53 protein-coding genes and 3 tRNA genes (1 of these 56 running past the window's edge) are annotated in these 57,671 nt (G+C 41.1%); 18 read left to right on the top strand and 38 right to left on the bottom strand.

Annotation, left to right across the window (positions count from 1 at the left end):
* The 3 genes from rlmKL to MUS1_RS13850 form a co-directional block, all read right to left on the bottom strand.
* On the bottom strand, positions 1 to 838 hold the 5' end (the start) of the coding sequence (rlmKL, locus tag MUS1_RS13860; RefSeq protein ID WP_036163517.1) for a bifunctional 23S rRNA (guanine(2069)-N(7))-methyltransferase RlmK/23S rRNA (guanine(2445)-N(2))-methyltransferase RlmL. The gene continues 1,328 nt to the left of window position 1, outside the view; 838 of the gene's 2,166 nt are visible here — the first part of the coding sequence; its start codon is at positions 836 to 838; its stop codon lies off the left edge, out of view.
* A 170-nt stretch (positions 839 to 1,008) separates the two neighbouring features.
* The gene (locus MUS1_RS13855) at positions 1,009 to 2,049 is read right to left on the bottom strand and encodes a quinone-dependent dihydroorotate dehydrogenase (RefSeq protein ID WP_036163516.1); all 1,041 of its coding nucleotides are present in this window, start codon (positions 2,047 to 2,049) and stop codon (positions 1,009 to 1,011) included.
* 52 nt (positions 2,050 to 2,101) lie between these two features.
* Complete coding sequence (locus MUS1_RS13850) at positions 2,102 to 2,323, bottom strand: DUF2835 family protein (protein WP_036163515.1); 222 nt, start codon at positions 2,321 to 2,323, stop codon at positions 2,102 to 2,104.
* 129 nt (positions 2,324 to 2,452) lie between these two features.
* Between MUS1_RS13850 and MUS1_RS13845 the strand changes: the two genes are divergently transcribed.
* The 7 genes from MUS1_RS13845 to MUS1_RS13815 are packed head-to-tail and all read left to right on the top strand — an operon-like array spanning position 2,453 to position 10,352.
* Positions 2,453 to 3,424 carry an AAA family ATPase gene (locus MUS1_RS13845; protein WP_036163514.1) on the top strand — a complete coding sequence of 324 codons (972 nt, stop codon included), beginning with the start codon at positions 2,453 to 2,455 and terminating at the stop codon, positions 3,422 to 3,424.
* A gap of 18 nt (positions 3,425 to 3,442) precedes the next feature.
* The gene (locus MUS1_RS13840; RefSeq protein ID WP_036163512.1) at positions 3,443 to 4,354 is read left to right on the top strand and encodes a DUF58 domain-containing protein; all 912 of its coding nucleotides are present in this window, start codon (positions 3,443 to 3,445) and stop codon (positions 4,352 to 4,354) included.
* Positions 4,354 to 4,839, top strand: a complete 486-nt coding sequence (locus MUS1_RS13835; protein ID WP_036163510.1) for a DUF4381 family protein — start codon at positions 4,354 to 4,356, stop codon at positions 4,837 to 4,839. Before MUS1_RS13840 ends, MUS1_RS13835 begins: the two co-directional genes overlap by 1 nt.
* Positions 4,832 to 5,839, top strand: a complete 1,008-nt coding sequence (locus MUS1_RS13830) for a VWA domain-containing protein (protein ID WP_036163509.1) — start codon at positions 4,832 to 4,834, stop codon at positions 5,837 to 5,839. Before MUS1_RS13835 ends, MUS1_RS13830 begins: the two co-directional genes overlap by 8 nt.
* A complete protein-coding gene (locus MUS1_RS13825; RefSeq protein ID WP_036163507.1) occupies positions 5,826 to 7,580 on the top strand; it encodes a VWA domain-containing protein in 1,755 nt (584 codons plus the stop codon). The genes MUS1_RS13830 and MUS1_RS13825 overlap by 14 nt, the downstream gene beginning before the upstream one ends.
* Positions 7,574 to 9,403 carry a BatD family protein gene (locus MUS1_RS13820; RefSeq protein ID WP_036163505.1) on the top strand — a complete coding sequence of 610 codons (1,830 nt, stop codon included), beginning with the start codon at positions 7,574 to 7,576 and terminating at the stop codon, positions 9,401 to 9,403. Before MUS1_RS13825 ends, MUS1_RS13820 begins: the two co-directional genes overlap by 7 nt.
* 25 nt (positions 9,404 to 9,428) lie before the next feature.
* Complete coding sequence (locus MUS1_RS13815; RefSeq protein WP_036163504.1) at positions 9,429 to 10,352, top strand: Dyp-type peroxidase; 924 nt, start codon at positions 9,429 to 9,431, stop codon at positions 10,350 to 10,352.
* Positions 10,353 to 10,434: 82 nt separating this feature from the next.
* Here MUS1_RS13815 and MUS1_RS13810 read toward each other — a convergent pair whose 3' ends face one another.
* The 8 genes from MUS1_RS13810 to MUS1_RS13775 all read right to left on the bottom strand — a co-directional run bounded on the left by MUS1_RS13810 (position 10,435) and on the right by MUS1_RS13775 (position 18,975).
* Positions 10,435 to 12,261: a SurA N-terminal domain-containing protein gene (locus MUS1_RS13810; protein WP_036163502.1), complete on the bottom strand. Its 1,827-nt coding sequence runs from the start codon at positions 12,259 to 12,261 to the stop codon at positions 10,435 to 10,437.
* Between the two features lie 76 nt (positions 12,262 to 12,337).
* Positions 12,338 to 12,414: transfer RNA gene (locus tag MUS1_RS13805), tRNA-Asp, on the bottom strand.
* Between the two features lie 7 nt (positions 12,415 to 12,421).
* On the bottom strand, positions 12,422 to 12,694 hold the full coding sequence (locus MUS1_RS13800; RefSeq protein WP_036163501.1) for an HU family DNA-binding protein: 273 nt from the start codon (positions 12,692 to 12,694) through the stop codon (positions 12,422 to 12,424).
* 124 nt (positions 12,695 to 12,818) lie between these two features.
* A complete protein-coding gene (lon, locus tag MUS1_RS13795; protein WP_036163500.1) occupies positions 12,819 to 15,212 on the bottom strand; it encodes an endopeptidase La in 2,394 nt (797 codons plus the stop codon).
* Positions 15,213 to 15,424: 212 nt separating this feature from the next.
* The gene (gene clpX / locus MUS1_RS13790) at positions 15,425 to 16,705 is read right to left on the bottom strand and encodes an ATP-dependent protease ATP-binding subunit ClpX (protein ID WP_036163499.1); all 1,281 of its coding nucleotides are present in this window, start codon (positions 16,703 to 16,705) and stop codon (positions 15,425 to 15,427) included.
* A 16-nt stretch (positions 16,706 to 16,721) separates the two neighbouring features.
* Positions 16,722 to 17,354, bottom strand: coding sequence for an ATP-dependent Clp endopeptidase proteolytic subunit ClpP (gene clpP / locus MUS1_RS13785; protein WP_051436295.1), 633 nt, complete (start codon positions 17,352 to 17,354; stop codon positions 16,722 to 16,724).
* A 99-nt stretch (positions 17,355 to 17,453) separates the two neighbouring features.
* Positions 17,454 to 18,779, bottom strand: a complete 1,326-nt coding sequence (gene tig / locus MUS1_RS13780; RefSeq protein ID WP_036163498.1) for a trigger factor — start codon at positions 18,777 to 18,779, stop codon at positions 17,454 to 17,456.
* 119 nt (positions 18,780 to 18,898) lie between these two features.
* Positions 18,899 to 18,975: transfer RNA gene (locus tag MUS1_RS13775), tRNA-Arg, on the bottom strand.
* A 338-nt stretch (positions 18,976 to 19,313) separates the two neighbouring features.
* On the opposite strand from MUS1_RS13775, the gene MUS1_RS13770 reads away from it, so the two are divergent.
* Positions 19,314 to 20,138 (top strand): YihY family inner membrane protein, encoded by an 825-nt coding sequence (locus tag MUS1_RS13770; protein WP_036163496.1) that lies wholly within the window; start codon positions 19,314 to 19,316, stop codon positions 20,136 to 20,138.
* Positions 20,139 to 20,192: 54 nt separating this feature from the next.
* Positions 20,193 to 20,744 carry a hypoxanthine-guanine phosphoribosyltransferase gene (locus MUS1_RS13765; RefSeq protein WP_036163494.1) on the top strand — a complete coding sequence of 184 codons (552 nt, stop codon included), beginning with the start codon at positions 20,193 to 20,195 and terminating at the stop codon, positions 20,742 to 20,744.
* Between the two features lie 88 nt (positions 20,745 to 20,832).
* Here MUS1_RS13765 and sthA read toward each other — a convergent pair whose 3' ends face one another.
* The 9 genes from sthA to MUS1_RS13720 all read right to left on the bottom strand — a co-directional run bounded on the left by sthA (position 20,833) and on the right by MUS1_RS13720 (position 29,492).
* A complete protein-coding gene (gene sthA, locus MUS1_RS13760) occupies positions 20,833 to 22,227 on the bottom strand; it encodes a Si-specific NAD(P)(+) transhydrogenase (protein WP_036163493.1) in 1,395 nt (464 codons plus the stop codon).
* Positions 22,228 to 22,247: 20 nt separating this feature from the next.
* The gene (gene nqrM, locus MUS1_RS13755; protein WP_036163492.1) at positions 22,248 to 22,481 is read right to left on the bottom strand and encodes a (Na+)-NQR maturation NqrM; all 234 of its coding nucleotides are present in this window, start codon (positions 22,479 to 22,481) and stop codon (positions 22,248 to 22,250) included.
* Between the two features lie 30 nt (positions 22,482 to 22,511).
* Positions 22,512 to 23,525 (bottom strand): FAD:protein FMN transferase, encoded by a 1,014-nt coding sequence (locus tag MUS1_RS13750; RefSeq protein ID WP_036163491.1) that lies wholly within the window; start codon positions 23,523 to 23,525, stop codon positions 22,512 to 22,514.
* 96 nt (positions 23,526 to 23,621) lie between these two features.
* Positions 23,622 to 24,848, bottom strand: a complete 1,227-nt coding sequence (nqrF, locus tag MUS1_RS13745; RefSeq protein ID WP_036163490.1) for an NADH:ubiquinone reductase (Na(+)-transporting) subunit F — start codon at positions 24,846 to 24,848, stop codon at positions 23,622 to 23,624.
* A gap of 42 nt (positions 24,849 to 24,890) precedes the next feature.
* Positions 24,891 to 25,499 carry an NADH:ubiquinone reductase (Na(+)-transporting) subunit E gene (nqrE, locus tag MUS1_RS13740; protein ID WP_036163489.1) on the bottom strand — a complete coding sequence of 203 codons (609 nt, stop codon included), beginning with the start codon at positions 25,497 to 25,499 and terminating at the stop codon, positions 24,891 to 24,893.
* A complete protein-coding gene (locus MUS1_RS13735; protein ID WP_036163488.1) occupies positions 25,500 to 26,162 on the bottom strand; it encodes an NADH:ubiquinone reductase (Na(+)-transporting) subunit D in 663 nt (220 codons plus the stop codon).
* Complete coding sequence (locus tag MUS1_RS13730) at positions 26,162 to 26,962, bottom strand: Na(+)-translocating NADH-quinone reductase subunit C (protein WP_036163487.1); 801 nt, start codon at positions 26,960 to 26,962, stop codon at positions 26,162 to 26,164. The genes MUS1_RS13735 and MUS1_RS13730 overlap by 1 nt, the downstream gene beginning before the upstream one ends.
* Positions 26,955 to 28,151, bottom strand: a complete 1,197-nt coding sequence (locus MUS1_RS13725; RefSeq protein ID WP_036163486.1) for an NADH:ubiquinone reductase (Na(+)-transporting) subunit B — start codon at positions 28,149 to 28,151, stop codon at positions 26,955 to 26,957. Before MUS1_RS13725 ends, MUS1_RS13730 begins: the two co-directional genes overlap by 8 nt.
* A gap of 3 nt (positions 28,152 to 28,154) precedes the next feature.
* On the bottom strand, positions 28,155 to 29,492 hold the full coding sequence (locus MUS1_RS13720) for a Na(+)-translocating NADH-quinone reductase subunit A (protein WP_036163523.1): 1,338 nt from the start codon (positions 29,490 to 29,492) through the stop codon (positions 28,155 to 28,157).
* 442 nt (positions 29,493 to 29,934) lie between these two features.
* On the opposite strand from MUS1_RS13720, the gene folX reads away from it, so the two are divergent.
* Genes folX through MUS1_RS13705 form a run of 3 tightly spaced genes read left to right on the top strand, consistent with a single transcriptional unit; the run spans position 29,935 to position 34,569 of the window.
* The gene (folX, locus tag MUS1_RS13715) at positions 29,935 to 30,303 is read left to right on the top strand and encodes a dihydroneopterin triphosphate 2'-epimerase (protein ID WP_036163485.1); all 369 of its coding nucleotides are present in this window, start codon (positions 29,935 to 29,937) and stop codon (positions 30,301 to 30,303) included.
* A gap of 7 nt (positions 30,304 to 30,310) precedes the next feature.
* Positions 30,311 to 33,727, top strand: a complete 3,417-nt coding sequence (gene mfd / locus MUS1_RS13710; protein ID WP_036163484.1) for a transcription-repair coupling factor — start codon at positions 30,311 to 30,313, stop codon at positions 33,725 to 33,727.
* Entirely contained in the window at positions 33,724 to 34,569 is an 846-nt protein-coding gene (locus MUS1_RS13705) for a hypothetical protein (protein WP_036163483.1), read from the top strand. Before mfd ends, MUS1_RS13705 begins: the two co-directional genes overlap by 4 nt.
* 233 nt (positions 34,570 to 34,802) lie before the next feature.
* Here MUS1_RS13705 and sohB read toward each other — a convergent pair whose 3' ends face one another.
* Positions 34,803 to 35,843: a protease SohB gene (sohB, locus tag MUS1_RS13700; protein ID WP_211236472.1), complete on the bottom strand. Its 1,041-nt coding sequence runs from the start codon at positions 35,841 to 35,843 to the stop codon at positions 34,803 to 34,805.
* A gap of 195 nt (positions 35,844 to 36,038) precedes the next feature.
* Between sohB and nhaB the strand changes: the two genes are divergently transcribed.
* On the top strand, positions 36,039 to 37,541 hold the full coding sequence (gene nhaB / locus MUS1_RS13695) for a sodium/proton antiporter NhaB (RefSeq protein ID WP_036163482.1): 1,503 nt from the start codon (positions 36,039 to 36,041) through the stop codon (positions 37,539 to 37,541).
* A 152-nt stretch (positions 37,542 to 37,693) separates the two neighbouring features.
* Here nhaB and secF read toward each other — a convergent pair whose 3' ends face one another.
* The 5 genes from secF to queA all read right to left on the bottom strand — a co-directional run bounded on the left by secF (position 37,694) and on the right by queA (position 43,185).
* On the bottom strand, positions 37,694 to 38,608 hold the full coding sequence (gene secF, locus MUS1_RS13690; RefSeq protein WP_036163480.1) for a protein translocase subunit SecF: 915 nt from the start codon (positions 38,606 to 38,608) through the stop codon (positions 37,694 to 37,696).
* 9 nt (positions 38,609 to 38,617) lie between these two features.
* Positions 38,618 to 40,471 (bottom strand): protein translocase subunit SecD, encoded by a 1,854-nt coding sequence (gene secD, locus MUS1_RS13685; protein ID WP_036163478.1) that lies wholly within the window; start codon positions 40,469 to 40,471, stop codon positions 38,618 to 38,620.
* 104 nt (positions 40,472 to 40,575) lie between these two features.
* A complete protein-coding gene (gene yajC / locus MUS1_RS13680; RefSeq protein ID WP_036163476.1) occupies positions 40,576 to 40,902 on the bottom strand; it encodes a preprotein translocase subunit YajC in 327 nt (108 codons plus the stop codon).
* A gap of 67 nt (positions 40,903 to 40,969) precedes the next feature.
* Complete coding sequence (gene tgt, locus MUS1_RS13675) at positions 40,970 to 42,091, bottom strand: tRNA guanosine(34) transglycosylase Tgt (RefSeq protein WP_211236473.1); 1,122 nt, start codon at positions 42,089 to 42,091, stop codon at positions 40,970 to 40,972.
* Between the two features lie 32 nt (positions 42,092 to 42,123).
* Positions 42,124 to 43,185, bottom strand: coding sequence for a tRNA preQ1(34) S-adenosylmethionine ribosyltransferase-isomerase QueA (queA, locus tag MUS1_RS13670; protein WP_036163472.1), 1,062 nt, complete (start codon positions 43,183 to 43,185; stop codon positions 42,124 to 42,126).
* Positions 43,186 to 43,366: 181 nt separating this feature from the next.
* Between queA and MUS1_RS13665 the strand changes: the two genes are divergently transcribed.
* A tRNA-Leu gene (locus MUS1_RS13665) sits at positions 43,367 to 43,451 on the top strand.
* Positions 43,452 to 43,727: 276 nt separating this feature from the next.
* On the opposite strand, the gene MUS1_RS13660 is transcribed toward MUS1_RS13665, so the two are convergent.
* From MUS1_RS13660 to MUS1_RS16420, 5 genes are all read right to left on the bottom strand, one after another.
* Positions 43,728 to 45,053 (bottom strand): TRAP transporter large permease, encoded by a 1,326-nt coding sequence (locus MUS1_RS13660; protein ID WP_036163471.1) that lies wholly within the window; start codon positions 45,051 to 45,053, stop codon positions 43,728 to 43,730.
* Entirely contained in the window at positions 45,050 to 45,583 is a 534-nt protein-coding gene (locus tag MUS1_RS13655; RefSeq protein WP_051436293.1) for a TRAP transporter small permease subunit, read from the bottom strand. Before MUS1_RS13655 ends, MUS1_RS13660 begins: the two co-directional genes overlap by 4 nt.
* A gap of 12 nt (positions 45,584 to 45,595) precedes the next feature.
* Positions 45,596 to 46,687, bottom strand: coding sequence for a TRAP transporter substrate-binding protein (locus MUS1_RS13650; protein WP_036163469.1), 1,092 nt, complete (start codon positions 46,685 to 46,687; stop codon positions 45,596 to 45,598).
* Positions 46,688 to 47,040: 353 nt separating this feature from the next.
* On the bottom strand, positions 47,041 to 47,487 hold the full coding sequence (locus MUS1_RS13645) for an Lrp/AsnC family transcriptional regulator (protein WP_036163468.1): 447 nt from the start codon (positions 47,485 to 47,487) through the stop codon (positions 47,041 to 47,043).
* A gap of 7 nt (positions 47,488 to 47,494) precedes the next feature.
* Positions 47,495 to 47,821, bottom strand: coding sequence for a type 2 periplasmic-binding domain-containing protein (locus MUS1_RS16420; RefSeq protein ID WP_051436290.1), 327 nt, complete (start codon positions 47,819 to 47,821; stop codon positions 47,495 to 47,497).
* A 613-nt stretch (positions 47,822 to 48,434) separates the two neighbouring features.
* On the opposite strand from MUS1_RS16420, the gene MUS1_RS13635 reads away from it, so the two are divergent.
* Positions 48,435 to 48,641, top strand: a complete 207-nt coding sequence (locus tag MUS1_RS13635; RefSeq protein WP_036163467.1) for a DUF2986 domain-containing protein — start codon at positions 48,435 to 48,437, stop codon at positions 48,639 to 48,641.
* Positions 48,642 to 48,696: 55 nt separating this feature from the next.
* Here MUS1_RS13635 and MUS1_RS13630 read toward each other — a convergent pair whose 3' ends face one another.
* From MUS1_RS13630 to MUS1_RS13610, 5 genes are all read right to left on the bottom strand, one after another.
* Positions 48,697 to 49,050 carry a VOC family protein gene (locus MUS1_RS13630; RefSeq protein WP_036163466.1) on the bottom strand — a complete coding sequence of 118 codons (354 nt, stop codon included), beginning with the start codon at positions 49,048 to 49,050 and terminating at the stop codon, positions 48,697 to 48,699.
* Positions 49,051 to 49,071: 21 nt separating this feature from the next.
* Positions 49,072 to 49,959 carry a DMT family transporter gene (locus MUS1_RS13625; protein ID WP_036163465.1) on the bottom strand — a complete coding sequence of 296 codons (888 nt, stop codon included), beginning with the start codon at positions 49,957 to 49,959 and terminating at the stop codon, positions 49,072 to 49,074.
* 106 nt (positions 49,960 to 50,065) lie between these two features.
* Positions 50,066 to 51,403, bottom strand: coding sequence for a CDP-diacylglycerol--serine O-phosphatidyltransferase (pssA, locus tag MUS1_RS13620; RefSeq protein ID WP_036163464.1), 1,338 nt, complete (start codon positions 51,401 to 51,403; stop codon positions 50,066 to 50,068).
* 91 nt (positions 51,404 to 51,494) lie between these two features.
* Entirely contained in the window at positions 51,495 to 51,815 is a 321-nt protein-coding gene (locus MUS1_RS13615; protein ID WP_245595819.1) for an MmcQ/YjbR family DNA-binding protein, read from the bottom strand.
* Between the two features lie 133 nt (positions 51,816 to 51,948).
* Positions 51,949 to 52,896, bottom strand: a complete 948-nt coding sequence (locus MUS1_RS13610) for a LysR substrate-binding domain-containing protein (RefSeq protein WP_036163461.1) — start codon at positions 52,894 to 52,896, stop codon at positions 51,949 to 51,951.
* Between the two features lie 131 nt (positions 52,897 to 53,027).
* Here MUS1_RS13610 and MUS1_RS13605 point away from each other — a divergent pair, with 131 nt between their 5' ends.
* Positions 53,028 to 53,252: a DUF1127 domain-containing protein gene (locus MUS1_RS13605; protein WP_036163460.1), complete on the top strand. Its 225-nt coding sequence runs from the start codon at positions 53,028 to 53,030 to the stop codon at positions 53,250 to 53,252.
* A 73-nt stretch (positions 53,253 to 53,325) separates the two neighbouring features.
* Here MUS1_RS13605 and MUS1_RS13600 read toward each other — a convergent pair whose 3' ends face one another.
* On the bottom strand, positions 53,326 to 54,090 hold the full coding sequence (locus MUS1_RS13600; RefSeq protein WP_036163459.1) for a sulfite exporter TauE/SafE family protein: 765 nt from the start codon (positions 54,088 to 54,090) through the stop codon (positions 53,326 to 53,328).
* 126 nt (positions 54,091 to 54,216) lie between these two features.
* Between MUS1_RS13600 and MUS1_RS13595 the strand changes: the two genes are divergently transcribed.
* Complete coding sequence (locus tag MUS1_RS13595) at positions 54,217 to 55,077, top strand: LysR family transcriptional regulator (protein WP_036163458.1); 861 nt, start codon at positions 54,217 to 54,219, stop codon at positions 55,075 to 55,077.
* A 139-nt stretch (positions 55,078 to 55,216) separates the two neighbouring features.
* Here MUS1_RS13595 and MUS1_RS13590 read toward each other — a convergent pair whose 3' ends face one another.
* Positions 55,217 to 56,920, bottom strand: a complete 1,704-nt coding sequence (locus MUS1_RS13590) for a protein adenylyltransferase SelO (protein ID WP_036163457.1) — start codon at positions 56,918 to 56,920, stop codon at positions 55,217 to 55,219.
* A 272-nt stretch (positions 56,921 to 57,192) separates the two neighbouring features.
* Here MUS1_RS13590 and MUS1_RS13585 point away from each other — a divergent pair, with 272 nt between their 5' ends.
* Positions 57,193 to 57,588, top strand: coding sequence for an MAPEG family protein (locus MUS1_RS13585; protein ID WP_036163456.1), 396 nt, complete (start codon positions 57,193 to 57,195; stop codon positions 57,586 to 57,588).
* Positions 57,589 to 57,671: the final 83 nt, after the last annotated feature.

Here is a 57,671-nt window from a genome sequence, read left to right as displayed (position 1 = left end):
GATCTCTGTCCGTACCTTGAAAGCGTAATCCCAACTCAACAGCGTCTCTTTTACGGTTTTTCGCAAAATCCATTAACTGCTGCCACATACGGTGATCATGCTGTTTCCAGCCTTTGAATCCCCAATATTGACGACCTAAACCTGGTGCAATGTCCAACGACATCATCGCGGCTTCCACCAAGAAGGTTCCCGACCCACACATTGGGTCGATCAATTGTGTTAAACCGCAGTCTTTGCCCCAGCCTGCTCGCAACAACAAGCCAGCCGCAAGGTTTTCTTTTAACGGTGCCATGCTGCCCTGTTGACGATAACCACGGCGATGCATACTTTCGCCTGATAAGTCGATACTGACCGTGACAACTTCACGTTTAATACGTAAGGCGATGCGCACATCAGGTTGGTTTTTTTCGACGCTTGGACGTTCACCCGATAACTCAACAAAGTAATCAGCAATCGCATCTTTGGCGCGAACAGCACCAAATTGGGTATTACGGATGGACTGGTTTGTACCATGACAATCAATCGCAATCGTATTGGTTGCGCTCATGTGATCAATCCATGGAATGGCTTTTATTGCGTCATATAAATCATCAGCGGAATCGATTTTGAAATTGGCAATTGGCAACATCACTCGAGTAGCTACACGAGACCAAAGACACGCTTTGTACATGCCTTCTAAATCTGTGGTTAATTTAACCTGCCCTTCACCAAAACGAGTTTTGGTTAAACCTTCGCTATGCAGTTCTTTTTCTAAGACATTCTCTAATCCTAAAGGACAGGTTATTTCTAATGCGTAAACCTGATTTTCTGAATCAGTTGTCTGTAATATTGAGCTCATTTTTAAATTACTTTTTTAAATTCAATGGGAGACTTCATTCCGGCGTCGCGGGAAAAAGCCTCAATGGATATTCAACAAATAAAGAAGGCGACAACTATCCTGTCACAGGGGCTATTTCGCCTTCTTCACAGCGCATCAAAATTAGACGCGCTGCTTTTAATTCAATCTTTTTAAATACCTAAATCACGTTCTCGGTAATAGGCATCTGTACTGGCAATGGCTTCTTTTATCAGCTCTGGGCCTTGATAAATAAAGCCGGTATAAATTTGAACTAAACTCGCACCAGCCTGCAGTTTCTCAACAGCATCTAGACCGCTTGAAATACCGCCCACACCAATAATTGGCAATGTACCTTTTAAATGCTCAGCAAGTACTTTTACAACATGAGTTGAAGCATCACGCACTGGCGCGCCACTTAGGCCACCGGCTTCTTCTTCAAACTGATGACCAATAACAGCATCACGAGACAAGGTTGTATTGGTGGCAATAATACCATCAACACCCTGCTCTACCAGCGTATCTGACACTAATTTAATTTCATCGTCTGTCATATCTGGCGCAATTTTCACGGCCAATGGAACACGTTTACCCTGCTCCGCTTCATAGCGATCACGTGCTTCGATCAATGGCGCAATTAATTGTGCAAGGCTTTCGCCAAACTGCAAACTACGCAACCCCGGTGTATTAGGTGAACTGATGTTCGCAGTAATGTAATCCGCATAAGGAATGACAGAGGTTAAGCAGGCTAAATAATCGGCCGCAGCCTCTTCAACCGATGTGGTCAGGTTTTTTCCAATATTGACACCCAAAATGCCAGGGTAACGATGAGATTTAATACGAGAAACAAGATGATCAATACCTTTATTATTAAATCCCATGCGATTGATAATGGCTTCGTGTTCTGGCAAACGGAATAAACGTGGTTTTGGGTTCCCCGCTTGGCCTTTTGGCGTCACAGTACCCACTTCAACAAAACCAAAACCCAATGCGCCTAATGCTTCAAACGCATCGGCGTTTTTATCCAAACCTGCCGCCAAACCGACTGCATTAGGAAAGCGCAAGCCCATTACATCGACCGGTTTGGTTGATGGTAATCCACCTAGTAATTTATTCAAGCCCAATCGACTGCTTGCAGCAAGAAGATCTAATGACAATTCATGAGATACTTCAGGGTCCAATTTAAAAAGTAATGAACGAGCAAGGTTGTACATATAATAAGGCTCCTAGGTGTTTTAGTCAGGCTGACGCTTTATCAAAGCAATGCTATCTAAGCTGAGTGACGCCAATTAGTTTATTCATATCATCAAATTCTACTTCAAACACACCATTAATACCCTGATGTGTTACAAAACGCTGAAAAGCAGTTAAAGGTAGCTGAACTTTGCGACCATCCAAGCTGCTTGCCACTAAATTTTTTGCAGAACCTGCATACATAGCTTCATATTTAAATGCGGGCAAGGCCACACTTAATACAACTTTTGCCATTTTTCATTCCTATGCTTACGCTACTCTTACAGACGTTACTCTGTGCGTAAAGATTTGAATCCGATAAGATGAAGGTTATTATATTGCGTTGACACTTTTTTTGACAGAAGTATAAGGAATCTAGGTTCGATGGTAGCTGTAATTGAACAACTAAAAGACCACTTAAACCGTGCCATTATTGGCCAACCGGATTTAACCCATGAATTACTTGTCGCTTTAATCGCCAATGGCCATGTTCTGTTAGAAGGGCCGCCGGGTATTGCCAAGACAACCGCCGCAAAAGCCCTCGCCAATGCAATAGACAGCCGTTTCCAACGGATTCAGTTTACTCCTGACTTATTACCTGGCGATGTGACTGGCTCCGATATTTATCAACAAGAAACGGGCGAATTCAGCTTTATCCCAGGCCCAATAATGAACGACATCGTACTTGCTGACGAAATAAACCGAGCGCCAGCAAAAGTGCAATCTGCCTTATTGGAAGCCATGGGTGAAAACCAAGTCACTGTGGGTAATCACAGTTATGCCTTGTCACCTCTGTTTTTTGTCATCGCAACTCAAAATCCAATTGAACAAGAAGGTACTTATCCTTTACCAGAAGCGCAACTTGATCGCTTCATGTTGAAAATCAATCTTGGCTATCCAAGTGCCGCCAGTGAACTGGAAGTCCTTCGATTAGTCAGACAACAAGATCTGCACAAAGCATCCACTCCAAGTACTTCACAACCACTGTGCAAGCCAAGCGATATTCTTGAACTGCAACAGAAAGCCTTGTCTTTATATATGTCAGAAAGTGTCGAGCAATATATTGTGCAATTGGTTATGGCAACAAGAAAGCCAGAGCTTTACCTTGGTGATGCTGGCAAGGGAACGAACTTAATTGAATTTGGCGCCAGCCCTCGTGGCACGCTTGCTTTAGATCGTTGTGCCCGCGCTAATGCCCTATTGAATGGTAGAGACTTTGTGACGCCAGATGATGTTCGTCAGATTGCATTACCCGTTTTACGCCATCGCATCATCACTACGTTTGAAGCACAAGCCGCGGGATTATCGGTCGATGATTTATTAAAACGATTAATCAGTCACGTTCCGGCACTATAACTGAGAGAGAGTAACATCATGAGTCCACTACTCTCTCCCGTTTCACCGGAGCTAGATGAAGCACATTTTGCACTCTTGGCCCATTATGCAAAACATTTGGGGCGAGCCCCCAAAGCCATTCGTTTTGCAATAAACGCTGGCGAACGTCGATCTCGCCAAAAAGGCCACGGCATGGAAATGCTAGAACTTCGTGCCTATCAAGCAAGTGACGATTTGAGACACATTGATTGGCGTGTTACTGCTCGCACAGGTCAGGCGCATACTCGGCTTTATGCTCAAGAGAACGACCATCAAAGGTTACTGCTAGTTGATCTGTCCAACCATGCCTATTTTGGCACTCGCCATACCTTTATTTCAACTCGCTTGATTCAGCTCGCAGGCATTATTGCGTGGCGATCAAAACAACAAGGCGATACCTTGTCTTACCGTTTAAGTTATGGCGAAAAAGAATACGCTAGCAACAAACAAGGCATGCTTCCAAACTTCCTTCATCAATTACAAGACGCCTCGTTGTTAGAAAACAGAGCTCAAAACATGAAGAAAAACAGCGTTTGGGCTCACTCTCAACTGACTGCCAAGGCGCATAATAAAGATGTCATTATACTGACAGATAAACAGAGTTGGAGTGATGTTGAAGAAAGCGCGTTAATGCAACTTGCTAGACATAATTCTGTTCATTGGATTCAAATCATTGACAGTAATGCTTATAACTTGCCGGTTGGTCAATATCAAATGGCGGATCAAAATGGCATTCAGCGAGTCAGTATCAGCAAAAAAACCATGGAACACGCTAAGACAGCCTTCGTTGAACAAAACACGTTAATGCGCAAAAAATTGGCCACCATTGGCATTCGTCATCAATTATTTGATTTGACCGAATCTCCTGAAAAAATTGCTCGATATTTACTTTCTCAAGGAGCATTACGCTAATGCCTTCAGGTCAAACACAGGCAACAACAATGAATTTGCCTAATGAAGCGTATTTACTGCCCCAATCCATACCAATGTGGCCACCTGTTTGGTGGACTTGGCTGCTTCTTGCTTTGCTTATTTTACTTATTGGTGTCTTTATTTTTTATCGCTATCGACGTTATAAAAAACGAACCTATCGTCGTGAAGCTCTAACAGCTGTCACAAAATCAACCGATGATTTATCTGACAAAGAATGCATCTTACTTTGCCATGAAATTATTCGTCGCTGCTTAATAAGTGAAAACAAAACAGAAATGGCCGCCCTACCCAGCACCTTACTGTTGGAAAAAATAGACCGAACCATGCCAAAAAAATATCAATTTTCTTTATTGGGCGACACATTTTTTGATGGCCCTTATCGCCACAGTGTTGAATTAACACCAGAACAACGAAGTGCGATGATCAAAACAACACGCTATTGGATAAGGAAGCACCATGCTTGAATTAACCTGGCCTTGGTTTTTACTTCTCACCCCTCTTCCTTTGGCGATGATTTTTCTTCCAAAAGCTAAGCCAAAAGGAAATGGCATTTGGTGGATGCACACCGAACAATTGATTCACAATCAAGATATGAAAGCAGCATCTGGTCGTTTTCAATTAGGTTTTTTGTGTCTAGCTCTATCGTGGGTTTTACTCGTTCTGGCCATGACAAAACCAGTTTGGTTAGGCGAACCGACAAAAGTTGTCCCATCAGGACGGGATTTGCTAATCGCACTGGATTTGTCTGGCAGCATGCAAGTAGCAGACATGGCACTTAATAATCAGTCAGCAAACCGATTAGAAGCGGCAAAATCAGTATTGTCAGATTTCATTGAAGAACGTCGCGGCGACCGTATTGGCATCATTGTCTTTGGCTCTAAAGCCTATTTACAAGCCCCGCTTAGCTTCGATACCAAGACCATTAATCAACTCGTCCAAGAAGCACAAATCGGCTTTGCCGGAGAACAAACCGCAATTGGGGATGCCATTGGATTAGGCATTAAAAGATTAGAAGACAAGCCATCAGATAAAAAAGTTTTAATTCTTATGACAGATGGCGCCAACACCGCAGGTCGTGTCCAACCAGAACAAGCCGCGACCTTTGCCGCCTCACAAGATGTGCGCATACACACTATCGGCATTGGTGCTGACAGCATGTTAGTACAAAGTTTTTTTGGCTCAAAGGTCGTCAATCCATCAAGCGATTTAGATGAAACGCTACTTAAAAACATAGCAGCGCAAACCGGTGGCGAATATTTTCGAGCAAAGAGCACTGACGATCTGAGAGCGATTTATCAAACACTCGACACGTTAGAACCAACCCCTGCAGAAGACATTTGGCAGCGCCCTTTAACCAGCCTTTTTCATTGGCTGGGCCTTGGCGCCATCGCTTTTCTTGGTTTGGCATTACTGTCGAATAGAGAAGTAATTTGGCGTAAAGGAGGCTCTCATGATGCTGTTTGATCTCATCCATTTTGAGCGACCTTATTGGTTATTTTTTATTCCAGTCACCTTATTGATTGCTTTTTTACTCAATACCAAGGCATCTCAAAAGAATGCACTAGATAAAACCGTAGACGCAAATCTGCTCAAACATTTGGAATACAAAAACACGTCAAACAATACAAATAAATCGTTAGGGTTGACGGCCATTATATTGTGCTGGATTGGATTGGCTGGCATTAGCTGGACAAAAGCTCCGACAGAAATGTTTGAAAGCACACAAAAAACCGTACTGGTCGTCGATCAATCTCTTTCTATGTATGCGACGGACATTCAGCCAAACCGTCAGACACAGCTGAAACAAACGGTTCGAGATATCCTTGAGCAAACAAAAGAAGGTGACATTGCCTTGATCGCTTTTGCTGGAGAGGGTTTTGTTATCAGCCCCTTTAGCCAAGACAGAGAAACCATTACTCACTTCCTGTTAGCGCTCGACCCTATCATTATGCCTTCGTATGGCAGTAATTTAAGCAGTGGTGTTGAAACTGCATTGTCACTTAATCAAGATACAACAAACCCTTTACACCTTATTATTTTAACCGATGATTTAAGCGAACAAGACAAACAGCAAATCCCCTCTTTGCTGAAAGGAGCGAACATACAACTTGATGTGATCGCTGTAGGAACACCAAACGCTTCAGTGATCAAGCTTCCTGATGGTCAAATCATGAGACAGAATGGAAGAAACGTTGTCGCCACAACACCTATCGATGATATAGAAGCCTTTACCAAGTCATTAGGAGGTCAATTTTATCAAGGTCGTTTAACCGTAAATGATATCAATAAGATTACTAACGCATCCTTGGATAATCAGCAAACTCAGAAATCTCAAAACAAAAGTATGCATTGGCAAGAACAAGGTCACTGGTTTGCCTTACCGTTTCTGTTCTGGCTCGCATTTCAGTTCAGAAGAGGCATGTTATTTATAGTGCTAGTTGGTGTATTTACTCTTCCTTCAGAAAAGTCCTTTGCATCACCTTTAGATTGGTTTTTAACCCCAGATCAAAAAGGTCAAAAAGCGGCCGACCAAGACGACTGGCAAACAGCAGATCAGTATTTCACTCAACCTGATTGGAAAGCGGCTTCCTCTTACGCTTTAAAAAACTACCAAGCAACCATAGATTCGCTTGAAAACATTGAAAGGAATGCCTCTGAAAACTACAACCTAGGCAATGCTTTTGCATTATCTGGAAACACACAAAAAGCCATCGAAGCTTATGAAAAAGCATTAGAGCAAGACTCGACTCTTGTCGTCGCCAAAGAAAATCTCGATTTTTTGAAGAAACAAGAAGAAGAGCAAAACAAACAAAAAAATAAAGAGAACCAAGACTCTCAAAATCAGAACCAAGGCGACAATCAAAACGAGAACCAAGACAAACAAGAGCAACCATCAGACCCTGATGACAAAAACGAGTCAAAAGATCCTTCTGAATCAAAAAAAGACAATAAAAAGAACGAAAAAGAAGACAAAGAGAAATCACCGAAGGATAATAAGCAAAAAGATGATTCAGAAAACGACGCAAAAACAAAAGAAGCGGCCGAAAGCACTCTCGACAAAGAAAAAGCCCAAGCTCTGAATCAATGGCTAAGACAAATTCAAGACGATCCTGGATTATTACTGCAACGTAAACTCTGGTATCTGCACCAAGAAAAACGCAACGAAAGTCAATTTACCCAAGAGGATAGGCCAAACCCATGGTAATAAAGCAATTTTTCTATTTATTCATACAGAGAAGTCAGCCTATACGTTTACTTTCTTTTTTGATGACCATATTGCTTTCTATTTCACTCTCTAGCTCTCTCCACGCGGCAAGTGTTACAGCATCTCTCAATAAAAATGTCACAACCGAAAATGAAGTTGTGCAATTAACGTTACGAGCAGACTTTTCAGACACTGGAAGTGGCCCAGATTTAACACCATTACAACGTGATTTCGATGTATTAGGCAAAAGCCAAAACAGTCAATTTAGTTTCAATTTAGGGACAAGCACTGCCTTGAATTTCTGGGTAGTTTCGTTAATGCCAAAATCAGTGGGATCCGTAGAGATTCCGCCGATTAAAATAGGTAACCATGAGTCTCAACCTATTAGATTAACAGTAAAAAGCTCACCACAGTTATTAGACGGTAACGGCAACCCTCCTGTTATTATGAAAACAGAAGTGTCTGAAGTAGAGCCTTATTTACAACAAGAAGTCATTTTGAGTGTGGAACTCTACACTTCTGTCGCCTTACAAAATGCAAATCGCTCCGCGCCATCTCACCCTGACCTTGTCATTGAAAGATTAATTGATGATCAAGTAAATTATCAAACCATTAATGGTACGCAATATCAGGTAATTACACGAGAATATTTAGCCTTCCCGCAGCGCAGTGGTGTTCTCACCGTACCGCCACAAACTATACAAGCGATGATAAATACATCCACTGGCAGAAGAATGATTAAGGTTCAAAGTGAGCCTCTCAATCTTCAAGTACTGCCCATCCCAGCTAGCTATTCCAGTGATGTATGGCTACCTAGCTCAAACGTCACAGTATCGACTAAATTAGAAAAAACCAGTGATGCTCCTAGAATTGGAGACACGCTTATTTGGACAATCGACATAAAGGCAAAAGGTGCGCTTCCTGAGCAAATCCCTACTTTGGATTTTAATAGCACTCGTAACTACAAGCTATATCCAAAGCCACCTCAATTTAGCAATCAAAAAACATCGAATGGTGTTACTGGCAACCAAACCATTAGCGTTGAAGTGGTGCCAACAGAAGAAGGCACCCTGTCTCTTCCTGACATAAATATTGCCTATTGGGACACTGAAAAAAGAGCCATCCGTAATGCCAATGCTTCAACCGCAGACATCACGATTGGACCCTTGCCGAACAGTTCTGGCGAAGACGACAAAACAACAGAGAATACAGAAGTAAACAAAAAAACGATTAGCGATCCGCTTCCGGCGCAACCAAGATCTGTTGCACCCATTTCTTTAGCGAAAAAAACGGTCGATACGACAACAGCTCCAAACAATATAGAAATAGTTATGAATAGCTCTGATGATGGCTTTTCATTACGCCATTATCTCATCGCAGGACTGCTCGCGATTGCCTTGTCTATGTTAGGTCTTTGGCTCGCTATTTGGCTCAAGAAAAAGAAACCATTGCCTGAGTCCGAAGCTAGCGTTCCAACCTTGCAAGAGTTTGCACCACTTAGCACTCAAGACGAACAGAGCGCTTACATTGCATTACTAGAATCTTGCCAGCAAAACAGCCTTTCAACACTAAGACCGTGCCTTCTAGAATGGGCTCGCCATCGCTGGGGAGATAACGAAATCCATAGTGTAGATGACATCAAACGACTTACTTCTGTTCAAGTCACACAACTATTGATGGAAGCTGAGCTTATGCTTTACTCAAATAACCCTATTCATGAATGGCAAGGTAAACCTCTTGCCGATGCACTAGAAGAATACACCAGTGGACAAGAAAAACCGTCTCAAGAAAGCCAACTAAAAACACTTTACCCAAATTTTTAAAATAGAGATTAATAAAAGGATCTTCATGATGACATCATTTCAGTCGGGCATTATTCCAGAAGCATCAAGTGATGCTCTTTTTATTACGCTAAATATTAATTCGTCGAAGATCAATAAAATAAAAGACACATTAGCGGCGACACCTAAGCTGATTTCGGATATTCAAAGCCAATTCCCTGATGCAAGCTTACATGCGACAATCGGCATCAGCAGCCAAGCGTGGGATAAACTTGATGAAAAGCGCCCAATCCACCTTTCTCCTTTTCCACACATTAAAGGCAAAGAAGTAGAAATAGAACCAACAGATGTAGACCTTGTCTTGCACATCCGATCTTCTCGCCGCGATGCGACATACGAATTAGGAAATGCTCTTTATTCAGCATTTTCTGATAGCATATCTCTTGTAGAAGAAGTGAATTGCTTCAAATATCTTGATAACAGAGATTTAACTGGGTTTGTTGATGGCACAGAAAATCCAGAAGGTGAAAATCGTAAAAGCGTTGCTCTTGTAGGAGAAGAAGATCCAAACTTTAAAGACGGCTCTTATTTCAATCTGATGCGCTTTGTTCACGACTTAAGTAAATGGGAAAAGCAAGACCTGAAAACCCAAGAAGACACTTACGGCCGCACTAAAGAAGACAACGAAGAATACGCCTCTTCAGAAAAGTCTGTACATGCACACACGAAACGAACTTCCTTAAAAGATGAAAACGGACGCTCTATGGAAATTCTTCGTCAGAGCATCCCTTATGCTTCTTTAACTGAAAAAGGCTTAATGTTTGCCAGTTACAGTAAAACACCTACGATTTTCAATCTCATGCTAGAAAGCATGGTAAAAGGTGATGAGCACGGCAACACAGATCATTTAATGAAATACACAAGTGCTAAAACAGGACAAGCGTTTTTCGTCCCCGCTATCGAGTGGCTAAAAAGCCTATCAAGCAAGTGATTGAAAAACGCTTCTTTACCAAACTTTAAAGCAAAAAAAAGCCACTCAACGAGTGGCTTTTTTTATAAAACAAATATCTAGCTTATCGCTCAATATCTGCCTTACCGGTTAAAAAGTTTTGCTGCCCTTCTGTACTCAACGTCGCTTGAATTTGATTCAAGTATTGCTCGTAGGCAAGTTGTTGATCTTCAGGAACCTCTTCTGAACCAGTGCTTACCTTATTTAATCGAATCAAAGCCAAGTCACCGTTAGAAAGCCCTTTCACCTCAACGACTGGCACGCCTTCTTGAGGGTGAGCCAATGAGAAAGCCAAAGACGTTAATTCATCTTGACCGCGCTTAGCACTTTCTACAGAAGACCAAACTATACTCTGAGAATCTTTTGCGATTTCAGCTTTAGCTTTAAGTGACTCTAAGGCTTTATTCTGCACAACGATCGACGTAACTTGTTCTTTCGTTTCATCGTATGTCTGGAAAGACTCTGGCTTATGATCATTTAAATGAACAACAGCAACTTGATCATCACTTAACTCAATTAAATTACTATTTTGATTATCTTCCAAGACAGAAACATCAAACGCAGCAGCAATCACAACCGCATTACCAGTAATGTCATCAGTACCACCATCACGACCAAAATAAGCACTTTGAAGTACATCTACGCCATATTCTTTAGCAATAGCGTTCAATGTATCACTTGCGTAAGCAAGGTCTGTAATGTCTTCATGAGCCGTTAATAAGGCATCTCTTGCTTTTACTTCAAGCAATTGCTGTCTTAACTCTGCTTCTTTAGATGCAAAGCTTGGCGCATCCGATTTCACAATTTCATTCAGTTTAATCAAATGATAGCCAAATTGACTCTTAACCGATTTAACATCACCCACTTTCATTGAAAATAAAGTGTCGTCAAAATCTTCGTCAATCGTACCTTTAGTAAGGTAACCCAGATTACCTCCATCATTTTTTGAACCAATATCATCAGAGTATTGTGCCGCTAAATCAGAGAAGCTTTCACCAGCATTCAATTTAGCTTGAATTTCTTCAATGACGTTCTGAGCATCCTCATCGCTTTTATCAGATGTATCAATCTGAATATGAGCAGCCGATCTTTCTTCTTGCCCTAATGCAGAAGTAGAAGCGATATAAGCATCTTGTAATTCTGCATCAGTCACATTTACATCGTTATAAAAATCAGAACTAGAAACAACAACGTAATTTAACTTCACTTGCTCAGGCGTTTTGAAATTCTCTTTATTGGCTTCATAGTAAGCCTTTAGTTCATCATCAGACACGCTTGTGCTTTCAGATTCATCAGCCAAAGAAAAAGAAACATAGTCGTAAGATCTCTCTTGCGACTGAAGTTCAGACACATTGTTTACCTGATAAGGCAATACAAATTCAGAGCCGGCAATCGCGTTACGAGGCTGTTGAATTAAAACATCTTGCTTAATACGCTCTTTAAAAGAAAGCGGAGTAAGACTTAGAGAGCGGACAAAATTAAGGTATTTATTTTGGTCAAATTGACCGTTAGTTTGAAATTGCTCTGCCTGTAATAAATAAGCATCAACTTGAGCATCAGAAACACCTAGACCTAACTCTATAGCTTGATTCGCCAAAACAGCACGCTGAATCAATTCATCTAAAGCTCGGCGTTGCAATAAATTATCTTCCAATAATGCCGGATTAATTTGCCCACCCATTAATGAAATTAACTGACGACGTTGCGTTTCAGCGCCTTGCAAAACTTGAGTACGCGTAATTTCAACGCCATCAACTTCAGCAACAGTATCTGATGAAGTAAAGCTGTTAACTAAAGCATCTACACCGAATAGAGCAAAAGTCACAACGATAAAACCAACTATGATCTTTACCACAATGCCTTGTGACTTATCTCTGATATCTTGGAGCATTACTGCCTCCGAATGAATGAATTTAATGTCCAATAAAAAAGGTGCATTCCGCTTGGAATACACCTTTTGTGTCTAATGGCGGAACAGACGGGACTCGAACCCGCGACCCCCTGCGTGACAGGCAGGTATTCTAACCAACTGAACTACTGCTCCAAAAACATTAGTTTACAGCGTCTTTTAGACCTTTACCGGCTTTGAAGCCAGGAACTTTCGCTGCTTTAATTTGGATTTCCTCACCAGTTTGAGGATTACGGCCAGTACGTGCCGCACGTTCTTTAACTGCAAAAGTACCAAAACCAACTAGTGTAACCTGGTCACCTTTTGCCAACGCAGCTTCAATTGTTTTTAAAGTAGCATCAAGAGCGTTGCTTGCAGAAGCTTTAGATAGATCAGCAGACGCTGCGATAGCATCAATTAATTCAGATTTGTTCACGTTGTACCCCTTCAGTAAATTCGTGTTTCCATAAAATTTTTCGGATCAGTAAAATACCTACCGACATGACCGAGCCAGAAGTTATACAAGCCCAACCTAGTCCCTGTCAACACAGGATATGCCTTTAATGATGACTTACAGTCTCTTGTTCATCAACTGTTTTTTCACTTGAAGGTAAGGTTTCTACCTTTTTTGGTGAAGGAATATATTCTAAAGCGATATCAAGCACTTCATCAATCCATTTTACAGGAACGACGTCAATGTCTGCCTTGATATTATCAGGAATCTCTTTCAAATCACGAGCATTTTCTTGTGGAATAATAACTGTTTTTATTCCACCCCTGTGAGCAGCCAGAAGCTTCTCTTTGAGACCACCTATAGGTAGCACCTCTCCGCGCAGCGTAATCTCCCCAGTCATTGCCACAGAGGCCTTTACAGGGATTTTAGTTAGAACCGATACGATAGCAACACACATAGCCACACCAGCACTCGGCCCATCTTTTGGCGTCGCACCTTCAGGCACATGTAAATGAAGGTCGGTTTTTTCATGAAAATCTTCATCAATTCCTAGTCCAACTGCTCGACTTCTGACAACGGTTAAGGCAGCTTGAATAGACTCTTGCATCACATCACCAAGAGAACCTGTCTTGACATGTCGACCTTTACCGACAACGCCAGCGGCTTCAATGGTCAACAATTCACCACCAACAGAGGTCCAAGCCAAACCAGTAACCTGCCCAATTTGATTTTTTTCTTCTGCTTTTCCGTAACTAAATTTGTGAACACCGGAAAAATCTTCCAAATTAGCACCAGTAACCTCAACCGCTTTTGCTGTTTTTCCTTTACTTAGCGCCTGCTTTTTAACAACTCGACGACAAATTTTACTCAATTCTCGCTCTAAACCACGAACACCAGCTTCCCTTGTGTAGTAGCGAATGACATCCATGAGCGCGTCATCAGAAACCTGTATCTCAAGTTCTTTTAGACCTGCCAATTTGATTTGTTTAGGCAATAAATAACGCTTAGCGATATTCAATTTTTCGTCTTCCGTGTAACCAGGAATTCGAATAACTTCCATACGATCAAGCAATGGACCAGGAATATTCATACTGTTTGAAGTACAGATAAACATCACATCCGATAAATCATAATCCACCTCAAGATAATGATCGTTAAAGGTATGGTTTTGCTCAGGATCAAGAACTTCCAATAAAGCTGAAGCAGGATCACCGCGCTGATCCATCCCCATCTTGTCGATTTCATCTAATAAAAACAGCGGGTTCTTAACTTTTACTTTGGCTAACTTCTGTAGCAATTTACCCGGCATAGATCCTATATAAGTACGACGGTGACCTCGAATTTCAGCCTCATCACGCACACCACCTAAAGCCATACGCACATACTGGCGATTCACCGCTTTTGCTATCGATTGACCAAGAGAAGTTTTACCAACACCAGGAGGACCAACCAAACACAAAACTGGACCTTTCACTTTCTTCACTCGCTGCTGAACAGCAAGAAACTCTAAGATTCGCTCTTTAACATCCTGTAAACCGTAATGATCTTGATTCAAAACCTTTTCTGCATACGCCAAATCATTACGAACTTTACTGCGTTTTTTCCAAGGTAGACAAATCAACCAATCAATATAACCACGAACTACCGTTGCTTCTGCAGACATAGGCGACATCATTCGTAATTTTTTCAACTCTGCATCAGCTTTCTCTTTTGCTTCTTCCGACATACCGGCCTCAGCAATTTTTTCTTGAAGTAAATCTAGCTCGTTACCACCATCTTCCATATCGCCAAGTTCTTTTTGAATGGCTTTCATTTGTTCATTCAAATAGTACTCACGCTGGCTCTTTTCCATTTGTTTCTTAACGCGACTACGAATACTTTTTTCAAGATGGGCAATATCTAATTCACCATCCATCAAGCCAATTAAATACTCTCCTCGGCCTGTTAATGAGTCTATCTCTAAGACTTTTTGCTTGTCTTCTAACTTCAAGCTCATGTGGCCAGTAATATTGTCAATAAGCTTAGATAAATCATCTATAGATTTTAGCGACGCTACCACCTCTGCAGGAATACGTTTGCTACCAGCGACGTATTCATCCAATTGTTTTAGCAAAGCACTACGAATAGCACCATGCTCTGTTTGGTCTTCGCTTTGAAGGTCCAGTTCAACAACCTCTCCATAAACAAAACCTTCAGCGTCTTCCATACGATTCAATCGGGCGCGCTTACCACCTTCAACCAAAACCTTTACAGTGCCATCAGGTAGACGTAGTAATTGCATCACTTTTGCTGTTGTACCAATAGAGTAAAGATCATCTAAGCTAGGATCATCTTTAGATGCGTCTTGCTGAGCAACAAGAAAAACATATTTATCACCTTCCATTGCAGACTCTAATGCGGCAATGGATTTAGCGCGACCAACGAATAACGGCAACACCATATGGGGATACACAACCACATCTCGAAGTGGCAGCATTGGAAGGAGCAAAGAATCTGACATATTTTTTTCCAATCTGGGCGCAGTAAAAAACGCACTTTAAATTTCAATATTCAATAGAAAAGAGATAGGGGCGAAGCTCAAAATTACAAGCGCAATACGCATTTGATTTTAGTTTACACGGAACTATAGCTATAAAATTCAATAAAAAAGCCGAATAAAAGTAATAAAACTTAAATTCGGCTTTATATAGCTCAGAAAAAATTCATAAAGAATTAAGCTTTTTCCGCTACGTCTTCTTTTTCTAGCACCATTAATGGCGCAGATTCACCACGAATAGAAGCACCATCCATAACAACCTTAGACACGTCATTACGAGTAGGCAGCTCGTACATACAATCTAATAATGCAGATTCTAAAATACTACGCAAACCACGAGCACCCGTCTTACGCTCTAGCGCCAACTTAGCAGCTTCACGCAAGGACTCAGGTGTAAACTCTAAATCAACACCTTCAAGCTCAAACAAATGCTGATACTGTTTAACCAATGCATTTTTAGGTTGGCTCAAGATCGTCATCAATGCCTCTTCATCAAGCTCTGAAAGCGTTGCCACTACAGGCAAACGACCAACAAATTCTGGAATCAGACCAAATTTAACCAAATCTTCTGTCTCAACACGGTGAACTGCTTCAGAGAAGGACTTACCTTCGTCTTTGCTTTTCACTTTTGCAGAGAAACCGATACTGCTCTTCTCTGTTCTTTCACTGATAACACGCTCTAAACCAGCGAACGCACCACCACAAATAAACAGAATATTAGATGTATCAACCTGCAGAAATTCTTGCTGAGGATGCTTACGACCACCCTGAGGAGGAACAGAAGCAACAGTACCTTCAATTAGCTTAAGTAGTGCTTGCTGCACACCTTCACCAGATACATCCCGAGTAATAGATGGATTGTCAGATTTTCTAGAAATCTTATCTATTTCATCAATATAAACGATACCACGCTGCGCTTTATCAACATCGTAGTCACAGCTTTGCAGTAATTTCTGAATGATGTTTTCAACATCTTCACCAACGTAACCGGCTTCTGTTAACGTCGTAGCATCTGCAATAGTAAAAGGCACATCAAGAACACGAGCAAGCGTCTGAGCAAGCAATGTTTTACCACTACCTGTAGGACCAATTAGCAAAATATTACTTTTGCCAAGCTCGATACTCGTATCTGTTTTGCCTTGATGACGAAGTCGCTTGTAGTGATTATAAACCGCAACAGCCAAGACTCGTTTCGCTTTATCTTGACCAATAACATAATCATCAAGTGCTGCACTCAACTTTGATGGTGTAGGCAACTCATCGTCGACTTCACTATCAGCATCAAGCTGTGACAATTCTTGAATAATAATGTTGTTACATAAATCCACGCACTCATTGCAGATATAAACTGAAGGACCTGCAATAAGCTTCTTTACTTCGTCCTGACTTTTTCCACAAAAAGAACAGTACAATAACCGATCAGAGTGGTCGCCACGGTTAATATTATCATCCGACATTTATTCCACCCTTTTATTAAACTTCTCGTTTCAACAGAATTTCATCAATCAAACCATACTCTTTTGCCGTTTCTGGATTCATGAAGTTATCACGATCAGTATCTAGGGCAACTTGCTCAATAGGCTTACCTGTATGAGAAGATATAATTTCATTTAATTTATGCTTGATACTTAAAATTTCACGTGTATGAATTTCAATATCAGAAGCTTGCCCCTGATATCCGCCTAATGGCTGGTGAATCATAACGCGTGAATTTGGTAAACAGTAACGTTTACCAGCAGCTCCTGCAGTTAATAACAAAGCACCCATACTTGCCGCCTGACCGATACACATAGTACTAACATCTGGCTTAATAAATTGCATAGTATCATAAATAGACATACCCGCCGTGACAGAGCCACCAGGAGAGTTGATGTATAAATGAATGTCTTTATCTGGATTTTCTGACTCTAAAAACAACAGCTGAGCCACAACTAAGTTAGCCATATGGTCTTCAACTTGACCAACTAAGAAAATCACTCGCTCTTTCAATAAGCGAGAATAAATATCGAACGACCTTTCTCCGCGAGCCGTTTGCTCAATAACCATTGGAACAAGGCCATTGCTCGTAATCGCAACAGGACCGGTAGTTGGGTTCGTTAAATTCATACTGTGTTCCTTCAAAAAAAGCCTTTAAAAAAGCCTTAAAACAAAAAAGCCGACATAGCATATGCTATGTCGACCTTATTTAAAAAGATAAGACGAGTCTTATGCTTCTTCCCCAGCCTCTTCAGCTTGGGCATTTGGCTTGATAGCGTCTTCATACCCTAAAGTTACTTCAGTAACTTGAGCAGATTCTAACAGTTTATCAACAACTTGCTCTTCAAGTACAGCAGATTGCACTTGAGATAGTTGCTCTTTGTTCTTCAAGTAGAAATCGATAACTTGCTGTGGTTCTTGATAAGCTTGAGCCATATCTTCTAAGAAAGCACGAACTCGATCATCATCAACTTTTAATTCTTCTTTCTTGATCACTTCAGAAATCAACAAACCAAGTTTAGCGCGTTTTTTCGCTTCGTCTTGGAATAATTCAGCTGGTAACTGAGAAGCATCAAAACCTTCACCACCAAACTGACTAGCCGCTTGCTTACGCAGAGCATCAACTTCTTGATCAATCAAACCAGAAGGAACTTCTACTTCATTGATAGATAATAGACCGTCAAACAAAGCATTTTTCAATTTAGCTTTAACTGCTTGGTTAAGCTCACGCTCCATGTTTTTACGTACTTCTGCACGTAAACCATCAATCGTTGCTTCTTCTAGGCCGAATTTCTCAACAAATGCATCATCCAATTCTGGAAGCACTTGCTCTGCCACTTCAGATACAGTGATCTTAAAGCTAGCTTCTTGTCCTTTTAGGTTCTCAGCTTGATAATCATCTGGGAAAGTCACAGAGATTGTACGCTCTTCACCTACTTTAGCGCCTAAAATGCCAGATTCAAAACCAGGAATCATGGTGTTAGAACCAAGCACTAGTTTATGATCCTGTGCAGCACCACCTTCAAACGCTTCATCGCCTAAATAGCCAACAAAATCGATTGTTACTTGGTCGCCATCAGCAGATGCACGCTCAACAGCAGTCCAGTCTGCATTTTGCTTACGCAAAGTTTCTAGCATAACATCAAGATCAGCATCTGTTACATCAGAGATAACACGCTCAACTTTGATCGCTGAGTTATCAGCTAAAGTAACTTCTGGGTAAACTTCTACTTTAACAACGAACTCAAGATCAGCGCCTTCAGCGAAGTTCTTTGGTTCAATTGAAGGCATTCCAGCAGGTTGGATTGATTCTTTTTGAATCGCCTCAACATAAGCATCACGCATGATCTGCTCAACAGCATCCATACGAATACCTTGACCATAGCGTTTTTTCACAACACTAACAGGCACTTTACCTTTACGAAAACCATCGATACGAATTGTTTTCGCTGTTTTCGCTACTTCAGAACTTACTTTTTCGTCAACACGGGCAGCTGGAACACTAATTGTTAGAACGCGCTCGATTGGAGACGTTGTCTCTACAGAAACTTGCATAAAACTTCCTCTCGGGAACTTGCTTTAATTTGTTGGCAATCTCTCGTCATTAACAAGACATTCATTCAATTGCAGCCAACAAGACCTAATAAAAATTTAATTAAAGTAATGGACTGAAATGGTGCTCCGTACTGGATTCGAACCAGTGACCTACCGCTTAGAAGGCGGTTGCTCTATCCAACTGAGCTAACGGAACTAATGTCATTACATTTCATTTGGTGGGCTATTATAGGGATGGAATAGCAATCGTCAACCAATAGACATAAAAAAGCCCAGTAAACTGGGCTAAAATGACTATTTGCAACTAAGGAACCGAGAACAGCTAAATTTCACTGCCTCTTCAGTACAAATATCACAAAAGGAACAAGACGAATAATACAAGTCAAGATGAGTAACTGCAAGCAAAACGCACCATAAAAACAATCATTGCACTGTGTTTGTGCAATTCATATAACAAAAGCAGTACGAAGAAGTTTTTATAATCTATTTTAAGCTGTGATATCGTAGGGCTTTACTCAATAACGCGATAAAAACATGCCTGAACGCCTAACTTATCTGTATCTTATCTTTAAACGATATGGAAATTTAACCATTACCCGCTTCAAACATAGCAATCTTTCACAGAGAGCAGCACAATTAACGCTATCAAGCTTACTTGCTGCTGTGCCGATTATTACAATCATACTTGGCATCTTGAGCTTCACGCCCACTTTAGAGGCAATGCAAACCCAATTATTTCAGCTTATTGAACAACATCTTGCACCAGGCTCAAGCGATGAAGTTTTACCATACTTAATTAAATTTTCCACACAAACAAAAAACCTCCCCATCGCAGGAGTAATTGCCCTTTTCCTAACGGCTTTATTGTTGCTCAATAGCTTTGAAAGCAGCGTTCAAGCAATATGGGAAATCAAAATAAGACGAAAAATCAGAGAGCGATTATTAACTTACTGGGCCATACTTACTCTTGGCCCTATTCTCTTTGCCACATCATTAAGCCTGTACGGAACATTAATATCCATGCAGATACAAAATACCGACACTCACCTTTGGCTAAACAATCTACTAGAATTGGGAACCATTACACTGTATTTTCTAATGCTCCTCACTTTAAATTTTTTAACCCCAAATGCTGACGTTTCACTAAAATGGGCAGCGATATCTGCTTTAGCTGGCAGTCTAGGACTTTACATTCTTAACACCCTATTCGGTTCATTTGCTCAATTTTTTACCAGCTATCAAATTGTCTATGGGGCATTTGCAGCAATACCTATATTTCTTGTTTGGCTACAAACATCTTGGTTAATTGTTCTCGCTTCAATTTGTCTTTGCGCCACACTGCACAACATAAAAACTTAGCATCTGGTCAAGATTAATGTAAAATCGCGCCAATTTCTTATAACAGGGCTAACCATGACAAACACAATCAACGAACTAAACAAAATTTTAGATGAAGCAGATTGCTTAGTTGATGAAACAAAAATCAATGAAGCCCTAGATAAAATGGCCAGTCAGATCACCGCAGACCTTAGTGATAAACTCCCTCTTGTTCTCTGCGTTATGAATGGCGGTCTAATTCCAACAGCCGCTCTTATTGAGCGCCTAAACTTCCCTTTAGAACTAGATTATATCCACGCTACTCGTTACGGCATGGAAACAGAGGGAACCCAACTAAATTGGCTTAGTTACCCACAAACAAGCCTTAAAAACAGACACGTTTTAGTAGTTGATGATATTTTTGACCAGGGCCACACTCTTGAAGCCATTCAAAAATGGCTAGAAGAACAAGGGACAAGCAGCGTCCACACAGCAACTATCATCAATAAATTACATGACCGTAAAACCAACATGCAGCCAGATTACGTAGGCACAGATGTTGTTGATCGCTTCTTATTTGGCTATGGAATGGACTACAAAGGCTATTTCCGTAACCTAAAAGGTATCTACGCCATCAAAGGCAGTTAATCTACTCATTTACAATTTTCAAATATAAGAAACAAAAAAAACGCCTAATTCATTAAAAATTAGGCGTTTTTTATAGTACTAATAAAGGCTAAAAAACCCGATTAAAACCATTCAATGCAGCCACTCGATAAGCCTCTGCCATTGTTGGATAGTTAAACGTCGTATTTAAGAAGTACTTCAATGTATTTTGTTTACCAGGTTGCTTCATAATCGCCTGACCGATATGAACGATCTCTGAGGCTTGGTCACCAAAGCAGTGAATACCTAATAATTCCAAAGATTCTCTATGAAAAAGAATTTTGAGCATACCTACCGCTTCACCGGTAATTTGAGCTCGCGCCGTATTCTTAAAGAAAGCACGTCCCACTTCATAAGGGACTTTTTCTGTCGTTAATTCAGCTTCAGTTTTACCAACAGAACTAATCTCAGGAATTGTATAGATACCAGTTGGTACTTCACTAATAAATTCGGCACCTTCTGCACCATACATGTTCGCAGCAACCGCACGACCTTGATCATACGCAGCGCTTGCTAAACTAGGCCAACCAATAACATCACCTGCTGCATAAACATTCTCAACTTGAGTTTGATAAGTATCATTAACTGCAAGCTGCCCACGTCCATTCGCCTCTAAATTAATAGATTCTAATCCTAAATTATCTGTATTACCTGAGCGCCCATTACAGAACAACAAAGCATCTGCTCGTAATTTTTTACCAGACGCCATATGCATCACAACGCCACGATCAGTCGTTTCAACAGAATCGTAGGTTTCGTTATGGCGAATCAACACACCACTATCACGCAAGTGATAACTAAGTGCATCGGTGATTTCATCATCTAAGAAGCTCAATAATTTTTTCGCTGGGTTGATCAATTCTACTCGAACCCCCAAACCACAAAAGATTGAAGCGTATTCACAACCAATAACGCCTGCACCATAAATAATCAAAGATCTGGGTGTATGACTTAAACTAAGGATAGTATCAGAACAATAAATACGAGGATGTGAAAAATCGATATTAGCAGGACGGTATGGACGAGAGCCTGTTGCTATAACCACTTTATCTGCAACAAGAAGCTCAGGCCCTTGTTCATAAGTATTTACTTCTATCGTATTGGCATCTTTAAACTTACCTCGACCAAAGTAAATATCGATCCGATTACGCGCATAGTACTCAGTACGACCTACAACTTGCTGATCAATAACCTTGTTTGCGCGATCCAATACTTTAGGAAATGAAAACCAACGAGGCTCTCCAATATCACGAAACATAGGGTTTGTATTAAAAACAATGATCTCTTTAACAGCATGACGCAACGCTTTTGAAGGGATGGTTCCTAAGTGTGTACAGCTACCACCAACCTGTGAACTAGCCTCAATAACAGCGACTTTTTTTCCGGCTTTGGCAGCGCTCATCGCTGCACCTTCCCCTGCTGGTCCTGTACCTAAGACCACAACATCATAATGTCTCGTTGTCATAATACCCTCTTTCAATTCAATTATTTGGATGCGTCATAAAACGTGTCGTCAGAGACTTTCTTCGCGGCACCATTTTTCGTTTCTTCTTCACACTTACCTTTATCGCCGCCACAAATATCACAAGCCACTTCCATTCCCAAAGAGCTCATGCCACCACAAGAACCAGAAATAGGCTTTCTTCCCATCAGTACACCAACAGACATGCCCGCAACCAACAAAAGCATCAAGGCAAACGCTAAAACAATCGTTAACATAAGATATCTCCTAAAAGCAGAAAACTCCGCTTACTTTAAATAAGACTTAAATGCGTCCGATGGACGCTCTTCAAAACCAAAATCTGTTTTAACCAATAAATACGCTGCAATACCATTTTCTCGGGCAAACGCAAAACCCTTCTCAGGGCCCAATACCGTAATCGCCGTTGCCAATCCATCAGCCATAGTGGCTGTTTTATCAATAACAGTAACAGAAACCAAACGGTGTGTTATTGGCTTTCCTGTAATTGGATTAATAGTATGAGAATAACGCACACCATTTTTTTCAAAATAATTCCGATAATCACCCGATGTCGCAATCGCAACATCATCAAGAGACAGAATACGCTCTACCATCGAATGGCCACCAGCAGGACTCTCAATGGCTATTTTCCAAGCCGAGCCATCTGGCTTCATTCCTTTAGATGAGATTTCCCCACCCACTTCAACAAGATAACTTTCGACACCTCTTTCACGAAGCACCCTTGCCACCTCATCAACACCATAACCTTTCGCAATAGAAGACAAATCAACATAAATGTCTTTTTCTTTTGTTAAACGGCGACTATTAAGTGTTAAAAATTCGTATCCAACACGTGTTTTTGCTTCATCTATTGAAGCTTGAGTTGGTACCTTATCTTCGCGCTCACCTGGGCCAAACCCCCAAAGATTCACTAAAGGTCCGACTGTCACATCGTATTCACCCGCTGTCATTTCACTTATCAATAAAGCTTTATCAATGACATGCGCCATGTCTGTACTGATATCTGCCGACTGACCTGCAGGGAGTTTATTAAATTCTGAAAGTTCAGAAGTTGGATCATAAGTTGACATTAATCGGTTAACTTTAACCAAGACGTTATCGACGTCGTCTTTCAAAGCCCAAGGATTATGAACCTGCTCAGTAGTATAGAACTTAACGGTATATGTTGTACCCATTGTAGGGCCAGAAAAGCTTACCAACTCAGGAGAAAAAGAGGAAAGGCGGTAAACCACAGCAATAAAAATTATCAAAAAAGCTGAAAATAGTATTTTTTTACGCATAAAAAGTCTTTTTAGTTATTTGATCAAATAAAGACCTAAGAAGATGAAGACTCAAGAAAATAAAGACCCACCATAAGGTGGGTCTTTATTGAGGTGTTAGCCGCCGAAATCATCAAGTAAGATGTTTTCTTTTTCTACACCTAGATCTTCTAGCATTTTAATCACTGAAGCATTCATCATTGGAGGTCCACACATGTAGAACTCACAATCTTCTGGTGCTGGGTGATCTTTAAGATAATTTTCATAAAGAACATTATGAATAAAGCCAGTTTTTCCTTCCCAGTTATCTTCTGGTTGCGGATCAGACAAAGCTAAATGCCATTCAAAATTATCATTTTCTTTCTGAAGTAAATCATACTCTTCTGTATAGAATGCTTCACGCACACTACGAGCACCATACCAGAAGCTAATTTTGCGCTTCGAATTTAGACGTTTAAGCTGATCGAAGATATGAGAGCGCATTGGCGCCATACCTGCACCACCACCAACAAACACCATCTCAGCATCGGTATCTTTAGCGAAGAACTCACCAAAAGGACCATATACTTTAATCTTATCACCTGGTTTCAAGCTAAAGACATAAGAAGACATCTGACCTGGAGGTAGATCATCTTTACCCGGAGGTGGCGAAGCAATACGAATATTAAACTTAACCAAGCCTTTTTCTTCTGGGTAATTGGCCATTGAATAAGCACGAATAACGGTCTCATCAACCTTAGAAGTAAACTTCCAAAGATTAAAGTGATCCCAATCACCACGATATTCTTCTTCGATATCAAAATCTTTGTAATGCACTGTATGAGCAGGCGCTTCAAGCTGAACATAACCACCGGCACGGAAGTCAACATTCTCGCCTTCAGGCAATTTCAACGTAAGCTCTTTAATGAAAGTTGCTACGTTAGGATTTGACTCAACAGTACATTCCCAAGCTTTAACACCAAACACTTCTTCAGGTACTTCTACATCCATATCTTGCTTTACAGCAACCTGACAAGACAGACGGTAACCTTCTTTTTCATCTCGACGAGTAAAATGAGACTGCTCTGTAGATAGCATAGAGCCACCACCGCTTGTCACTTTACACTTACACTGGGCACAAGTACCACCACCACCACATGCGGATGATAGGAAAACCCCACTGTTTGCCAAAGTTTGAAGTAATTTACCACCAGCTGGAGCAATCACTTCTTTTTCACCATTGATGCGAATTGTAACGTCACCAGTACTTACCAAACGAGCACGTGCAGCAAGGATAATTGCCACTAGCGCAAGTACGATAGCTGTGAACATCACCACACCCAGAATAATCTCTAAGTTGACCATGTTAGTTAAACCTTATTCTTGGTTGTCCCACTGAACAGCAAATTAAAGCTGCACACCAGAAAATGACATAAAGCCCAAACTCATTAGACCGACAGTGATGAACGTGATACCTAGACCACGTAAACCTGCAGGAACATCTGAATATTTAAGCTTCTCCCGAATACCAGCAAGCGCTGCAATAGCAAGCGCCCAACCAACACCAGCACCTACACCGTACACAACACTTTCACTGAAGTTGTAATCACGCTCAACCATGAACAAAGACGCACCCATGATCGCGCAGTTTACAGTGATAAGGGGTAAGAATACGCCCAACGCGTTATATAGCGCCGGCATGTATTTATCCAATGTCATCTCTAATATTTGAACAACAGCGGCAATAACACCGATGTAACTCAACAAACCTAGGAAGCTAAGATCAACGCCAGGTAATCCTGCCCACTCTAATGCACCATCAACTAAAAGGTTTTGATACAACAAGTTGTTCAAAGGAACCGTGATCGCCAACACAACAACAACAGCAATACCTAAACCAATCGCTGTCTCTACTTTCTTAGACAAAGCCAAGAAAGTACACATACCTAGGAAAAAGGCCAAAGCCATGTTTTCAACGAAAACAGCCTTAATAAATAGACTTATATAATGTTCCATTTATAACGCCTCCTGAGCACGTGAATTCGCAGCAATTTTAAAGTCCGGCTCTTCCACTTGATCTGTCTTATAAGCACGTAGCGCCCAAATAACCAAACCAATAACAAAGAACGCACTCGGTGGTAACAACATCAAACCATTTGGCTGATACCAACCACCGTTCTGAACAGTAGCAAATATCTCAATACCAAACAGTTTACCTGCACCTAATAACTCACGGAAAATAGCAACAATGATCAACATCACACTATAACCTAAGCCATTACCGATACCATCCAGAAAGCTCATTACTGGACCGTTTTTCATGGCGAAGGCTTCAGCACGACCCATAACGATACAGTTGGTAATAATCAAACCAACGAAAACAGAAAGCTGCTTACTGATTTCAAAAGCGAAGGCTTTTAATATTTGATCAACCACGATAACCAAAGAGGCAATAATGATCATTTGTACAATGATACGGATACTGTTCGGGATATGGTTACGAATGATAGCAATAAAAAAACTAGAAAAAGCCGTTACCAAGGTAAGCGCAATCGCCATTACCAAACTAACACTTAAACTACTTGTTACCGCTAAGGCAGAACAAATACCCAAAATTTGCAAAGCAATCGGGTTGTTCGCAAGAATTGGCCCAAAAAGGACTTGTTTCACATTAGACATTATTGAGCTCCTTCACTGCGAAGTGTTGATAAGAAAGGAGCGAACCCTTCTTTACCCAACCAGTATTGAACAAGATTTGTGACACCACGACTTGTTAATGTGGCACCAGACAATCCATCTACTTTATGAATCGCTTGTGGATCAGAGCTGTCTACACCACCTTTAGCAAGCTGAATAACGGCTTCACCTTGGTCATTATAGACTTGCTTACCTTTCCACAATGCTTTCCAGTTAGGGTTATCTACTTCACCGCCCAATCCAGGTGTTTCACCTTGATCATAGAAGCCAAAACCGATAACAGTATCAAAGTCATCTTCTAGTGCGATAAATCCATACATGGTTGACCACAATCCGTATCCATGAACAGGAAGGATAACGCGATCAATACCAGTATCAGACTTCACTAAATAAACAGGCGCAAACTTTGCACGACGTTTAATACTTGCAGGATCTTCCGAGCCCGCAAGCGCGACAGACAACTGAGGGTCTTTCGCAGCCGCTTGCTGATCATAAGTTGCCGGTGTAATACCCGCCTCATCTAATTCAGCCTGTGTTGCAAAAGCACCAGTTTGCAAATTCACAATGCGTGTTTCAATTGTTTCAAACACCGCATCAACTGATGTATTAGCATCCAGCATATTTGCAGCAGATAAAATATTTCGCTTACGGTCTAAATCTTTATTGGCATTCTGTATTGGCTTTAAACCTACCGCTGCCGCTGCAACGAATATAGAACACACTAGACATAGAGCCAAAGCAACCAAAATGGTTTTTTGAATACTATCGTTATTGCTAGCCATTGCGTGCAATCCTCCGTTTAATGTTCGCTTGAACAATAAAGTGATCAATGAAGGGCGCAAATAAGTTCGCAAACAAAATCGCCAACATCATACCTTCTGGATACGCTGGGTTAACTACACGAATCAGAACGACCATGACACCAATCAAAGCACCATAGAACCATTTACCACGGCTCGTCATAGAAGCTGACACTGGATCTGTTGCCATGTACATCATACCGAATGCAAAGCCACCTAAAACAAGGTGCCAGTACCAAGGCGTAGAGAACATTGGGTTCGTCTCAGAACCAATCATATTGAATAGTGAAGAGGTTACAACCATACCCAGGAACACACCAGCCACGATACGCCAAGCAGCAATACGCATCACTAGCAGAGCACCACCACCGATCAAGATTGCAAGAGTCGATGTTTCACCCATAGATCCTTGAATAAAACCAAAGAAGGCATCTTGCCAAACAACAGTTAAACCAGCAACGCCATCAGCAGCCAATTGACTCAATGCTGTTGCGCCAGAAAAACCGTCAATCGCCGTCCAAACTGCATCACCAGACATTGAAGCTGGGTAAGCAAAGAACAAGAAAGCACGACCAGCAAGGGCGGGGTTAAGGAAGTTTTTACCTGTCCCACCAAATACTTCTTTAGCCAACACAACACCAAAGGTAATACCTAGCGCAACCTGCCACAAAGGAACCGTTGCTGGTAAGGAAAGTGCAAACAAGATAGAGGTAACAAAAAAACCTTCATTTACTTCATGCTTACGCACAGAAGCAAACAGAACTTCCCAAAAACCACCGACTGCAAATGTGACAAGATACACAGGCAAAAAGTACATTGCGCCGTAAATCATATTGTCCCAAATGCTAGAAGCATCATAGTTTGTTAATTCTCCAATAACAGCATGACGCCAAGTATCAGGAGCAGAAACGCCCATTACATCTATTGCACTATTCGCTTGAAAGCCAATGTTATACATACCAAAAAACATAGCTGGGAAGGTACACATCCAGACTAAAATCATGATGCGCTTCATATCAACTGCATCACGGACATGAGAGCCATTTTTGGTAACAGAACTTGGACGGTAAAAAATAGTGTCTACCGCTTCGAAAAGCGCATACCACTTTTCGTATTTTCCACCTGTATGAAACTCAGGTTCTATTTTATCGAGTACTTTTCTAAGACCCATGAATTAACCCTCTCTCTCTATTAGAGTCAGACAATCCCGAAGGATCGGGCCATATTCGAACTTACCTGAACAGCTGTAAGTACATAAAGCCAAATCTTCATCATCTAGTTCAAGTGCACCAAGTTTCTGTGCTTGCTCAGTATCATTTACAACCAAGGCACGCAGTAACTGTGTTGGCAAGATATCTAGCGGCATAAGTCGTTCAAAGTTACCAAGCGGCAACATTGTACGATCACTACCATTAGTTGTAGTCGACATATCAAATGATTTTTTACCTGTCAGCTTTGACAAAAACACATTCATCGTGGAGTGTTTTTCTACACCGGCACGAAGATAATGCATCATTTGGCGCTCACGACCTTCAAGCAAGACGGACACTTGAGTATGATAACGTCCCAAATAGGCAAAAGGACCAAAAGCATTACGACCAGAAAGAACAGAGCCAGAAATGACACGACTTTCACCTTCAGACAACTCATTAGCAATCAAATCTTCTAGACTAGCGCCAACTTGAGTACGAACTAAACGTGGGTTCTTAACTTGAGGGCCAGCCAAAGCAACAACACGCTCGACATCAAGTTCACCAGTCACAAAAAGTTTACCGACAGAAACAACATCTTGGTAATTAATAGACCAAACTGTTTTCTTATCACTTACTGGATCAAGGAAATGAATATGCGTACCAGTAAGACCAGCAGGATGTACTCCAGCAAACTCTTCCACAGTCACATCAGAAACAGTTGGAATTTTTGTACCAGGCGCCTTGCAAAGAAACACCTCACCTTCAGTCAAACGAGTTAAAACAGTAAGACCATCAGCAAATGCTTCAGCCTGCTCTGCTAATACAATTTCAGGGGAGGCAGCTAATGGATTCGTATCCATCGCGGTAACAAAAATAGAATTTGGCGCTGACGCTACTTCAGGCACCTTTGAAAATGGGCGCGTACGAAAAGCCGTCCATAATCCAGAATCAACTAGATTCTCTACAACCTTGCTGCGCTCTAAGGACTTCAACTCTGATCCTGAATAAGCCGCAAACGTTTCAGCGTCGGTTCCTTCAATACGAATAACAACAGATTGAAAAACACGTCTTTCGCCACGATTAATAGCGGAGATTACACCAGAAGCAGGAGCGGTATACTTTACACCTTCCGTTTTCTTGTCTGTAAAGATAGCTTGACCTTTTTTAACCTTATCTCCTTCCTGAACCAGCATAGTAGGTTTCATACCATGGTAGTCAGGACCGATAACAGCAACATGTTTCACTGCAACTGCACTCTCAATCGCCTGGTTAGGAGCGCCGGAGATCGGTAGATTTAGGCCTTTTGTAATTTTATACATATGTTCTGCCCAACAATAAATTGAAGACAAAAGCGTAATGCGCAGTGCTTGCACCCCCCTCCGGGAAATCATGCACAAGCGAACAACTAACTTTCTTTAACACGTAAAGATAATTGTAAACGCAAACTCACTTCACCAAAAAACCGAACTATTATAAAGATCATTACTCTCCTTGACCAGCATACTGCACCGTCTTTGAGCGCCAACTTTTACCTAAATGCATGACTTTATTTAGCCTAGCTCACTTTTCGTACAAAAAAACACATTAACAACACATAGGTAAAATCAATAAACCATCTATTCCTTACACAGACAACACAAACCACTCCCGCCAACTTTTCCATTAGATTCGAACTCATGCCTACCTATTGTTGCCATACAAGATTGAAAACGACACAATATCAGCTATACAACCAATAGTTCCAATGATGGAGACCCAGCGATGATTCAACCAGAAGCACAGATTCATATTAAGAACTTACGCTTACGGACCTACATTGGATTTAATGAATCAGAAATAAATAACAAACAAGATGTTATCATTAATGCTTGGGTACGCTACCCAGCAGTTCAAGCCTATGACACAGACAATGTTGAAAACGCCGTTAACTACAGAACAATCTGCAAAGAAATGATAGCTCATACAGAAAACAACCGCTTTCTTTTACTCGAAAAGCTAACGGCAGAACTACTCGCACTATGTATGACACAAAAAAATGTAACTTTTGCCAAAATAGAAGTCGCTAAACCACACGCCCTGCGCTTTGCAGATTCTGTGTCATTAACACTATCCGCAAACAGAGAAGCATAAGATCGACATGTCAGAAAATGTATCGCTCACTTTAAAACCCGGCTTTAAAAACCTAATCAACGGACTAGACGGCAGCCGCAAAGCATTGCAGCTGCTAGCCATTGCATCTCAGCACAAGCACCCTATTCTTTTTATGGCAAATACCGTTGCCGAATTAAATGAACTCGAAGATGAAATGCAATTTCTGAATCACGAAAAAAAAGAACTACTCAGATTTAGCGATTGGGAAACGCTCCCTTATGATGCATTTTCACCACACCAAGACATCATATCGCAACGCCTAGAAACGCTAGCAAAACTTACAGAAACTAAGAACCCAATTGTACTCACCACAGTCGCCTCCTGCTTAACGCGACTCTGCCCAAAACAACATTTAGATGCACAACGCTTTCATTTAGAAGAGGGGCAAGAACTCCCACTTGAACAACTATCAAGAAAACTAACCAACGCAGGCTACTTAAATGTAGAAAACGTTCACGAACATGGCGAATACGCCATTCGCGGTGCTTTAATGGATGTTTATCCAATGGGTGCCGAAAACCCAATAAGAATTGATTGGTTCGACAACGAAATTGAATCCATCCGTTGGTTTGACCCTGAAACACAGCGCAGCATCAATAAAGTGTCTGAAATAAAAATGCTTCCCGCTAAAGAGTTTCCAACCACATCACAGGGAATACAGCAATTTCGCCAAGCCTTTAGAGAACGCTTCGAGACCGACCCTCTTTCAAGCCCACTTTATCAAGACATTTCAAGCGGACTAATCCCTGCGGGCATAGAATACTACTTACCACTGTTTTTTGAACAAACAGCAAGCATGTTTGATTACTTACCAGACAATACACTTATTGTCCGATCAGACAATTTCAATGAACAACTTGCCAGCATCCAACTCGATTTCCGCAGCCGTCATGAATCACTCAATTACAACATTGAGCGCCCAATTCTTAAGCCTGATGAAATATGTTTACCAGAAAGCGAACTATTTGGTGAACTCAACAAATTCACTAACGTCATATTTTCTGCTGATGGCGATCACTCTTCTTACAGTGCATTAGAAAATGTAAAAATAGATTCAAAAGCTCAATCACCACTTAATAAACTACAAGATTTTCTCAGTAAAACCAGCACCAGAGTCTTGATTGTTGCCGAGTCGGCAGGCCGTCGCGAAGCATTATTAGACCTACTTAAAAAACATCAAATCACACCAAAACAAGTCGACAACTGGGGCAAATTCACAAAATCAAAACAATCCCTCGCCATCACAGAAGGGAGCATTGGTCGTGGTTTTGTCATTGATAACGAACTGACCTTAATAGCAGAAAGCGAAATCCTCGGCGAACGAGTTTCTCAACGCCGTAGACGCAGCAAACATGGCAGCAATGTGAGCGAAGATGCCATCATTCGAAATCTCACAGAATTGCGAATGAACGCTCCTGTTGTGCACATAGATCACGGTGTCGGCCGCTATCTTGGCCTTACCAACCTACAAATAGACGGCCAAGAAACCGAACTGCTGACCCTTGGCTATGCAAATGACGCCAAGCTATACGTTCCCGTTTCTTCATTACAATTGATTTCACGATACACAGGCGCCGATGAAGATTCTGCTCCTTTGCATAAACTCGGCACAGACAAATGGAGCGTAGCAAAACAAAAAGCCGCCGAAAAAGCCCGCGACACAGCAGCCGAGCTATTAGACATCTATGCAAAACGAGAAGCACGTGTTGGTTATGCATTTGCCAAGCCTGATGACCAATATGAAATTTTCTCGGCAGGCTTCCCATTCGAAGAAACTCCAGATCAGCAAATGGCCATCGATGCTGTCATGCAAGATATGTCTTCGAAAAAGCCAATGGATCGATTGATATGTGGTGATGTAGGTTTTGGAAAAACAGAAGTCGCTATGCGAGCCGCGTTTCTTGCTGTTCAAGATGGCAAGCAAGTCGCTGTACTGGTACCAACCACCCTACTTGCGCAACAGCATTACGAAAATTTTTGTGACCGCTTTGCAGACTGGCCTGTTGAAATTGAGCTTCTATCTCGCTTTCGCTCAGGCAAAGAATCTAATCTGGCGATTGACCGCCTAGAATCTGGAAAAGCAGATATCGTTGTTGGCACTCACAAACTCATTCAGAGTGGCATTAAATTTTCAAATCTTGGTTTGGTTGTTATTGATGAAGAACATCGATTTGGCGTCAAACAAAAAGAACAATTTAAAGCATTACGAGCCGAAGTTGACATACTCACACTAACGGCAACGCCCATCCCACGAACACTTAATATGTCTTTATCCGGTATTCGTGATTTATCCATTATTGCGACACCGCCAGCGAAACGCCTATCTGTCAAAACCTTTGTTAAAGAAAGAGACACACACCAAATCAAAGAAGCCATTTTACGAGAGCTACATCGTGGCGGTCAGGTATATTTTTTACATAATGAAGTACAAACCATTCAAAAAACCGCTGAAGAATTAGAAGAGCTCATTCCAGAAGCTCGAGTCATTGTCGGTCATGGTCAAATGCGTGAAAAAGAATTAGAACAAGTAATGTCTGACTTTTATCACAAAAGAGCCAATGTGCTGGTTTGTTCAACCATCATTGAAACAGGCATAGACATCCCCAACGCCAACACGATTATTATTGAGCGAGCGGATAAATTTGGTTTGGCCCAGCTACACCAACTGCGCGGACGAGTTGGTCGTTCACACCACCAAGCCTATGCCTATTTATTAACACCTAATGATCGCAAAGTTACTGGCGATGCAGAGAAACGCCTTGAAGCCATTATGTTAGCAGACACACTGGGCGCTGGCTTTACACTCGCCACACATGACCTTGAGATTCGTGGTACTGGGGAATTATTAGGTGACGGCCAAAGCGGTCACATTGAACATGTTGGCTTCTCGCTTTTCATGGAAATGCTAGACAGAGCGGTGAAATCCCTTAAAAACGGTGAATCACCAGACGTTGATATTTCGGTTCCAGCGCAAACTGATATCAACCTTAGAGTGCCTGCACTTATTCCTGAAGACTACCTAGGTGATGTACACTCTCGTTTAATATTGTACAAACGCATCGCCAGCGCACAAACCAGCGAAGAACTAAAAGACTTACAAGTTGAAATGATTGATCGATTTGGGCTATTACCTGATTCGACCAAAAACCTATTCCGTCAAACCGAATTGAAATTAAAAGCGGAACAGCTCGGTATCAATAAAATCGAGGCGAACGCAAAAGAAGGCAAGATTTTCTTTAACAGTAAAACACCGGTTGACCCGATGAAACTCATCAGGTTGATCCAGACAAAACCAGACTCTTATAAACTAGTAGGGTCTGATACGTTAAAGTTCTTCGCCCCGATGAACAGCGCAGAAGAGCGCTTCCAACAAACCACAAAGACTTTGGAGCTATTACATTGAAAGCCCGAATTTTAACGTTTCTATCATTAACCTTATTAAGCAGCCAATTGCTCGCTGATGACAGTCAGATTAATCCCGACACTGCCAGAGCCTACCAAGGCTATTTACTCACCTTTATCTGGCCTGAAAACCAATCAACTGAGCAGGTAAAATACAAAGAAATAGTCTCAACAGAAAACCTGATTCGCTTTGTAAAGCCAGAAAGTGGCACATCCTATCTTGATGGCGCTGAGTCAAGCACACCAACAGAGGACAAAGCCGAAACAACACCAACACCTTTTGACAAGTTTAAAAAGCAACTTGATGGACACGTGAAAGTATTAAGCAATCAACAATGGACATTAATATTTAAAGACTCAGGCGATACAATTAAAAAAACATTTCATAGCGAACAAGAAAAAGACGGTCACCCAGAGTTAATTGGCGAAATTGCAATTAAATTAGGCCGATATTTAGAATCTGATATTCGCTACCAGCATTATTTATTTGATCGCGCCACTCAATCCGAGATAGCGGAAGTCGAAACTATAGAACCGCCATCTGGCGTAACGAATGCGTTCTTCTCAACACCAATCATTGAGCCTGAATTAATTGAGCCGCAACCGGAGTTAAAAGAATTCAAACCATCCTTGATTCTGACACTGGAACAAGACAACAAAACAGCCAGTAAGAAACTTAATTATTTAGATCACCCGACTATTGGCACACTGCTTTACTTCGAGCCTATCGATTTAGAAGAAGCCATGGAAAAAATCGCCTTACAGTCAATGACACCTGAAACAGGCGCAAGTCTTAACTATGACGATCTAAAAAGCACCAATGAACTGTCCAGCAGAGAATAAGCACTTAGTATTCAAAATTGCGTAGCTCTCACCTCGCTTTTGAATAGACATTTTCGAACCGTTTTCTGGATGACAATTTAATTTCAAAAATAAAAAAAAGGTGATATGCAAAAACATATCACCTTTTTAGTATCTACTTTTACTGGCCGCTAGCCTTAGCCCCCATTTACTAGGCTATTACCTAATTAATAGCCTACTTGATCATCAGTCTATTTGGCCAACAACCTATTCAATTAATAACCTCTTGATTGAGTTAGCTTACCAACCCAAGAAACCACTTTATGCTCTAATGCAGAAAACAAAGACAAGCCAAAACGCTCAGCCATTCCTTTAGGCTGTTTATAAACGACCTGTATAACTTCAGCATTATCATAATGGGAAACCAGATACGCGTCGCTCGTCATCACAACATCAATCAGATTATTTTCTAACGCCTCAGAACCATACCAAGTATCGCCCGTTGCAATATTATCAATATCCAACTGCGGACGTTGACCAGAGACAAAGCGCTTAAACAACCCATGAGTATCTTCCAAATCTTGCCTGAATTTCTCACGACCTTCGTCAGTATTTTTCCCCAACATGGTCAAGGTGCGCTTATAACGCCCTGCCGTGTGAAGCTCAACATCAATTAAACTTTTATCAAGCAATCTATGCACGTTAGGAACTTGAGCAACCACACCAATAGAGCCAAGAATAGCAAATGGAGCCGCTATGATTTTATCGGCAACACACGCCATCATATAACCACCGCTTGCCGCTACCTTATCAACACAAATTGTCAGAGGTATATTTGCTTCACGAATACGCTGTAACTGAGACGCTGCCAAACCATAGCCATGCACAACACCGCCACCACTTTCCAAACGAACAACAACCTCATCTTGAGGCTTTGCAACGCTTAGAACCGCGGTTATTTCTTCACGCATACTATCGACAGCCGATGCTTTTATATCACCATCAAAATCCAAAACATAAAGACGTTTTTTTGCCTCTTCTTCCGATTCTTTAAGTACTTTCTTTTTCGCTTTTTTCTCTACTTTTTCTTTTTTCTTTTTTTCTTTCTCTCGGTCTTTAAGTACTTTTTTATCCAGCAACTGCCGATCCAATTCTGCCTTCATATCATCATAGCTTTCATTAAGCTTAGTAACAGACAAGCTACCCGGTTGTGACTTACGCTTTCCACTAGCAACAATCCCTAGTACAAACACGATAATCAAAGCCACACTAATGAGCTTTAACAAAAAACCTGCGTAGTCAGTTAAAAATTCCAACTTCATCTTCCTCAAAATAATTATAAGCTCTTGAGATAGTGGGGCTATTTGCACAAATAACAACATCAATTGCGCATTAATCACTATAGATACCGCTTTCCATATCCCTTATTATTCCCTCCACTAAAAACTATAAGAAAACTTATCCCTAAATTTAGGCCAAAATAAGTTAATGCCTTCTCAAAGGAGCAATGAATGAAAAACTCCATATCACACGCGCTTGGAAATAATTTCTTAGGGTCTTCTCCCCTATGGTACAAACAAGCTGTGATTGCGTTTCTAATAATCAATCCAATCGCTGTTATTACGCTAGGCCCCTTTATTACTGGCTGGCTACTTATTATTGAATTTATTTTCACCCTTGGTATGGCGCTGAAATGCTACCCATTACAACCTGGCGGCCTAATCGCAATTCAAGCAGTTATTCTGGGGCTTACCACTTCTGACGGTGTTTACCATGAAGTCATTAAAAACTTCGATGTTATTTTATTGCTAATGTTTATGGTTGCTGGCATTTATTTCATGCAAGACATGCTGTTGTTTATCTTCAATAAATTGCTAGTAAAAATTCGCTCAAAAGTGATCATTTCATTGGTTTTTAGTTTATCAGCTGCAGTATTATCTGCATTTTTAGACGCACTCACCGTGACAGCTGTGCTTATTAGTGTCAGCGTCGGCTTTTATTCTGTTTATCACAAAGTCGCTTCAGAACAAGATCCTAATAAAAAACACAACCCAAACAGTGACGACAATATACTCCCAGTAAACCAAAGAGATTTGGGCGAATTCCGCTCATTTTTACGTAGTTTATTAATGCACGGTGCAATAGGCACCGCGCTTGGTGGTGTTTCAACCTTAGTCGGCGAGCCACAAAACCTTCTTATTGCAAAAGTTGCCGGCTGGGATTTTGCTGAATTTTTCTTACGAGTCGCACCTATTTCCATGCCTGTGTTGGCTTGCGGGTTAATAACAGTCGTCATTTTAGAAAAAACAAAATGGTTCGACTATGGCGCTCGCCTTCCAGAAAACGTCCGCAATATTTTGAAAAAGTTTGAAGAGGAAGAATCTAAAAAAAGCACCAATAAACACAAAGCTCAGCTTATTATTCAAGGCGTTGTATCTATTATACTAATGCTCTCTTTAGCTTTTCATGTAGCTGAAGTTGGACTTGTTGGCTTAATGGTTATTGTCCTACTAACTGCTTTTAATGGCATTACAGAAGAGCACCAAATAGGTCATGCATTTGAGGAAGCCCTTCCTTTCACAGCCTTGCTTGTAGTTTTCTTTACGATTGTTTCTGTTATACATGAACAGCATTTATTCCAACCAATTATCGATGTCGTTTTAAACATGCCAACGGATTCACAACCTATTATGTTCTTTATTGCTAACGGCTTGTTATCAGCAATAAGTGACAATGTCTTTGTTGCCACCGTGTATATTGGCGAAGTAAAAGAAGCACTTGATGCCGGCACAATTACTCAAGAACACTTCAACACATTGGCTGTTGCCATTAACACAGGCACGAACCTCCCAAGTGTCGCAACACCAAACGGTCAAGCTGCATTTCTGTTTTTACTTACATCGGCAATTGCACCATTATTAAGGCTTTCCTACGGCAAAATGGTTTGGATGGCATTGCCTTATACAATCGTATTAAGCACGGTCGGCGGTCTTTGCGTTGTCTATTTTTTATAGGTAATACGTTAATATCTTCCATTACTTTTAGACACAAAAAAGCCCTAGTAAAAAATACTAGGGCTTTTTTTATTGCCTGAGCTTATCTATATAAAAACAGACTACTCAATCAATTTGGCACTGCCGATTCAAAATAGCGAAGTGAAAACAATTTAAGGTAAATCGTCTTCCAACTCTTCTTTTGGTGTTGGCACCAAGTCTTCTCTTTTCACATCCAAAGCCAGTAATAGGTTTGCCGCAACGAAAATAGAAGAGTAAGTACCAATCACGATACCGACCAACAAAGCCATCGAGAAGTTATGAATGGCTTCACCACCAGCTACAAACAACACAACCAATACAAACAACGTCGTTAAAGACGTAATCAATGTACGGCCTAAAGTTTGGTTGATGGATATATTGATCAAGTCGTAAGGCGTTGTGTCTCGCATAATTCGAAAGTTTTCACGGATACGGTCGCATACAACGATCGTATCGTTAAGTGAATACCCCACAACAGCAAGCAAGGCTGCAAGTACAGTAAGATCAAACTCAACTTCAAATATAGAGAAGAAACCTAACGTAATGATGACGTCATGGGTCAAGGCGATAACAGAAGCCACAGAGAACTTAAACTGAAAACGCACCGCAACGTAAAGCATGACGATAATCAACGCGAGAAGCATACCTAGGCCGCCCTGCTCACGTAATTCCTCACCAACTTGAGCCCCTACAAATTCAGAACGTTGCAAAGAAACCTGCGCAGCGCCACTGTCTTGCAATGTCGTTAGAACTTCATCACCCAATGTAGCGGTATAAGAGTTTGCCAAACGCACAACGATATCAGTAGGCGAACCAAAGCTCTGCACAACCACATCGTCATAACCACTTTCAGCAAGCAGCTCACGAACGTCCTCTAGTTTCGGCGCCTCTTTATAAGCCACCTCAACCAATGTACCGCCAGTAAAGTCTAGGCCAAACTGCAAACCCTTTGTTACCAAAGAACCAATAGAAATTAGGATCAGCGTAATCGAAATCACAGCAACGATTTTACGCAGAGCCATAAATGGAATAGTTGTCACTTTCATGGCTTTCTCCTAAATGTACAGTTTCTTGTTTTTACGGCCGCCATACACAAGGTTAACTTGTGCACGAGTCACTACAATCGCCGTAAACATCGAAGTAATAATACCCAGCGACAATGTCACCGCGAAGCCTTTAACTGGCCCTGTACCAACAGCAAACAAAATAACAGCTACCAATAATGTTGTGATATTGGCATCAAAAATTGTCGTAAAGGCACGGTTAAAGCCGGAATGTATTGCTTGCTGATTTGGGACACCGTTTGCTAATTCCTCTTTTATGCGAGAGAAAATCAACACGTTTGCATCCACAGCCATCCCCATAGTCAATACGATACCGGCAATACCTGGCAGAGTAAGTGTTGCTGAAAGCAAAGACATACACGCCATAAGCAAAATGATATTTAAAGCCAATGAAACATTCGCAAAAAGACCAAACACCTTGTAGTAAAGCAACATAAACAGCATAACGACCAATAGACCGATTTGTGCAGAGCTTACGCCTAATTTAATATTTTCAGCACCTAAGCTCGGCCCAATGGTACGCTCTTCCACAAAGTACATAGGCGCAGCCAATGCACCCGCACGAAGCAACAAAGCAAGCTCTGATGATTCACGTGGGCTATCTAACCCTGTAATACGAAAAGAATTACCCAACGTTGTCTGAATCGTTGCCAATGAGATAATACCTTTCTCACTGTAACTTCTACGAAGTTCTTCAAGTGTTCCGTCTTCTTGCTCAACAACACGAGTACGAGATTTGTGCTCAATAAACACTACCGCCATATTACGACCGACCGCAGCACGAGTGACTTTCGTCATTTGCTTGCCGCCTTTTGAGTCTAGGCTAATGTTTACTTGTGGTTGACCGTTTTCATCAAAAGAAGAACTCGCATCCGAAACACTTTCACCCGTGGTAATAAGGTCACGCTCTAAACGCGCGGTACGCCCACTGCCATCACGGAACGTTAAGACTTCAACGTCAGAGCCGTTGTCTTCTAAACCAGCTTCCAAGCGGAACTCAAGATTAGCCGTTGCACCAATAATACGTTTCGCTGCCGCTGTATCTTGTACACCTGGCAACTCAACCACAATACGATTACTGCCTTGGCGCTGCACCAATGGCTCAGCAACACCCAACTCATTCACACGATTACGCAGCGTCGTTAAATTCTGCTGTAATGCATAAGCCTCGATTTCTTTTGTTGCCGCTTCAGTAAAAGCAACCTCCAAGTAAAAATCACTGCCATCTTGACGAGTGTCAAAACGATATTCTGAGAAATCATCTTCTAACAAGTTTTCAGCCAAAGACAAATCCGCTTCCTGTAGGAAACGAATAGAAAGCACACCATCTTCAACTGTTACACTACGGTAACGAATACGGTCTGAACGCAATGCTGCTTTCATCTCACTTGACGTCACTTCAAGACGCTGCTTAACTGCTGCCGGCGTATCAACTTCCAACAAGAAATGAACACCACCACGCAAATCAAGACCTAACTTCGCAGGCCCAGCACCTAGAGAAGACAACCAATCCGGTGTAGTAGGAACTAAATTAAGTGCTGTAATAAAACTCTCACCCAATGCGGCCGCAACAACAGGTTTAGCCGCTAGTTGGTCCTCACCGCTATTGAAGCGTAAGGTACCGCCAGCAGAGGTAAGCTCTGCTTCTTTTAATTCTATATTTGCTTTTGCGAGCGCGTTTTTAGCTTGTTGTAGCGTTTGCTCGTCAACAACAGTGGTTGTTTTTTGGGCAGATAGTTGTAGCGCTGGATCATCCGGATAAAGGTTTGGGAAGGCATAGAGTAGCCCCAAAGCCAAAACAAGAAGAATTAGCAAATACTTCCACAAGGGGTACTTGTTAAGCATGAAAAATCCTTTAAAACTGAAAAATTAAATGGATCGAGAAAGTAAGAAAAGCGCCAACTTTATTCCTATAAAAATAGAAAAAAAGAGACGCCTTTCTCAAAACGTTAAATTGACTTTAACGTTCCTTTTGGAAGTACTGCTGCAACAGATGCTTTTTGAAATTTCATTTCAACGCCTTCAGCCACTTCAAGTACAACGTAGTTATCATCTACTTTAGATACTTTACCTAAAACACCACCGCCTGTTACAACTTCAGTGCCTTTCGCTAAGGAAGCAATCAGGTTTTTATGCTCTTTCGTACGTTTCGCCTGTGGGCGCCACATAAGGAAGTAAAAAATAACGACGAAACCAGCAAGAAGTACTAAATTAAAAATACCTCCGTCTGCAGCGGCGCCGCCTTCAGCGTAAGCTGGTGAGATCAATGCGATCATGTGCTAACTCTCCAATGGTTTATGAAACTGTTGCGACCCCTAAATAAAGGAATTCGCTTATTTTTGTTTATTTTTCACTCAAAGCTGGTGTTTCTAAGCCACGCTTTGCATAAAACTCATCAACAAAGGCGTCAAATTTACCTTCATCGAGCGCCTTACGCAATCCCGCCATGAGTGTTTGGTAATAACGTAAGTTATGAATGGTATTTAATTGCGCACCAACCATTTCTTGACACTTATCCAAATGATGTAAATAAGACCGAGAAAAGTTTTTACAAGTGTAGCAATCACATTCTTTATCTAAAGGACCAACATCGTGACGATATTGAGCGTTACGAATGCGTACAACACCATCTGAGGTAAATAAGTGACCATTACGTGCATTTCTCGTAGGCATAACGCAGTCAAACATATCAACACCACGACGCACACCTTCGACCAAATCTTCAGGCTTACCAACGCCCATTAAATAACGCGGCTTGTCTTCCGGCATTTTGGGTGTTGTATGATCCAACACCTTCATCATTTCTTCTTTTGGCTCGCCAACAGAAAGACCACCGATTGCATAACCGTCAAAGCCGATATCTACCAAGCCCTCTAAAGATTCATCACGCAAATTTTCGTACATACTACCTTGAATGATACCAAACAACGCAGAAGGACTATCGCCGTGTTCATCTTTAGAACGTTTTGCCCAACGTAAACTTCTACGCATCGATGTCGCAGCGACTTCAGTTGTTGCTGGGTGTGGCGTACATTCATCAAAAATCATCACAATATCAGAACCAAGGTCTCTCTGAACCTGCATAGAAATCTCAGGACTCAAAAACACTTTAGAACCGTTAATAGGAGAACGAAAACTCACACCTTCTTCTGTGATTTTACGCATCTCTCCCAAAGAGAATACTTGAAAGCCACCAGAATCAGTCAAGATTGGCTTTTTCCATTGAGTAAAGTCATGCAAGTCGCCATGCGCTTTAATCACATCAGTACCTGGGCGAAGCCACAAGTGAAATGTATTACCCAAAATAATATCCGCACCGATTTCTTCGATGTCTTTGGTCAACATACCCTTTACTGTGCCGTAGGTTCCTACCGGCATAAACGCTGGTGTTTCAACCTTACCACGTGGAAAAGTCAAGGTCGCTCGACGAGCCTTTCCTGAGGTCGTGTGAAGTTCAAAATCCATAAAACATTCTGGACGTTTATCAGACATTCGTCTTATTCCTCACTTTGCGGGCCTTTAGCCTGCGCATTTCGTGTAATAAACATGGCATCGCCATAACTAAAAAATCGGTACTTCTGTTCAACTGCAGCTTGGTAAGCTGCCATAACATGATCGTATCCAGCAAACGCGCTGATCAACATAATGAGCGTTGATTCAGGCAGATGAAAGTTTGTCACCAAAGCATCTACTGTTTTAAATTCATAACCTGGATAGATAAAAATACTGGTATCGCCCTGCATCGGAGCAATTTCACCACTCTGACTCGCCGATTCAAGACTACGGACACTGGTTGTGCCGACAGCAATAACTCGACCGCCACGGGCTTTCGTTGCCTTCACTTGATCCACGACGCTCTGTTCTACTTCGACGTATTCCGCATGCATAATGTGATCTTTCACATTATCTACCTTCATTGGTTGAAAGGTTCCTGCGCCAACATGCAATGTCACAAACGCTGTTTCAACACCTTTTGACTTTAACTTTTCTAGTAGCTCATCATCAAAATGCAAACCTGCCGTCGGAGCAGCAACAGCACCTGGCTTTTGATTATAAACTGTTTGGTAACGTTCTTGATCACTTTCTTCATCAGGTCGCTCAATGTAAGGGGGCAAAGGCATGTGTCCAACGCGAGACAATACATCCAACACTGGCTCTTCAAAAACAAGATGGAACAGGGCACCAGAGCGGCCAATCATTGTCGCCTCGATTTGTTCACCTTTGTCTTGTCCTAAAAAGATCTTACTGTTTTCTTTTGGTGATTTGCTAGCACGAACATGAGCTAAGGCTTCATTCGTCGCAACAACACGCTCGACCAAAATCTCAACCTTACCGCCAGACTCTTTCTGACCAAATACACGAGCAGGAATCACTCGAGTATTGTTAAACACCATCAAATCACCAGGCTGAACCAAATCCAACACATCAGGAAACTGACGATGAGCAAGTTCACCGCTTGGGCCATCAAGATGCAACAGTCGGCTAGCGGTTCTGTCTGGCGTTGGATAATTCGCGATTAACGAATCAGGTAAATCAAAGTGATAATCGGAAACGAGCATGAAAAGAAAACTACCTAGAAAAAATGACGCCGTATTTTAACGAAAAATCATACAAAAAGTTAGCGAAAATCCACATAAAAAGGTATTTCCAAGAGACATCATCTTAAAAAGATAAAAAATAACACCACCAACCGTTGACTTATATTCAAATTACCATAGAATACGCCTCACCTTTTTCAAGGCCAGTGTGGTGGAATTGGTAGACACGACGGATTCAAAATCCGTTGCCTTCGGGTGTGGCGGTTCGAGTCCGCCTACTGGTACCATTTAGATGAAGCCCTAACTAAATTTTAGTTAGGGCTTTGTTGTTTCTGAACTTCTGAATTACACTTAAAACTGCTTCAAGTTGATAACTTGATACGAGTTGAAAAGACCAATCCTTTTAAAAATCACTAACTAAATCAGGCTAAATTTAGCGTATTTTTAAAACAGATAAAGTAACAGTGCCTTTAATACTTTTAAGAAATAGACTCGACTTATTAGTATTTAATTGGCGTTTGATTAAAATTTACACACCACTTACCAACACATAAAAGTCAAATTCACCACCCTATAGCTTTAGGTAGCCAAGTCGCAATACTTGGAAAATTAAATAGCAGTAGTAATGCACACAGCTGTAAAGCGACAAAAGGTAACGCACCCAAATAAATATCTTTAATGGATATTCCTGGCGGAACCACCCCTTTGAGGAAGAAGAGTGCCCAACCAAATGGAGGTGTTAAAAAAGACATTTGTAGATTCATTGCTACCAAAATCGCTAACCACACCATATCTGTGCCATAACTACTAAATATAGGTAAAAACATTGGCAGCGCAATGTAAGATATTTCAATCCACTCAAGAAAGAAGCCAAGGATAAAAAGTAGTACCATTAAAAATATAATAGCCCCTAACTCACCTCCTGGTAACATTTCAAAAAAACCATGAACTACCTGCTCTCCTCCAAGCCCTCTAAAAGCTAAGGAAAATGGTTGTGCACAAAGCAATATGAAAAAAACCATTGCGGAAATAGTTAAAGTTCCATGTAAAGCTTCTTGTAGAAGCGTCCAATTAAGTCGATTCATAGAGACAGCTAGTAGAATTGCACCCAACGCTCCCATTGAAGCAGCTTCAGTTGGTGCAGCAACACCTCCTACAATAGAACCAAGAACAGCAACAACCAGTAACAAAGGCGGACAGACATTACGTAATAAATCTTTAATTAATTGAGAACGACTAGTAAGTGCCCTTTCTTCTTTAGGTATGGCAGGGACCAAATCTGGTTTTATAATACCTAAAATCAATAAATACAAAATATAAATAACAGCCAACACCAAGCCTGGAATGAAAGCTGCTGCGAATAAAGTACCTACTGACTCTCCAACAATATCTGACAAAAGAATTAAGACTAAACTAGGTGGAATTATTTGGCCTAAGGTTCCTGATGCACAAATAGTCCCACACGCTACACTAGGATGATAACCTCGCCTCATTAATACAGGTAAAGTTAGTAAACCAACCGTTACTACTGTTGCTCCAACAATACCTGTTGAAGCTCCCATTAAGACACCTACTAGAATAATGGCTAGACCCATACCACCATTTACCCCTCCCATAGCTTTACCAATCGTTTCGAGCATATCTTCTGCGACACGAGATTTTTCAAGCATAACCCCCATAAAGACAAAGAGAGGAATAGCAAGTAAAGTGTAATTGGTCACAACCCCATACAAACGAGCTGGCATCAAATTAAATAACATGGGGCCAAAACCTATATATCCAGCAACAAAACCAGACACAGCTAAAGATATTGCGACAGGGATACCTATAATCATCATCGATAAAAAGCCGCCGATCATTCCTAAAATAATCCATTCATTACCAATCATATAGCTTCTCTCTCTGCTATTTTAATAGCCTCATTTTTTGTCTCAGTAATTTTCAGATACGCTGTTAGCGTGTCTGCAATACCTTGAAAAACCAATAAGCCAAAACCTATTGGTATAAATGCTTTGAGTAAATATCGCATAGGTAACCCACCTGGATCGGGAGACCCTTCTTGTAAACGATAAGACTGTCCAACATATTTAATACTAAGCCAAGTAATGTAGAGACCTATCGCAATAGTTGCCACTGCTGTAAGTAGATCGATAACTCCTTGCTTGCGAATAGAAAACTTATCGTAAAAAATATCAACACGAACATCTGCACGATGCTTCATAGAATAAGCTAAGCCAATCAAAGCGATAGGTGATATTAGGTGCCATTCAAGCTCTTGTAACGAAACTGGACCTATAGAAAATAAATAACGAAAAATGACATTGGTAGCGACGAGTAAAACAAGGGCTAGTACGCACAAACGTGCTAACCCACCAAACCCTTCAACCACCTTTTCAATAAATTGAATAAGGGATTTCATAGGATCATCCGTTTAAAGGTTTAAGAATGGTTTCTCGCTAAGAGCAGCCCATGAGGCATGTTTCTCCTTAAAAGCCATAAAGGATTCATAAACCTTCTTAGTTTGTGGATCAGCTGCTGCCATAGTTGATAAAGTATCGAATGTAGCTTCTTTTAAGCTAGTAACAATATCTTGAGGTAGCGGCTGAGCAATTACACCTTCATTCTGCACCAAGTCCGTTAACGCTTCAGAATTAACAGCCTCAGACCATGATAAGCTTTCAGTAACACTGGCTTGCGCGGCCATTTTTACAATCATCTGCAAGTCTTTTGGTAAAGATTCCCACACGTCTTTATTGATTAATAATTCAGTTACATTAGTCGGCTCATGCCAACCTGTTGTGTAATAATATTTGGCCGCCTTATGAAGCCCCAGACGTCGATCTTGATAAGGCCCAACAAATTCAGCAGCATCAATGACTCCTCGCTCTAGAGCTGGAAAAATTTCACCTCCAGGCAATAAGCGTACAGTAACACCTAGCTCACTATATACTTTACCTGCTAGACCTGGAATCCGCATTTTCAGCCCTTTTAGATCCGCAACTGACTCAACGGGTTTTCTAAACCAGCCAGTCATTTGAACGCCCGTATTTCCCATTGGGAAAGCAATTAAGCCGTGTGGCTCATAAATTTCATGCCACAGTTCCATACCACCACCATGATACAACCAAGCATTCATTCCTTGAGTATTTAGTCCAAAAGGTACTGTTGTAAAAAACTGTGCCGCCGGTATTTTACCTGCCCAGAAATAAGCATTAGCCGCATTCATTTCTATTGTACCGCTCGATACAGCGTTAAAGCCTTCTAATGCAGGCAACAACTCTCCTGCAGCAAAATGTTGAATATTTAGACGCCCTCCAGACATTTCTTCAACTTTTTTACAAAAATCCATCGGACTACCCGGCCCTTGTACATAAAATGGTGAGCCCGGTGGGTAAGCGTTAGTCATTCTTACATTAAAAGAATCTTTACTCTGAGCTTGAACGATAGATGGAGTAGCCACTACTGCCCCCGCAGCTGTAGCAGCAAGTGCATTACCAAGGAATTGACGTCTACTATTAGTCATATTTATACCCTTTACATTTGAATTCCAAAATGTCGATGATATCGACCCAGACAGAACTTAATATGCAGAGAGTATGCCAGAAAACAAATAACCTATTGTAAGCAGTTGATAAATAAAGATAAAAATAAAAAAATGAGGGTTTTATAGATCAATAACCAGCGCCCTATTATGGAATAGCAATATTATAAATACATAAAAAAGGAGCCAATAAATCATACATATGTATGATTTTTGATTACAAAAATCTTTATTTATTATTCAAATGTAATCATTAGACAAACAATTGATACCACATGTATATTTGTTATATTTATCGGCATTTCGCACCAAAATATAGCGTAGAACAAACTATTTTATAGTCTTGCCCCTCCCCGCCTATGCTTTACTCGCTTCAATAAGCTTCCACATTCCACTGAAATAATTTCTTCTCGACCGAAAAGATAGTTCTTAGCAAATTGATCAAAAGCTTCATAGTTATCCGTTAATGTGTGGATATGCAGACTTCTTAAATCAGTCATTATATAAAGGCTTACTACTTCTTGTTTAGCCGCCAATTCTTCTGCGACGCTTTCAATATGCTGAGGTACTACTTTGAGATCGATAAAAGTTGAGATAACCTTACCTAGCTTTTCAGGGTTTATCACCGCAGTAAATTTCTCAATAACACCGTCATCAACCAGTGCCTTTACTCTTGCTCTGGCATGCGCACGAGAAATGTTGAGCTGTCTTGCGATATCAGCAAATGAAGCTCTGCCGTCTTGAACTAGGATGCTAAGCAAAGCAGTATCATTTTTATTCATTGACAGTTCACCCTTGATTTAAAGTTCTTACTTTAAGCAATTTCTTTGCCAGACTCTGATTAATGGGTGCTTTAGGCATTTTAGCTAACGATGTGTGATTAAATTTAGCGCCTGAAAGTTTTTCCTTTGAGTTCAACACCATGGGCCAATTATTATGGGCATCATGTAATAAAGGGAACGACTGTAGCTCTTCAATTGTGAACGAGGGGTTTGGTTTTTTTATCAGGAGAGGGCTTGCAACAACGACAAGCTCTTGATGAAACAAAGGCTCAGCCTGTAAATTAGACGAGAACGGTAGGCCTGTTAACCTCACCGCAATATCAATTTGATCCACATAGAAATTAGAAAGTGATTCCGTGGCAAGCGTTCGTAATTCAATATGAGGTAATAAGGCATTTAACTACCTAAAGCGAGGAATAAGTAATTTTGCTTCGAAAGTAGGAGTAATACTAGCCATTACTGCATCAGAGCGTTCAATCATATGGGAATTGCCTCACCCATAATATCAAAGGCCCTAGAAATATCATTCAGATAAACGACCTCCTTTACCGTTAATGCTAACCCCCTAGGTAAACGTTCAAATAATATGACACTAAATACTCTTCAAGAACTCGAATCTACTGAGCAACCGCGCCTTACGCCACACCTAATCCTTTTAGCTACCTTAAATAACTCCTTGAAACCTAAAATGCCCAAAGAGAGTTTAATGCTAGTAATTTCTACGTGGTAAAATCATCACTTAGTTCTGTAGTTTTTCTATATCATATAGCGCTTGACTGACAGAACAACCTAGTAGCTTGGTTAGAGCAAAAAATCAACAACACTAAAAATACACTCACGCCTTTCGAACTGTATACAAGGCTGGTATAGTCACTTCAATATTTCCAATGATACCTATATACATTCCATTAAATTATCTAAAACAAGATCAACTTGGGTACAGCAACATGAACCGTCGTAAAAAAATTAAAGACATTCTAACTAAACGTAATAAACAAGCCACATTAAAAGCGAATCCAAAAAAAGCAAAGCCTAAATACATTTCAAAAGCTGAGCGTGCGAAAATGGAAGCTGATGCCGCGACTGAATCAACAATCGATACAGTTACCACAGAAAATACAGAAGAAAGCAGCGCCGAAGAAAACAACGCTTAATTTCATGATGAGCTAATTCTGCCTTCTAATTAAGAAGCCAAATTTAAAAGATCTATTAGCTCAGTTTGCCCCACACAGCCCATTCGTTTCCGCATGGGTCTAGAAAATGAAATCGACGACCACCAGGGAATTCAAATATTTCCTGCTCTATGGCTCCACCAGCCGACTTAACATCATTCAACGTTATTTCCAAATCATCACTGAATAAAATAATCAAAGCGGCGCCTGTTTGTGGCCGAGAACAAAAGTTTGCTTGAAAAAAACCGCCATCTAAACCTGCATTTTCAAACGCTGTGTATTCAGGACCATAATCCTTAAACCCCCAGCCAAACACCTGACTAAAAAACGCCTTATTTAACGCCAAATCACGAGCAGGTAGTTCTACATAATTGATTTTATTGGATGCCATACACTTATCCCTCTCTTATTCTTACTTAATCGTTGATGTAACAATCAAAATAACGCTAAACAATATCATAGCGCCACCAACCCACTGTTGCTTGCTAATACTTTCAGCAAAGCGGCGTTTCGAATAATACAAGGTACCCAATATTTCTAGTTGCCCTAAAGTTTTCACTAAAGCAGGATTCACAAGCGCAAAACCGGTAAACCAAGCAATAGAGCCCAAGGAACTAAGCGCTCCAACTTTCATACTCAAACCAAGACTTTGTCGAAACGGAGCTAACGCATCTCGGCTTTTAAAAATTTGAATACCACACAAAATAATCGATTGAAGTGCCAACACATACCAAAGCGTCACACCAGCACTCGTAATAATAGAACCATTCAAAGCGTGACTTGCCATGGAAGCACTGACCGATGTAATGGCAAAACATAAACCGCTCCCCAAGCCAAAAATCAACGACGTGTCTTTATGAGCCAGTTTCAAATTATTCCACTTTATACTCATTACCAAAGCGCCTAAAACCCCCAACGCAACACCTATCCATGAACCTAAGGTCAAAGTGTAATGCAATAAAGGCAAACCAATTAATGCAGCCAATACTGCCTCTGTTTTTGCCAACAAGGTACCTAAGGCAAAACTACCAGATTGAAAAACCCGCAACATTAAATACGTCGCCATAATCTGAGCAATAGAGCAAATACTCGCAGCAAACCAAAACACGCCATTATCAGGTAAAGACACCCAACCAAAAATGAAGTAACACGCCAAAAGGTACAAGCTAACCAGAGGCAAACCATACAGTGAACGAGACATAGTCGCATGCAAAAGACCTGCATCACGAGCCAAGGTATTTTGATACGCCGTTCGAACAGACTGACAAGCCGCCGCAAACAACGTAATGAAAATCCACATAGCAATTAAATCCTAAAAAGAATTAAAACAAAAAACCGAATAAGCATGAGACCTAGACTCGCCTTACACTTGATAAATAACTTTCCAACCATCAACACAACCGTTTTTATAAAATTCGTTTCAGTAGTCGATCCGCTCTTGTACGGATGACTTTCTTTAACAAACGCTGAATTTTCGACGGGTAATCTTGCAGCATTTCGAGTTGACTAAATGTCGAAACTCGCTGAGTGTGTTTAAAAATATTATCAAATTCTGCGTTAAATTTTGTCTCTAAACGCTTTTCAGGGTCATCAATCAACAAACCATTTTCTAAGTCCAATGCCCATGCTCTAGGGTTCACATTATTTCCCGTTAACAGCATAGTACGACGATCTACCCATAATCCTTTCAAGTGATAACTATTGGTATCGTGCTTCCATAAATGAATCGATAATTGACCCGTTTTTATGAATTTCTCATTAATTACAGAGAATTTTCGTAGATTAATTTCATACAAATAAGGCAAACCACCAATGGCTTTAAAGGGTTGATCAGGCGCAATATAAAAATCATTGGCTGTTTTATCGCCCACGATAATATCGACCTTTACTCCGCGTTTAATCGCGCGTTTCACTTCTCGTAGCACAGACTTTGGAAGGTTAAAGTAAGGTGTACATAGAACAATTTCTTCTTTCGCATTCGCCAGTAAAGTAAGGATTTGTTTATTGAGTATATTATTACGTTTCCCAACACCGACTAAAGGCGTGACAGCAACATGACCCTCTTGAATCTGTTCCGTTTTTCCTCGATAAAAAGATCGACTCAATGCAATACGAAACTTGCGGATCGACGATTTTATCTCTTTGGTGCTTGGTAAATCTGTTTGTGAAAGATTTTGAACTGCTGCTTGGCCAATCATATCCTGACGTACAAAATCCGCCATGCTGTCCGCCAAAGAAGCGTTTTGAATAACATGATAACGATCAAACCGATAACGGTCTTGATAATGCAGATAAACGTTATTCAAACTCGCACCGCTATAGATCACGGTATCATCAACAACAAAACCTTTTAGATGCAACACGCCAAATACTTCACGGTTACGCACTGGCACGCCATATACAGGAATCGTCACATCGTATTTGTTAGCGTAAGCCTGATAAAACGCCGCATTGCCTTTCGATTTCTCAGCCCCCACCAGTCCACGTTGAGCACGATGCCAATCAACACATACAGCGATATCTAATTCTGGGTTGCGTAACTTGGCCTCGTAAAGTGCCGTCAGCACTTCTCGCCCGGCTTCATCGTTTTCAAGGTAAAGGGTAACAAGGTAAATTCTAGTAGTGGCTTTATTAATGGCTTCTAATAAATATTCACGAAAATGGCGAGCCGACTGCAAAACATCAAACTGATCTGGATCAACCGAAAAAGTGGGTAATGTGCCAAGAGAATATCGAATGGGCATGATACGTAGGTGCTACCTTTTTAAAACAACAGCGAACTGTAACAAATTTGCCAGTTTTGTGCTGTATGAATTCTGCTTATTGATTTAATTCTTATTGATTCAAGCCCAACTCTTTTTGTTTCTTCTTCGTCAAACCCAACGACACAATACGATAGGATTCTTGAAGGTAATAAGTTAATTCTTCATCCAACTCTTTTGACCCTTCAAACTGCTGAATCCACTTCATACCACGGGAAGCAAGATAAGGCGCCGGTCTATAGCCTTCTTTGTAGCGTAAAAAATCATAGTTTAAATCCGATGTTTTGAAAGTAAACGCAGGCATTCCATTTCGACTCCACCCACCAACAGCAAACATCTTTCCACCTACTTTCCAGACCTGAGAATTTCCCCACTGAACAACATGGGTTGTCACAGGCAAAGAACCACAAAATTGGTTGAACTCGTCATAGGTCATTGATAAATAATTAAATTAGATTGATTGAAATTGATACTAAAAAATTAAAACACATATTTTAAGATTAGGCTTTAGAGAAGAGGAGGTGACGCTAAACCGTCACCTCCTTAAAGTCAGGATTATTTGATGTATATTCTTGCCATGAATGATCAATACTTTTCACTTCATTCTCAATCCAACGCTTAAATCCCATTACTTTTTGACGCTTAAAATGATGCGCTGGCGCCACAAGATAAAAATCATATCGAGATTTCATATATATAGGCAATGGACAAACCAACTGACCTTTCTCTATTTGTTCATACACCAAGCTAAACCGCATCATAGAAATCCCCTGCCTAGACAATAAGGCTTCTACCAATGCGGTGGAATCATCGATATGAAGTTGAGTGTTTATCGGCATATCGTACATGTCTAAAAAACGCTGATATATCGGCCAAACATGTTCCATATCAGGTCCAGTGTCGGTAATAACCGGTATCTTAGCCAACTGTTTTTTAATCGGTTCTTTATCATTAATTAACGAAGGGTGGCAAACAGGCAGCAAAAACTCTTCAAATAACAAGCTAGACTGCAATCCTTTATACACGCCTTCTCCCAATCGAACCCCTAAATCAGTGTCGAGAAAAGTTGATAGCTTACTATTAGGACTAAGTCGAAGGTTGATCTCTGGTTCTTGTATTCGAAACCCACCTAACCGAGGCACTAACCAGCGATTTGAAAAAGAAGGCACAGCACTAATCACCAAGGTATTAGGATTGGAATCTTCTGCTACTCCCTTTACTCCCTCTTCTAATAGGCCAAAGGCTTTATTTGCGTAGTCAAATAAATAGGCTCCTTCTGTCGTCAAAGTCACTTGACGAGTATGCCTTTCAAACAATTCAACACCTAAGGCTTGCTCTAAGGTTTTTATTTGCTGGCTGATTGCCGCTTGTGTCACATACAAATGTTCTGCTGCAGCTTTAAAGCTCAATGATTGTGCCGCATAACGAAATGCCAGTAACGACTTAAGTGAAGGCAAAAGACGATTAGAAGACATAAAAAACCCTTTATAGTTAAGTATATCTTAATCATAGACCGTATTTTCTCATTTGTCTGAACCTATTTTATATCCGATCATACACAACTAAGCTAAGCATACTAATTTAAGTACATTACAGGAGAAAATTAATGGAAATTAATCAAGCAAAAAACATCCCCTTAAGCATAAATCAGTGTTGTGAAAACACATTAGATACACTTACTAAAAAATCTTTGAAACCGCTTTTCAAAAAAATGCTTCATAACTGGAAAACAAGAAGTAGACTTCACACATTAAGCGAGTCTCAAATGAAAGATATTGGCTTGACTTCAGTCGATATTTACAACGAAACAAACAAGCCACTTTGGAAATGATCAACCTAAAAAATGACATTCCGTTCGTTTAGATAACACGGTTATAGACTCAATCTAGGCGGCGGAATGACATTTATACAAACAAAGAAAAACCCATTCTTCCGATCAAGAACACAAGCAACACCAAGAAAAAGACTCGGATAAAACCACTACCGTAGCGCAAGGCTAAAAACGCCCCTGTCACAGAGCCCGCCATATTACATAACGCCATCACACCACCGACTAACCACAGCACATTACCAGATGGAATAAAGAAGGCTAAAGACCCAGTAAAGGTGCCTAAATTAACAAGCTTTGCCGACGCTGATGCGTTAATAAAATTAAAACCGAAGCACCGAACAAATAGAAAAATTAAAAAACTGCCACTTCCCGGTCCAAAAACGCCATCGTAAAAACCAATCAAACCACCAAAGAAAACCCCTAAAACGATCTCTCTCTTACCACAATCCTTCTTTGAATCCCCTTTGCCTAAATCCTTTTTAATAAAAGTGTAAACAGCCATTAACACCAAAAGAAAAAACACGATGTAACTCATCAAGGCTTTTGGCATGAAGGAAACCGACAAACCTCCTATAAAGGCAAAGACAAAAGCAGAGAAAACCGTTGGAATAATCAGCTTCCAAAGAATTTTTACTCTCTTCATATAAGTAAAAGCAGACGACGTTGTACCTGCCAGCACCGCAAGTTTATTCGTACCGAACACCGTCGCCAAACTGTACTGCGGTAACGCATGCAAAAGCGCAGGCAACTGAACCAATCCTCCTCCGCCCACCGCCGCATCAATCAAACCACCGCAAAACGCGAAAAGCCCTAACGGAATTAAAAAATAATCAAACATCTAGCAATCTGCCCTTTTTCATCTACATCAACGTCATTCAAGGATTAAACATTCAGATTAAAAAACTAGAGAGATGAATAAAAGTAACTTATATTAAATCAATGATTCATTATAAATGAGCAATAGATGGAATTCTCACAATTACGTATGTTTCAAACGGTGGCAGAATACGGCAGCATTATTCGTGCGGCGGAAAAACTCCACTGCGTACCATCCAACATCACCACCAGAATCAAAAAGCTAGAAGAAGAACTCGGAACAACCTTATTTATCAGGCAGGGTCGAGGATTAGTCATAAGTCCATCAGGGAAAATATTTCTAGAATACACCAACCAAATACTGTCCTTATGCCAAGACGCTAAACAAGCGATCAGCCCTCAATCGGAACCTTCCGGACTATTAAGAATAGGTGCAGTTGAATCCTCAGCAACAGGTCGATTGCCCAAACTACTGTCTCAGTATCACCAAGAGTTTCCAGCGGTTCAAATGCAATTCAGCACAGACAGATGGCAACAACTGCTAGATGACGTGATTCATCATAAACTCGATGGCGCCATCGTTGCTGTGAACCATAAGCATCCATATTTAAACAGCGTAGAAATATACCAAGAAGATCTCGTCTTAATAGCTCCCGCCACAACAGACGACATAACACACCCAAGTGACTTAATTGGAAAAGACATCTTCATGTGGCCAGAAGGCTGCCCCTATAGAAAAACACTTGAAGACTGGTTAAGCGAACACAATGCCACAACAGCCATTACCAGCATCGCCAGCTACGGAACCATCTTAGGCTGCGTCAGCTCAGGAGCTGGCATTTCACTCGTACCAAAAGGAATGCTTGAACAATATAACGGCGCAGAAAGCGTAAAAACCTACGAATTCAAAGAACTCACCGCTTTAAAAAACTACTTTATTTGGAACAAAAATACAGGCTTACATCGCGCCAAAGAGGCGTTTTTAGAGCGACTCAAAGCCAGTTTTTAATAACAACCACCAAAACCTTTACGCTGACTTATAATCACCTTCTTCTCCTTTCCCTACCTTCAGGTAATTATAGTAGGGAGAGGATCGAAAATGGGGTTGGGTCTTGTCGGTCGTGATTTATCACGACAACGTGCTATTCTCAGGACGAGCAACTATAGTGCGACACACCGCCTGCACGAAAATACTCTTTCGGCTTTAGCCGATAATATTTGTCTTCTATTTCTTTTGATTGCTCGTCATACGGGCGATTCAAAACCTCTTGCAGTTCTTTGACAAGAGAGTAATCCCCTTCTGTCGCTTGTTCATAAGCTGGCACAACCAGCCACTCGCGCCACGTGTATTTTGGGTTAACCTGCTTCATCTTTATGGATATCTCAGAAACATCGCCACTGGCACTCACGAGGTCGTACCACTCGTTAAGCCAAGACTGCCATTGTTCGTCGAGGGTTTCAGACGTGGCGACATAAAAGCTCTTTTTCAACGACGAGATCTCATCAGGGATATGAGATAACTCACGGAAGAAGATGGTGTAATCCACCTCAGAACGATCCATAAGTTGCAGTAATTGTTTAAATAATTGGGCGTCAAATTCAGCCAGACCAAGCTTGCTTGCCCACATTTGTTGAGTTTGATTTTGCATTTCTTCAGCAAAGCCCCGTCGTACTTCATCAAACTGTATTAGCGCGTCACTACCTTCTGCAAGTAAAGGACGAACTGCCGTCCAAAACATATGAAAATTCGCTTCCGCTGCGCTTGGTTGATGGAAGAAAGAAAAATGTTTGCCACCGCCAGTCCAAGGTTGGAATTCCATATCAAATATTTCACAAAATCCAAATGGGCCATAATCCAGCGTAAAGCCACCAGCGGCGCAATTGTCGCTGTTAAAGTTTCCTTGGCAATAACCAACGCGCAGCCAATTCGCAACCAATGCCGTCAGACGCTGACGAAATAACCCAGCTAATTCTACTAACTGATCGGCAAAGTCATCTTCTTGGTCAATCTCGTTTTGGTATTCACGTTCAATTAAGTGCATAACAATCATGCGTAACTCTTCAAGCGCCAAAGGGTCGGCATTACTACGAGTCCGTCGGGCAAACAATTCAAGCTGACCAACGCGCAAAAACGAAGGCGCGACACGCGTAGAAATCGCCACGGGATTGTCCACCAAAATATCAGGATCAGCGGAGCGAGAATCGGGTGAGTACCAAGGACGTCTCGCCGTCTCCGACTTAGAAACATACAGGGTTAAAGAACGGGAAGTAGGAATATCTAAAGCGTGCATGTGCTCTTGCACAAGAAACTCCCGTACACTGGAACGCAACACTGCGCGACCATCACCACCACGACAATAAGGCGTCGGGCCACCACCTTTTAATTGCATTTCCCAGCGCTGGCCGTTCATCACCGTTTCAAATACAGAAATGGCACGACCATCGCCATAACCATTGCCTGTACCAAACGGACATTGCTGAATGTATTCGGTGCCGTAAATCGAAAGCGCATAACCCGTCGCCCAACCAAATGGTTTCATTGGTCCACAGGCCGCCGAGATATCGCCAGAAAACAATCGGCTAAAGTCACTATCCAATGCAAGCTCATCACTCAGCCCAAGCTCGTTAAAAAGCGTGCTGCTGTGGCTGATGTATTCTGGCTCTGCCAACGGTGTCGGAGTGACAGGAACAAAATGACCAGAAAAGACTTGTCGAGCACGGTGGTCATCGCCATCCTCTGTAGCATTCGGATCCGCATGTAAGGTATCCATCAGTGAATAATCCACCTTCTCTACAAACTCATCGAAAGTAGTCACGCATGCATTGCTTGATGATTTAACGGATTTTGTCATTGTTGTAAAAACCTACCATTGTGATTTTTCGTTGTTTTTAGACATTCATTTTTATGACTAGCGCCAGTAATGGCAACGTGCTTCATGAGATTGTTGATACAAAACCTCAGATATTTTTATCGTATTACAACAAGCATACCTTTAAAATGATTATAATTTAGTGGTTTATAGAGATAATTGAAGCGTTGTGAAAATGTGTAAACGCGCACTCGCACCAGCACTTTACTGGCTTAAGTGGGTGTTAATCTTTTAAATGATATCTAGGAAATTTAATGCAATACGTAGAATTAATCATAATAACGTCAGTACTCCAATTTTTCTTTTTTGCAGTGATGACAGGGAAAGCTAGAATAAAGTATGGAATTAAAGCCCCTGCTATAAGTGGTCATGAGGGATTTGAACGTATGTACAGAGTTCAAATGAATACATTGGAGATGTTAGTGATGTTTATTCCTGCTATTTTCATCGCCTCAAATTATTGGTCTACATCATTAGTGTCAAGTTTAGGTCTTGTCTATTTAGTAGGTCGTTTTATATATTGGCTAGCATATGTAAAAGACCCAGCAAGCCGTACCGTTGGCTTTATGCTTTCAATGTTACCTTCACTAGCTCTAATTATATTATCTATTGTTGGGATAATAATGTCTTTGGCTGGAATCCAAGCCTAACAAGCCACCAATGCGGCTTCATCAAACAAGGCTTGGGATTTAAAGCGCCCTTCCCATAAAGTACCTGTACGTTGATAGGTGTG

It is taken from the genome of Marinomonas ushuaiensis DSM 15871 (assembly GCF_000521805.1).
GTDB classification, from domain to species: Bacteria; Pseudomonadota; Gammaproteobacteria; order Pseudomonadales; family Marinomonadaceae; genus Marinomonas; species Marinomonas ushuaiensis.
This window is presented reverse-complemented; position numbering and strand designations above follow the sequence as displayed.

What these genes read in the sequence shown, in the direction of transcription:
- MUS1_RS13660 (WP_036163471.1), bottom strand. Translation starts at nt 45,053, where the DNA reads ATGATTGGTAATGAATGGATTATTTTAGGAATGATCGGCGGCTTTTTA.
- MUS1_RS13645 (WP_036163468.1), bottom strand. Translation starts at nt 47,487, where the DNA reads ATGAATAAAAATGATACTGCTTTGCTTAGCATCCTAGTTCAAGACGGC.
- MUS1_RS13830 (WP_036163509.1), top strand. Translation starts at nt 4,832, where the DNA reads ATGCTTGAATTAACCTGGCCTTGGTTTTTACTTCTCACCCCTCTTCCT.
- queA (WP_036163472.1), bottom strand. Translation starts at nt 43,185, where the DNA reads ATGCTCGTTTCCGATTATCACTTTGATTTACCTGATTCGTTAATCGCG.
- yajC (WP_036163476.1), bottom strand. Translation starts at nt 40,902, where the DNA reads ATGATCGCATTGATCTCACCAGCTTACGCTGAAGGCGGCGCCGCTGCA.
- tig (WP_036163498.1), bottom strand. Translation starts at nt 18,779, where the DNA reads ATGCAAGTTTCTGTAGAGACAACGTCTCCAATCGAGCGCGTTCTAACA.
- MUS1_RS13585 (WP_036163456.1), top strand. Translation starts at nt 57,193, where the DNA reads ATGCAATACGTAGAATTAATCATAATAACGTCAGTACTCCAATTTTTC.
- MUS1_RS13835 (WP_036163510.1), top strand. Translation starts at nt 4,354, where the DNA reads ATGCCTTCAGGTCAAACACAGGCAACAACAATGAATTTGCCTAATGAA.
- nqrE (WP_036163489.1), bottom strand. Translation starts at nt 25,499, where the DNA reads ATGGAACATTATATAAGTCTATTTATTAAGGCTGTTTTCGTTGAAAAC.
- tgt (WP_211236473.1), bottom strand. Translation starts at nt 42,091, where the DNA reads ATGGATTTTGAACTTCACACGACCTCAGGAAAGGCTCGTCGAGCGACC.
- mfd (WP_036163484.1), top strand. Translation starts at nt 30,311, where the DNA reads ATGTCAGAAAATGTATCGCTCACTTTAAAACCCGGCTTTAAAAACCTA.
- MUS1_RS13595 (WP_036163458.1), top strand. Translation starts at nt 54,217, where the DNA reads ATGGAATTCTCACAATTACGTATGTTTCAAACGGTGGCAGAATACGGC.
- MUS1_RS13820 (WP_036163505.1), top strand. Translation starts at nt 7,574, where the DNA reads ATGGTAATAAAGCAATTTTTCTATTTATTCATACAGAGAAGTCAGCCT.
- MUS1_RS13730 (WP_036163487.1), bottom strand. Translation starts at nt 26,962, where the DNA reads ATGGCTAGCAATAACGATAGTATTCAAAAAACCATTTTGGTTGCTTTG.
- MUS1_RS13605 (WP_036163460.1), top strand. Translation starts at nt 53,028, where the DNA reads ATGGAAATTAATCAAGCAAAAAACATCCCCTTAAGCATAAATCAGTGT.
- MUS1_RS13855 (WP_036163516.1), bottom strand. Translation starts at nt 2,049, where the DNA reads ATGTACAACCTTGCTCGTTCATTACTTTTTAAATTGGACCCTGAAGTA.
- MUS1_RS13850 (WP_036163515.1), bottom strand. Translation starts at nt 2,323, where the DNA reads ATGGCAAAAGTTGTATTAAGTGTGGCCTTGCCCGCATTTAAATATGAA.
- MUS1_RS13735 (WP_036163488.1), bottom strand. Translation starts at nt 26,162, where the DNA reads ATGTCTAATGTGAAACAAGTCCTTTTTGGGCCAATTCTTGCGAACAAC.
- clpX (WP_036163499.1), bottom strand. Translation starts at nt 16,705, where the DNA reads ATGTCGGATGATAATATTAACCGTGGCGACCACTCTGATCGGTTATTG.
- MUS1_RS13625 (WP_036163465.1), bottom strand. Translation starts at nt 49,959, where the DNA reads ATGTGGATTTTCATTACGTTGTTTGCGGCGGCTTGTCAGTCTGTTCGA.
- MUS1_RS13765 (WP_036163494.1), top strand. Translation starts at nt 20,193, where the DNA reads ATGACAAACACAATCAACGAACTAAACAAAATTTTAGATGAAGCAGAT.
- MUS1_RS13650 (WP_036163469.1), bottom strand. Translation starts at nt 46,687, where the DNA reads ATGACTAATAGTAGACGTCAATTCCTTGGTAATGCACTTGCTGCTACA.
- pssA (WP_036163464.1), bottom strand. Translation starts at nt 51,403, where the DNA reads ATGCCCATTCGATATTCTCTTGGCACATTACCCACTTTTTCGGTTGAT.
- nhaB (WP_036163482.1), top strand. Translation starts at nt 36,039, where the DNA reads ATGAAAAACTCCATATCACACGCGCTTGGAAATAATTTCTTAGGGTCT.
- clpP (WP_051436295.1), bottom strand. Translation starts at nt 17,354, where the DNA reads ATGAATTTAACGAACCCAACTACCGGTCCTGTTGCGATTACGAGCAAT.
- sthA (WP_036163493.1), bottom strand. Translation starts at nt 22,227, where the DNA reads ATGACAACGAGACATTATGATGTTGTGGTCTTAGGTACAGGACCAGCA.
- MUS1_RS13630 (WP_036163466.1), bottom strand. Translation starts at nt 49,050, where the DNA reads ATGGCATCCAATAAAATCAATTATGTAGAACTACCTGCTCGTGATTTG.
- MUS1_RS13825 (WP_036163507.1), top strand. Translation starts at nt 5,826, where the DNA reads ATGATGCTGTTTGATCTCATCCATTTTGAGCGACCTTATTGGTTATTT.
- secF (WP_036163480.1), bottom strand. Translation starts at nt 38,608, where the DNA reads ATGAAAGTGACAACTATTCCATTTATGGCTCTGCGTAAAATCGTTGCT.
- MUS1_RS13810 (WP_036163502.1), bottom strand. Translation starts at nt 12,261, where the DNA reads ATGCTCCAAGATATCAGAGATAAGTCACAAGGCATTGTGGTAAAGATC.
- MUS1_RS13635 (WP_036163467.1), top strand. Translation starts at nt 48,435, where the DNA reads ATGAACCGTCGTAAAAAAATTAAAGACATTCTAACTAAACGTAATAAA.
- MUS1_RS13655 (WP_051436293.1), bottom strand. Translation starts at nt 45,583, where the DNA reads ATGAAATCCCTTATTCAATTTATTGAAAAGGTGGTTGAAGGGTTTGGT.
- nqrM (WP_036163492.1), bottom strand. Translation starts at nt 22,481, where the DNA reads ATGTTAACGATTGTTTTAGCGTTTGCCTTGATGCTTTTGTTGGTTGCG.
- MUS1_RS13770 (WP_036163496.1), top strand. Translation starts at nt 19,314, where the DNA reads ATGCCTGAACGCCTAACTTATCTGTATCTTATCTTTAAACGATATGGA.
- MUS1_RS13720 (WP_036163523.1), bottom strand. Translation starts at nt 29,492, where the DNA reads ATGTATAAAATTACAAAAGGCCTAAATCTACCGATCTCCGGCGCTCCT.
- secD (WP_036163478.1), bottom strand. Translation starts at nt 40,471, where the DNA reads ATGCTTAACAAGTACCCCTTGTGGAAGTATTTGCTAATTCTTCTTGTT.
- MUS1_RS13750 (WP_036163491.1), bottom strand. Translation starts at nt 23,525, where the DNA reads ATGCGTAAAAAAATACTATTTTCAGCTTTTTTGATAATTTTTATTGCT.
- folX (WP_036163485.1), top strand. Translation starts at nt 29,935, where the DNA reads ATGATTCAACCAGAAGCACAGATTCATATTAAGAACTTACGCTTACGG.
- MUS1_RS13725 (WP_036163486.1), bottom strand. Translation starts at nt 28,151, where the DNA reads ATGGGTCTTAGAAAAGTACTCGATAAAATAGAACCTGAGTTTCATACA.
- MUS1_RS13590 (WP_036163457.1), bottom strand. Translation starts at nt 56,920, where the DNA reads ATGACAAAATCCGTTAAATCATCAAGCAATGCATGCGTGACTACTTTC.
- MUS1_RS13840 (WP_036163512.1), top strand. Translation starts at nt 3,443, where the DNA reads ATGAGTCCACTACTCTCTCCCGTTTCACCGGAGCTAGATGAAGCACAT.
- lon (WP_036163500.1), bottom strand. Translation starts at nt 15,212, where the DNA reads ATGTCAGATTCTTTGCTCCTTCCAATGCTGCCACTTCGAGATGTGGTT.
- MUS1_RS13845 (WP_036163514.1), top strand. Translation starts at nt 2,453, where the DNA reads ATGGTAGCTGTAATTGAACAACTAAAAGACCACTTAAACCGTGCCATT.
- MUS1_RS13610 (WP_036163461.1), bottom strand. Translation starts at nt 52,896, where the DNA reads ATGTCTTCTAATCGTCTTTTGCCTTCACTTAAGTCGTTACTGGCATTT.
- MUS1_RS13600 (WP_036163459.1), bottom strand. Translation starts at nt 54,090, where the DNA reads ATGTTTGATTATTTTTTAATTCCGTTAGGGCTTTTCGCGTTTTGCGGT.
- MUS1_RS13815 (WP_036163504.1), top strand. Translation starts at nt 9,429, where the DNA reads ATGATGACATCATTTCAGTCGGGCATTATTCCAGAAGCATCAAGTGAT.
- nqrF (WP_036163490.1), bottom strand. Translation starts at nt 24,848, where the DNA reads ATGGTCAACTTAGAGATTATTCTGGGTGTGGTGATGTTCACAGCTATC.